This window comes from Sulfitobacter sp. L-8, assembly GCF_056859255.1.
This window is the reverse complement of the sequence record NZ_JBSXOD010000045.1, coordinates 169,719-225,711: the sequence shown is the minus strand read 5'-3', so window position 1 is coordinate 225,711 and position 55,993 is coordinate 169,719. Positions and strand designations below refer to the sequence as shown.

Sequence of the window (55,993 nt, the reverse complement as noted above, 5' to 3'; positions counted from 1 at the left end):
TCAGTCTTGGTCATCATATGGATCGTCTAGCGATAGATCTCGCACGCCAATCGCAGTTTCCTGCGCTTTCGACAAGGACCACCTGACCCGCGTTGCATGCCCCATGGCGCGGCCGCTCAGCAGGATTTGCAACGAAGCCCGTGGTTTTAAACGATTCCGCTCGAGGTAAACGCTTGGTTCCAAGGACAGCTTGTGAATGCCATCATGACGAAAAACCCATATTTCGCCGCTTTTCAATGCCATCGAAATAGCGGCCCCGCCCAGATCGACGGTGGCATCGACGTCGGGGTGCAGGTGAAACCGAATCTCGAACGGCACGCCCTTGAGCTTGGCGGCGTCCATCTCGCGGTCGAACCGACGCCGGTCCGCGTCGTCCATCGCCAGCAACATGTCTTCTCCGGCAACACCGCGTCCGTCATGGCTAAGCTCGATCAAGCGCGCGTGGGTTAATCCAAAGCCGGCGACATACCCGTTGTGCCCCCCCTGAAATCGGGTCCCGTCGCTGATCGCACCAATTTCCACCGGCACATAGGTGGGGGCCGCAATCAACGATTCGCCGCCGGTGTGCTTATCCGCAGGTGCCAGCCTTGCGCTAGAGAACCCGCCCAGCGAAAGCCCGGAATGCGAGGGGGTCGCGCGACCCGCCCGCCGCCATGCAGGCCCGAACGAGGCACCGGATCCGCAGTTGACCACCAAGGGTCGCCTGCCGCTGGTCAACTCGAAGGCAAGGGTCGATGCGTGCGCATTGTTTGACGCAATGCCGTCGGGCGGCGGGCTGGCGTCGATAATCAAACTGGTTCGCCCTGCGGACAAACGTGCGTACCCCATCGACAGCCCGTCAGGTTGTCTGGTTTTGACCTTGGCCGTCGCCAGCGCATGATCCAGCCAGCCTTCCGCCCCCCTTCCGCCACCGTGAAAACGTGCCAGACCGCCGTCGGTATGACGCAAGGTGCGCAAGGTTGGTGCGATGCGTTCGATCGCGGCCATATGAGCCTTGGGGGCCCCACGCCCTGCGTCGCTCAGCGCGGCGGCGGCCCATGTCAACAGCGTGAATACCTGCAACAGCTCCTCTGGGTTCCGTGTCGGCAATCCGCCCTGTTCGTCGATCTGGGATTCGCATTCTCGTGCAAGTGCCCTGATCGCTGGGTCTGCGCGGGTCTCTTGTCCCTCCAGCGAAAGCCCGGCGTATATCAGCCCGGTCAGCGCTTCGAAACGCGGCAAGCCGGGCGCTGCAACATGCCAGCGCCGCGATAGGAAATCGGTTTGCTCTACCAACGAACGATAGAAAACGTCGCTTTTATCCTGCGAGGTACCGCGTAGCAGAAACAATGCGTGATTGATCCATCGAATCAGGCGGCGACCAGTCAGGTCGGGGGTCCAGCCGATGCCCCGTCCTTTGCCAAAGGCGTTGATCCATCCCCACAACCAGCGCTGTGCTGTTTCACGGGCGCGAATGTCGCCGACGGCGGCCAGGTCGTCCAACCATGCAAAACCATGCAGCTCCTGTGCAAATTCACGCGCGGGGGCCGCTACGTCCCACACGATCTGATCGGGGGCTGCCTCGATCAGACTTCCGGCAAACAAAAGGTTTCCGGCGATTAACTGACGTCCACGGGCGAATGACCCGATAGTGCGCGGTTCGGGTGAGGAAACGAATCCCTTGCCCTGCGCACGCGTTCTGGTCGCCGCACGCGCGTGCCAATGGTTCAAAAAGCGCGTCTTTCGCGCATGGAATCTTTTGTTTATCATGCGGCTGCCCTTGTACGCTCTGCTGGCGTTTGAGGGATGTTAGCCCTTGTTCGCACCCGAGTCACCGCATTTTGGCAATGGTAAGACCACGTGCAGGCATTTCACGTTTGTGCAGACACTCTTCTAAACGGATTTACGCAAGCTCGCGATGTAAAAGCCATCCATTCCTCCCAGGTCGGACCAGTAATCAGGCCGCAAGCGGAGGCCGCCTTCGGTCGTTGCCCAATTGGGGTCGACGCCGGCAACCAACACCGCGTCTTTGTCGACGTGCATGTCTGGGTGCCGCTCGAGCGCTTCATCAACCTGAACCTCTCCCTCGTCCGGCAAAAGCGAACAGGTACAGAAAATCAGATGCCCCCCGGGGCGAAGCGAACGCCACGCGTGGTCGATCAAATCCGCCTGAAGATCAATCAGATCGGCGAATTCCGATCCATCCTTTGCATAGGGTAGATCAGGGTGACGCCGGATTGTGCCCGTTGCGGAACAAGGCGCATCCAGCAGGATCGCATCGAATTCACCCTCAATTTCACGGGCGTCTGAAACGATTGTTTTGGCGGGCAAATGAACCCGCGCCAAGTTCTCTTTCAGGCGCTGCATGCGTTGTCCGGAATTATCAACCGCCGTGACCTGAGCCCCTGCCGCCGCCAGTTGCATGGTTTTGCCACCAGGGGCGGCGCATAGGTCAAGCACCGACTCGCCCTTTTGTGGTGCCAAAATTTTCACCGGCAGAGCGGCTGCGGCATCCTGAACCCACCAGTCGCCTTCGGCAAAGCCGGGCATCATGGTAACCTGCCCTGCATCAGCGACCCGGACCGACCCAGTGGGCAGCACCACTCCGCCGACCGCCGCCGCCAATGCCGCGGGGTCTTTCTTAGCGGTCAGGTCTAGGGGGGCCCCCGCAAAATGCGAGGCTTCTATACCGGAAATCGCCTCTGGTCCCCACGCTTCGCTCAACGGGCCGCGAAGCCATTTGGGCAGACGAGGGGACCGGAGAGCGGCCCATGCCTCGGGGCCATCAGCGGCGATTTTGCGAAGCACGGCGTTGGTCAAACCTTTCAGGTGACCCAGCTTCTTGTGCGTCGCGACCAGTTCGACCATCGCGTTGACCACGCCATGTGCAGCGCCGCCCTGAGCCAGCTCTATAGTGCCCACCCTCAACACGTTGCGCACGGTCAGGGGGGGGTACTTTGACAGGTGTTTCTGGAGCATACGGTCTGCACGCTCCATGCCGCGCAAGGTGTCCATTGCCAATCGCTGCGCCCGAGCCCGGTCATCCGCGGGCAGCTTATCCAGTGCTCCGGCGGCCAATAGCTCGGACATCAAACGATCTTCGCCCAGGATCATATCCAGTAGATATACAGCACTTCTTCGGGCTTGAACGCCGGTGTCTGACATATGAAACGCTTTCTTACTGAGGGTGCCTGGGTTGTCGGGGCTTGTATCCGACGTATATCAAGGGGACCGTGGTCTCAAGAGGATGAGAAAATGAACCAAGCAGGTAAGCCCCCGATGCCAACCCCGCCACATGACCCAACACCGATCCCGGAACCCGGACCCGATCTGCCGCCGCAGCCGTCACCCGGACCGCTGCCATTGATCACGCCAGAGCTGGCACCGGCGGCGCAACGGGCGCTGGCAGAGGCAGCAGAACGCCGTGCCAAGGCGCGAACTGTCGAAAGGCCACGCGAATTGGGCGGGCGAGATGGCCCGGAACCCGTGCGGTATGGAGATTGGGAGAAAAAGGGAATCGCCGTCGATTTCTGAATCTCAGCGCGCGGCTGGCCGAGAGCCCGTGATCGGGCGCCGAGGTTGAGCAGTCAACTCAGATATTCCAGCGTCAACGCAAAGAAAAACTGGCCGATTTTCCGGTACCCTTATCCGATGTGAACCGGATTTTGGTACCGTTTACGGCGACCTCCTGGCAGTTGTAGCCCAGATCATCATCGCCCCATTCGAGGCTTCGGCAAAAATAGCCTTCCTTCCAGACCCAGTTTCCGGAAACCTTCCAGGCTGCACCGGTTCCCCTTATGGTACCGGCAGGTGACACCTCAAGTTCGACCAGTGGGCGGGTAAGCTTCTTGCCATCTACGACCGAGATAAAATCTGCTTGGCTTTGGACCTTCTGATATTCAGCATGGGCTGCGGAGCTCATGGCGAAAACGGCCACGCATGCGGTGAAAAACAGATGTCGCATCGTATTCTCCCTAGCTGACTATGAAGTATATACGCCCCACCCGTTGAATTAGTTTCAACCCCGCCTCAGAAATCACCGCAAACGGGGTGTCAGTCTTGCAACCCCAAGACATCGAGCATGTCGTATTGGCCCGGCGATCTGCCCTGCCCCCAAATGGCCGCCTTGATGGCTCCGCGTGCAAAAACTGATCGGTCCGATGCTACGTGACGCAGAATGATGCGCTCGCCGGTGGCTGCGAAAAGAACGTCGTGCTCCCCGACAATGTCGCCTCCTCGAATGGCGGTAAATCCGATGTCTCCGCGCTTTCGCGCCCCGGTTATTCCGTCCCGGCCCCTGTCAGACACGTCGTCAAGCGCTACGCCGCGCCCTTCGGCGGCGGCTTCGCCCAGCATGAGAGCCGTGCCCGAGGGTGCGTCTACTTTCTGATTATGGTGCGCCTCGATGATTTCGATGTCGAAATCATCGTCCAGTGCTGCGGCCACGCGTTTGGTCAGCTGCGTCAGCAGGTTCACACCGAGGCTCATGTTACCTGCCCGTATGATCACCGCATCACGGGCAGCCGGAGCCAGCTTGGCGATCTGATCCGCAGACATGCCGGTTGTGCCGATCACATGGACCATTTTGTTGCGGGCGGCCAGATTTGCGAATTCGATCGTGGCTTCGGGAGCGGTGAAATCAATTACCGCTTGCGCCGGTGCGAGTCCCTCGTCCGGGTCATCGGTAACGATGACCCCCAAAGCAGCCCCCCCCATCGCAGTGCCGATGTCCTGGCCGACCCATTCATGGCCCGCCCGTTCAATCGCGCCGACTAGGCGCACCCGGTCGTCGGCGGAAACCAGCGTCACCAACATTTGGCCCATTCGACCCGAAGCGCCCGTAATTGTTATCCCAAGTTTATCGCTCATGATCGTCTCCTTGTTGCCTCCGGGTCTCGCGCACGGCGATCTGCTTGGCAAAACCACAACAACCCCTTAAATGAAGGATATGGCAAAGAACAAGTTTCATGAGGGCTCTGGCCCGTCACAACGGCAGCTTCGGGTAGCGGAAACGATCCGTCGCGCGTTATCGGAAGTTTTGGCACGCGGGGATGTCCACGATCCTGAACTGAACCGTATGTCCATAACCGTCGGTGAAGTGCGCACCTCCCCCGACCTGAAGATCGCGACAGCTTACGTGCTGCCGCTGGGGGGGGATGGACGCCAGGACGCGTTGAAGTTGTTATCCCGCAACAAGGGCGAGTTGCGCCGGCTGATGTCGCGCAAACTTGCTTTGAAGTATTCGCCCGATCTGCGGTTCCAGTTGGACGAAACCTATGACCGTATGGACGACACACGCCGGATGCTGGCGCAGGATGTGGTTCGACGCGATGCCGATGCTCCGGATAGAGACATGGGTGAGTCGTGACGAAGCTGGCAGCGCTGATCTTGCTGATGGTTCTGGGGCCGGTGCCGGTGATGGCGGAAACCTGCGAGACCATGTCATTCAAGGAGAATAGTTTCGACATCTGCACTGTCGATCTGACCCAAGATACGCTGGAGCTGTTTTTATACGCGCCCGACGGCAGCCCGTACGGTTATTTCAACACGTTGAACGCCGCGCTGGAAACCAAAGGCAAGAAGTTGGGCTTTGCCATGAATGCGGGTATGTATCACGATGACCGCGCGCCGGTCGGGTATTACCTCGAGAACGGCAGCGAGCTACAACGCGTCATCAGCAGCGAAGGTCCGGGCAATTTCGGGCTGTTGCCGAATGGTATTCTGTGTTTACGTGGAAACCGTGCCGATGTGATCGAGACAACACGTTTCTTAAGTCAAAACCCGGACTGTAAAAGCGCGACGCAATCGGGGCCGATGCTGGTCATCGACGGCAAGCTACATCCTCGGTTTCTGAAGCACAGTACCTCGCGGTATGTGCGAAACGGCGTGGGAACCAGTGCGGACGGGACCCAGGCCATCTTTGCGATTTCCAACAATACGATAAATTTCTACGATTTCGCGTTATTTTTCCGCGATCATCTGAAGCTGCGCAACGCGCTTTATCTTGATGGCAACATCTCAAGGATGAGAGCCCCGTCGCTGAGCCGCAATGATCTGGGTTTTGGGGCGTTGGGGCCGATTATCGGCGTCGTTACCGAGAAATAGCCCCCCACACAAAAACTTTTTGGCCTTCGGCGAGGATTTTTTTCCATTTGGAACAAAGCCTGTATGGGCATTGGGGTCTGGACATTGATAGGAGGCAGGCGAAATGGACAAAGGCAGAAAAGATGGCACGTAAACGTAAGGGACGCGACATTTCCGGCTGGTTGGTCGTGGATAAACCCGTTGGCCCGACTTCGACCACCGTGGTCAACAAGGTTCGCTGGGCGCTTAATGCCACAAAAGCCGGTCATGCCGGGACACTGGACCCTGACGCCACGGGAGTTCTGGCGATCGCCTTGGGCGAGGCAACCAAAACGGTGCCCTATATCACCGACGCTCTGAAAGCCTATGAATTTACCGTGCGCCTTGGCATAGCGACCAACACCGATGATGCGGCTGGCGAGATCCTTGCGACGACCGAGTTGCGACCGACTGACGAGATGATCAAGGAAGCGTTGGCACGTTTCATTGGCGATATCGAACAGGTTCCACCTCAATTTTCGGCGGTGAAAATTGACGGTCAACGAGCCTATAAGCGGGCCCGTGATGGCCAAACCATGGAGCTTGCGGCCCGGCCCCTATGGGTGGAGAGCCTGTTGCTGATCGACCGCCCCGATGCCGATCATGCCACGCTGGAGATGGTATGTGGAAAGGGCGGCTATGTCAGGTCCATTGCCCGAGACCTTGGGCAGGTCTTGGGTTGTCTGGCGCATGTACGCGATTTGCGGCGCGTCTGGTCCGGACCATTCGAGGTCGCAGACGCGTTGACGATGGAGCAGATTGAAGCCATGGCACGGACAGATGCTCTGGACACTCATTTACTGCCTCTTGAGCACGGGCTTCAGGATTTGCCCGAAGTCAAAGCGACGGCCCAGGGCGCTGCACGTCTGCGTAACGGCAACCCCGGCATGGTCTTGGCTGATGGCGTTGAATACGGCGATGGGGCATGGGCTTCTTTCGAGGGGCGAGCCGTTGCCGTCGGGAGGTATAAAGCCGGCGAATTGCACCCAACCCGAGTTTTCAACGTCTCGCAGTAGCGATGATCATTCGCACCCATACCAAAGGCGATGCGCCTTCCACTGCAATCTATTCAGACTGCGAAAGATACCGCTACAGCCTGGCGCGCACCTGGGATCCGCAAAGACCCAAGGTGTTGTTTGTCATGCTTAATCCGTCGCGGGCGACGGAGATTGAAAACGACCCGACCGTAGAACGGTGCGAGAGGCGCGCGCGCATACTTGGCTATGGCGCGTTTCAGGTGACGAACATCTTTGCTTGGCGTGAGACCCACCCACGATTGATGCGCCAAGCAGCCGAGCCGATTGGCCCCGACAACGACCTTGCGCTAAGCGATGGCGTCACGTGGGCGGATTGTGTCATAGCTGCTTGGGGGGTTCACGGCACCCATCTGAACCGAGAAACCGACGTCATCCGTTTGATGGTATCCCTGAAAGCACCCCTGTTTCACCTGGGGCTGACCAAAGCCGGTCACCCGAAACATCCGCTATACATCAGCTACTCTCAAGCGCCCATCGCCTGGCGACCTTAGGCTGGCATTAACTCGCCTGCGATAATGCTGTGCATGCCGCTGAGTCAGGGGCGTGTGTTTGTCAAAGACTGCACATTTATCACAATTTTTCTGGTGGTGGTACACATGCTGTTTTTAGCTGGCCTTATGGGGATTATTACAGTCGGCGCCGTCGCCTTTATCGATGTCGAGTCAGGCGAAGAAACCGAGCCCGACCCACCCGATCCGCTTTCACCTGCACGCGGCGATGTTATTTCGGGCACGTCCGAAGCCGACGAATTGATCGGCACGGTGAATGATGACCAAATTGCAGGTTATGATGGCCGGGACACCCTCTATGGCAACGCGGGTGAAGACACAGTCTGGGGTGACGCCGGGAACGATACCATCGGGGGGGGCATGGGCGATGACCTGGTGCACGGGGGGAATGGCTTTGACGTTGTGAAGGGTCAAGCTGGAAACGACAGACTGTTCGGACACAACGACGACGACACGCTGTTTGGCGGCCCGGGCAATGATACTGTGAACGGGTCGGCTGGAAACGATATGCTTTTTGGTGATCCAGGGGATGACATTCTCTTGGGAGGGTTGGGCAACGACGTTTTAACCGGGGGCCCCGGCGCGGATACCCTTTTTGGGGGATGGGACGACGATATCGTAGACGGTATCGCGGGCGAAGGCGCTGACACCGGGCAGGATTTTCTGAACGGAGGGGGAGGCAATGACACCATCATCGCTGGCCCGCGCGACATAGTTACCGCAGGCGAGGGTGCGGATGACATCATCTTTCGGGGGCTGGGGACGGAATCTTCTCCCAGCAGCATTCTGGATTTCGAAAATAGCAAAGACAGTCTGGTGTTGATTTGGGACGAAGAGCGATCTGATGGCATCCAGCCGGTCATTGAGATTGCTCCCGATCCCTCAGATCCTCGGCAGAACCTGGTGTTCATGGACAGGTTTATGGTCGCCACAGTCAAATCGGACGGAATACTGCTCGTCTCGGATATATCCGTTGTACCGTTAAAAAGACGCGATTAAGGCCGGTCTCGTCACCCAGTGATTTCACATGCACCACAACGGTTTGTCGTCTCACGTATCTGAGTATGGTCAATGAACCTTTGCCAACCCCGTAAAAACTGCCTATACGCGCGAAATCTCGGTTGATTCCCCTCAACGGACGATACTCCATGGGCCTGTGCTGGACGACATCCCGGCCTGTGCCATCACTTTAACCTTTTGAAAAGGAGACCCCGATGTCGATTACGCCAGAAGAAAAAGCACGCGTCATGAAAGAATTCGGCACGAAAGAAGGTGATACCGGTTCGCCTGAAGTGCAGATTGCCGTTCTATCCTCGCGCATCGCGACGCTGACCGAGCATTTCAAAACCCACAAGAAAGACAACCACGGTCGTCGTGGGCTGTTGAAAATGGTTGCGACACGCCGGAAGCTGCTGGATTACGTTAAAGGAAAAGATGACGCACGTTATCAAGACCTGATCAAGCGTTTGGGCCTGCGCCGCTAATCAGCGCTGCACCGTCACAACGATTAGAACCGCGCCTTGGAAACAGGGTGCGGTTTTTTTAATTCGCCCATTGATGTTCACAAAAAAACGCCCATGCCCATTTGCCTACGCGACCTGACCCCCGAAGATACCGACGAAGCTGCCCTGGTTTTCTTTGCGGCAGTGCACCGGGGAACAGCAGATGTGTATTCTGCCGCACAACGAGTGGCCTGGGCCGGGGTAGCCCCCGCGCCAGAGGCATGGAAAAAAAGATTTGATAGCATTTCAGGGGTCGTGGCCGAGATAGACAACCGCATGGCAGGTTTCATGACGATAGACGGCGAAGGGCTGATCGATCTTGCCTTTGTCCACCCCGATTACATGAAAAAGGGCGTGGGGCGCGCGCTCTATACCGTCATCGAAAATCGCGCCATTGCATCTGGTGTGTGCCTGCTGACCACCTTAGCGAGCGAGAAAGCAAAACCGTTTTTTGAACGCATGGGCTGGTCCGTCGAGACACCAAATGCTGTGGTCAAAGGCGGGGTGACCTTGCAAAATTATAAAATGTTCAAGGCTTTACCCCACTGCCCTGCGTAACAGCGAATTTAACCCTGAATACTGGCTTTGCGCAGACATCATACCGCTTGCAAGGCTTCCCTTCCCATCGCAGGCAAACTGCTGTATGGCCGCACAATCTGAAAGCCGGCGCCCGGACTCCAGCGCCCGACAAAGAAGATACCGGAGTCAGGGGGAATATGCCCCCTACGCAAATGGCCCAACGCGGGCCGAAACAGGAAACGTAGATGTTTAATGTAACGACAAAATCCATGCAGTGGGGCGAAGAGACGCTGACACTGGAAACAGGCAAGGTGGCCCGTCAGGCTGACGGTTCGGTTATCGCGACACTCGGCGAAACCAGCGTCATGGCCAACGTCACTTTCGCACGTCAGCAAAAGCCCGGACAGGACTTTTTCCCGCTGACCGTTCACTACCAAGAGAAATACTATGCCGCCGGTAAAGTACCGGGTGGCTTCTTCAAGCGTGAGGCCCGCCCCACCGAGAAGGAAACCCTGACAGCCCGTCTGATCGACCGTCCGATCCGCCCGCTGTTCGTTCCCGGCTTCAAAAACGAAGTTCTGGTGATGTGTACCGTTCTGAGCCACGATCTGGTCAACGATCCCGACATGGTTGCCATGATCGCGGCCTCGGCGGCGCTGACCATTTCCGGCGCACCGTTCCGTGGCCCGATTGCCGCGTGCCGCGTTGGCTTTGAGGGGGGCGATTACGTTCTGAACCCGACTGTTGACGACATGCAGGACCTGCGCCTGAACCCGGAACAGCGTCTTGATCTGGTGGTTGCCGGCACAAAAGAAGCCGTGATGATGGTTGAATCCGAAGCCTATGAGCTGTCGGAAGAAGAAATGCTGGGTGCGGTGAAGTTCGCGCACGAGCAGATCCAGCCTGTCATCGACCTGATCATAGATCTGGCCGAAGACGCCGCGAAAGAGCCGTTCGACTTCCAGCCGGTTGACTATTCGGACCTGTCCGCTGCTGTCAAAGCCGCTGGCGAAAAGGAAATGCGCGCGGCTTTTGCCATTGCTGACAAGCAAGAGCGCACCGCCGCTGTTGCAGCCGCCCGCGAAACCATCAAGGCCGCACTGACCGATGAGCAGCTTGAGGACGCAAATCTCGGGTCCGCTCTGAAAGGGCTCGAAGCGTCCATCCTGCGCGGTGACGTGGTTAAAACCGGCAAGCGTATCGACGGCCGTAAAACCGACGAAATCCGCGATATCGTTGCTGAAACCGGCATCCTGCCACGCACCCACGGTTCCGCATTGTTCACACGCGGCGAAACACAGGGTCTGGTTGTGACAACGCTGGGCACCGGCGATGACGAACAGTTCATCGACGCGCTGCACGGCAACTTCAAATCCAACTTCATGCTGCACTATAACTTCCCGCCCTATTCGGTTGGTGAAGTTGGCCGTGTCGGTGGCCCCGGCCGTCGCGAAATCGGTCACGGCAAGTTGGCTTGGCGTGCGTTGCAGGCGGTTCTGCCTGCCTCCACTGACTTCCCCTACACCATCCGCGTTGTGTCCGAGATCACCGAATCGAACGGCTCCAGCTCGATGGCGTCGGTTTGCGGCGGCTCGTTGTCCATGATGGATGCAGGCGTGCCGTTGAAAGCGCCCGTCGCGGGTGTTGCCATGGGTCTGATCCTAGAAGAAGACGGCTCCTATGCGATCCTGTCCGACATTCTGGGTGACGAAGACCACCTGGGCGACATGGACTTTAAGGTGGCTGGGACCGAAGCAGGTATCACGTCGCTGCAAATGGACATCAAGATCGCAGGCATCACGCCCGAGATCATGGAGAAAGCTCTGGCACAAGCCAAGGCAGGCCGCGTTCATATCCTTGGCGAGATGAACAAAGCATTGTCCGGCGCGGGGGAATTCTCGGTCCACGCACCACGGATCGAAACGATGCAGATCCCGACCGACAAGATCCGCGAAGTTATCGGGTCCGGCGGTAAGGTGATCCGCGAGATCGTTGAAGTGTCCGGCGCGAAAGTCGACATCAACGATGAAGGCATCATCAAGATCGCATCGCCAAACGGCGACTCGATCAAGAAAGCCTATGACATGATCTGGTCCATCGTGGCCGAGCCTGAAGAAGGTGCGGTTTACACCGGTACCGTCGTCAAGATCGTTGATTTCGGTGCGTTCGTGAACTTCTTTGGCAAGCGCGACGGTCTGGTCCACGTATCCCAGATCGAAAACCGTCGCCTGAACCACCCTTCGGATGTGCTTAAGGAAGGTCAGGAAGTGAAAGTAAAGCTCTTGGGCTTTGACGATCGCGGCAAGGTGCGCCTGTCGATGAAAGTTGTTGATCAGGAAACTGGTGAAGAAGTCAAAAAAGAAGAAGAAAGCGCAACGGAGTAATCCTTGACCGCTTTTGAAAACGACAAAGCCCCGGTGGAAACACCGGGGCTTTTTTAATTTGGCGACCAGCAGAATCTGGTGAAATGAACGGAATGTACCGTTCGGGCGTTTGCCTCACGACGCACGCATCGCGTTCTTTCAGGATGACATCAGATGAGACAGCACGCCCCTACCTTGATGATACAAGAGCAACCTATGCTGTTGATCATACTTGGCTGGTACGCGATTGCCGGGTGTGTGATCTTTGCTACATCGATATTCATCGCCGATTTTGTCGTTCCGCAGCATGACTGGATATCGGATACAATCAGCGATCTGGGGGCGGGCCGGTATGAATACATCGTCGACATAGGGATTTATGCCTTTTCGGCATCGCTATTGGCGACAGCCATCGCGGCAGCGCATTTCCATATGGGTGGATGGCGGTGGAGCAACGGTATCATCGGACTTGCCATCATCAGCTTGCTGGTATTTCTGATCGGTGCTCGGAATGAATATGGCGACCAGGACAGCGACGGCTTCGTAATCCATTCATATCTTGTCTACGCGCTCGGCCTGTTGATGGTTTTCGTGCCGTGGACGATGGCAAAAGGCGCAAACCGTGTGGCTTCTGGCTATGCGAAAGCCTTGATAATCATCGCAATCGTGTGGGCCATTTCCGCCCCGATATTCTATTTTCTTCCAACCGATATAGACGGCATCTACGAACGATACCTTGGGTTGATCGCTTTTTCGATGGTGTTTACTCTTGCTCGTTTGTTCATCAAACGTGGCGGGTCGTTACGCCAGTCCCGACTGGCGTAGGTCGCGCGCGATATAGTGCGCCCGGTATCGAGCGTGCGATATCAATGCGAATGCCCATGGCCCCCGTGGCCGTCATCGTCCAGTGATCCATGCACGGCAAACTGGTCTATCCCGGCGTCTTGCGGCTCTATGAAACGGTACCCTTCGCGAACCCCGCTTTCGGTAAGCTCCCGTCCCACAGTAAGCAACGTATTGGGCGCGTGATCGGCGCAAATCTCCATCATTTGGCTCACCTCTTCCTCGGCCACGGGCCGGGCGGCTTCAGGCGACGGAGCACCGTATATCTCGATGAAATGCTTGACCAATTGCCGGGTAATCGCTTCGACCTCGAATGGTTCGACCTTGGTCACCGCAACGAAGGTAACGCGCCCGAAGGTTTCTACGCCCATCCAGCCATTGGCAAAGGCTTGCCGGGCTTTTCCGGTCAAATCGCCGTCGGTCCAGTTCGAAAATTCAAATCCCCCAGACACGCACCATTCACCGGTGCGGGCCGGAACGTGGAATACATTGCGATCGCTTTCGTCAAAATGAATTGCGCGGGCGAGGTATAGGTCGCTCATGGGGCAGGCTCCAGCAGGTCGGTCAAGGGAATAAGGTGCGTGGTATCTTCGGCTTTCAGCAACAGACCAAAATTTTCGTCAATCCCAAGAAAGACACCGTTCGCGTCACCCTGAGTAATGTTCTTACCCATGCTCCACGCGAGACCGGACCAGTATTTGTGTATGGGTGCCGGTCCTTCGTCAGACCAGCGATGCAGCATCACCAATGTGTGCCGCGCCCACGCCTCCAGAAGCATAACTGGATTAACATCGGAACAGCCTTCGCCGTAGAGAGTGGTATCGTCAGGCGTGTCGCCGGGGGTATCGCTTTGCGGCAGGATGTTTATGGAAAACCCCACGACCAGCCAGTCAGGGATCTGTTCTGGATCAGGGTTTGATGCAGCCACACGCATATGGCCACACACCGCACCATTCAGTCGCAAATCGCCATTCCACGCCAGATGCAGTCCGACCTCGGGCGGGGCCAAGGCACCAAGGGCGCTTTGAAAGCCAACCGCACAAAGCGGCAGCATCGCAATCGCCTTGGACAACGGCACTTCGGGTGCGAATACAATGGCCGCCTCTAAGGTGCTTGGTCCCAGATCGTAGAGAAGCAGGCCCGCGTCGCAGCCCTGACGCGCCTCGGCACAGGCCTGAGCAAACGGGCTGTCAGATTGCACCCCCGTCAGCAGCGGCGGTAGTACCGGGGCGTCGGTCATGCATTTCCACCTTCGATCAAGGCTCTGGCGACCGCACGGAATGCTTCTGCCTGAGCACTTTCAGGTTTTGACACCACAATCGGTGCCCCGCCGTCAGCAGCCACCCTGATGTCCAAATGCAGGGGGATTTCCGCCAACAAAGGTACGCCCAGCTTCTCAGCCTCGGAGGCAACACCGCCATGACCAAAGAGATGTTCTTCGTGACCGCAGTTCGAACAGATATGCGTGCTCATGTTTTCGATCATGCCGATAATCGGGGTCTTGAGCTGGTTAAACATGTCGATCCCCTTTCGGGCATCCAGCAACGCGATATCCTGCGGAGTGCTGACAATGATCGCGCCATCCACTTTCGCCTTCTGGGCAAGCGTCATTTGCACGTCACCGGTTCCCGGAGGCAGATCGACGATCAACACATCCAAGGCGCCCCATTGCACCTGCATCATCATCTGCTGCAACGCCCCCATCAACATCGGCCCGCGCCAGACAACCGCCTGATCGTCGTTGGTCATCAAGCCGATCGACATCATGGTCACGCCAAAGTTGCGCATGGGAAGGATGGTTTTGCCATCCGGCGACGCCGGCCGCCCGGACACACCAAGCATACGAGGTTGCGAAGGCCCGTAAACATCGGCATCCAGCATTCCGACGCGGCGGCCTTCGGCGGCCAACGCACAGGCAAGGTTTGCGGCAACGGTGGATTTCCCGACACCGCCCTTGCCTGAAGCAATCGCGATTATCCGATCAACACCGGGGATCTTTTCCGGGCCGGCAGGTTCGGACTTGCGGCCCATCTTCAGGTCCGGGGGTGGAGCCTGCTTGGAATGCGCCGTCAGCACTGCTGAAACGGCTGAAACCCCCTCCAACGCCTTGACGGCGGCATCGGCTTCGTCGCGCAACTTGGCATAAGCCTCAGCATGCGAAGGGTTCACCTCAAGCACAAAACGCACCGTCCCTTCGTCGACAGTCAGTGCCTTCACCAGCCCCAATTCTACGATATCCTTACCCGAGATAGGGTCTTTGAGGGTCTTCAAGCGGGCCAGAACGGCATCTCGGGTAATGCTCACGCTTCTGACTGCCCTTGGATTTTCCCGGTGACGACGTGCTCCATGTCAAGCCCGTCAACGGTCAAGACAACCTTGGCCTCGAAGGTTTTTCCTTCGGTGTTTCCCTGCTTGCGCATCGCGTCTTCGATCGCTTGTTGCGAGGTCACACCAACCTGCTTCAAGAATTTGCGCATCGACATGTTGAACTCTTCACTCATGATTTTCTCCTGATTTTTGATACTGGCTTTGCGGAAGTGCCTAGTGGTCTCTTCGCTTGCTGAAATAGTCGTCAGACGTGCGTACTCTTGGCCGTTCCTTGCCGGCCAACGGATTATTTTGCGCGTGATACTGGGCATTGACCCGACAGTTATCGCACATCTGAATCATCTTCGCCGCTTCGGACGACGCAAACATGGCGTGTTTGCCTGCCAGTTTTTCGGTGATCTTTTCCACGGTTGATTTTACCCCGAACAAGGACCCGCATTCGATACATGCAAAGGGTTCCTCTTCGTGCACCACGACTTGGGTAAAGGCTTCGTCTGATAGATTAAGCTGTGGTTTCAGTGTGATAGCGTTTTCCGGGCAAATGTTGGCACACAAGCCGCATTGCAAACAGGCATCTTCCTGAAAGCGCAACTGGGGAAGATCGGGGTTATCGCCAAGCGCGCCTGACGGGCACAGCGAAACGCACGAAAGGCACAAGGTGCACGCGTCGGTATCCACCAGCACGGCTCCATAGGGTGCCCCGGCAGGAAGGTCGATCATCCTGACGTCCGGCTGCAGCGTTCTTCCGGCCAGCCGCGCAACCTGCCGACGCGATCCCATAGGCAACAATGTCTCGTGTTCCGGTTGCAAGGCATCTGTATCCAGCGCTGTTTCCAATGCGTCAGGGTCTGTCTCTTGAAGCAGTCGGATCGTATTGCTGCCGCTGATGGCGCGCACGATATCGGCCTGAACCTCGATCACATCGCGTTCGGTCCTGGGGGACAATAAAATATCGACATGGCCAAAACCACAGCCCAGTGCCGCCAGCATTTCCGCATGTCCGAAACCGGCCAAAGCGTTCACCGCAAACGGGATGACGTCTACGGGCAATCCTGCGCCGTACCGAGCGAAAAGCTGCACCATCTCCAGCCCGTGTTCTTCGTCATGGACCAGCAAACGGGGTGTTTTGCCACCCGCCTTGCGATATGTAGAAGCCAATGTAGAAAGCCGCCGGAACAGCGTATCAACCGGCGGGGCATCATAGGTAATGGCCCCGGAAGGGCACACCGCCGAACAGCTCCCGCAGCCCGCACAGATAAGCGGGTCGATCGCCACATGGTTGCCCGCAGACGTGATGGCCCCTGTCGGGCACAGATCCAGACAGTTTGAACAAGCAGGTTGTTCGGCCCGCGAATGCGCACATAGATTTTCAGTCAGACGCACATATAGCGGTTTCTCGAATGTGCCGATCATCTGCATGGCTTGGCGTACGACATCGGCCACAGCGTTGGCGCTGCCGGGATCGGCGCGCAGATACCCGTCGCGTTTGTGAGGTGCGGGAAACAGGGACATGTTTCCGCTTAGGTCCAGGATGATGTCACATTGCGACACTGCGCCGTTACGTGGTGGCGTAAACTCCGGCGCACCACGTCCGCCAGGGATTAGCATCTCGAGCTGATCGAACGTTACTGAAAAGTTGCCCAACGACCCCGAAGCTTTGCGAAGCCTGCCGCGTACCACGTCATACCGGGGATCGGCAGTGCCCTCTGCTCCTTGGTCCAGCAGAACGGTTATCGCGAGTGTATCTGCCAATTGCGCGGCCACTTCGGTGGCGAGCTCCGATGGAGCAAGCAACAGGCATGTACCCTCAGACGCCACATCGAGCACACGTGGAGCCGGGGCCGGTAGATGTGCCTCCGCGACCAACGCAGCCATTTTCGGCGCAGCGTCCCCTTGGCCTGAATGCCAGCCTGCACGGTCACGAATGTCGACAAACTCGGGCAGCTCGGCCTCGATTTCCACCGAAAGATCTTCGAACCGGCGGCGTTCCTGCTGACAAGCGACCGTGACGTTACCCGCCTTGATGGCTTCCGCCGCGATGCCGATCTGATCTGTACAAAGACAGCTATGTACCTTCGAGCACGCAAGACCGGTTGTCTTGGATAACGCGTCCACGTCGATTTTCTGACTGCCCAGGCAATCGCAAAGCAAGAGTGATTTCTTCATGGCTCCCTCGTGACAACTTGGAGATTTGTCGGCTGTGCTGTCATCATTCGCCGGCCAAGCTAGTGATGTTCTGCGCCCGCCGCAAACCCCAAATTAAGCATCGTTTCCGGAGAATCAATATTCGCAGTTGCAGCGAAATTTATCCAATAAAAACAGTCAGGAATGCGATTACCCCTGATAAACATTGACGAATGCGGCCTTACGTCACTGCTGCGGTGCAACATGTGATAATAAGAACACTCACTAAGCAGATTTTACTTTGATAACGGTGCGGAATACGTCAGTATACCGCCACGCAGGCATACATCATTTTTCAGGGTTCCAGTTGAACGCAATTCTCAAAACAGCACAATCCATGCCGGTCGGTGTGGTGCTTCGCAAATCGCCCGGGGTAACCAAGTGGGCGAAATTTGTGTGGCGTGCGGTCTGCGTTTTGCCCGGTGCAGCGCCGGCTGACTGGAAACTGTTGCGCACCGAAGGCGACGTTTCGGAATTTCATGCCGCGACGGTGCCCTTGACGCTCTATCGCTCGGATACCGAAGCATACGCGCATAGTCTTGCCGCTAATGTTCCCTGTCTCTATGTGATTTGCCGCGAAACTCAGGAAACCGAAAGACCGCTCGATATCGTCACGGTCACCGCGTCGCCTTATGAGGCGCAGGATTACAGCGACAACGGTGAGGATATCGTCGAAAAGGTCATGATTCCGCCTCAGGTCCTTGCCTGGATCTCGGCTTACCTGGACGAACATCACGAAGAAGAAGCCTTTATCAAACGCCGTCGCGACAAATACCGCGAACATGAACAAGACGGAATTGGTGACGCGCGCATTTCGCAGACAACCGACGTATATCGGGCACCACGCAAGATAAGAACGGGTTCTGCGCGATGACCCGCCGAGCATCATTCTGGGAACGCCGTCGTGCCGGCGTTAAGGCCGAGGAAGCATCGGCCCAGCAGGCCGCTGAAGAACAGGCGTTGGCTGAGCAGCAGGTTTTGAATGCCGAAAAATCCGACGAGGAACTGTTGGCCGAGTTCGACCTGCCCGATCCAGACACGATGAAAGCCGGTGACGACTTCACCGCCTTCATGGCGAAAGCGATCCCGGATCATTTACGGCGTCGCGCGCTCCGCAAGCTTTGGGTCTCAGACCCGGTACTGGCCTGCCTTGACGACTTGGTCGATTACGCTGACGATTACACCCAGGTGTCCGCGGTCACCGATTTCACCACCAGCTATCAGGTCGGAAAAGGCCTGCGCGAACATATCAAGGATGTGGCGGTGAAATCGGCGAATGCATCGACGCCGGATGCGCCGATAGACATGCCCGAAGAAATGGCGACCTTGGCACAGCCTGCCCCGTGCTCGGTTGCATCGTCGGTTGAGGAAAGCGAACTCGCTTGCGAACCTGATGATGAAATCGAGACAGAAGCACTTGATGCCGCATTGGATGATGTGCAATTGCCACCGCGCCGAATGGCTTTCCATTTCGAGGATCAGAGCTCATGAATGTTACTGCCGAAGCCGCCAAGGTCGCGCCCGAAGATCGTCTGCGTGCCGATCTGTATAACTATCTAGGCGTCATGTTGGCGCGGCCCGCCGATGCGGCGATGTTGAACCAGACCGCGTCATTGACTGGTGACACAAGCGCATTGGGCGAAGCGATAAATGGTCTGGCACGTGTCGCAAAAGCCGTGTCGCCCAAGCAGGTCCAGACCGAATTCGACGCGTTGTTCATAGGCTTGGGCCGGGGTGAACTGCTGCCTTACGCCAGTTATTACCTGACCGGGTTTCTGAACGAAAAACCGTTGGCCTCACTGCGTACAGACATGTCGGCGCAACGCATATCCCGCGCGCCGAACGTGTTCGAGCCCGAAGATAATATCGCGTCGCTCATGGAGATGATGGGCGGTATGATCGTAGGTCGCTTTGGCGATGCTGCCTCTGACGCTACGCAGCGCGGTTTTTTCAACAAGCACATCGCGCCTTGGGCCGGTCACTTTTTCACTGATCTGCAAAGCGCCAAGAATTCTGTCCTCTACGCCGGTGTCGGTGCGGTTGGCAGTGCCTTTATGGACATCGAACGCGAAGCTTTTCGTATGACGGCGGGCTGAACCCGCGCCATTCAACGTGGGTCACACCCGCATAACCAAGGAAAGGGATTAAACCCATGACCCAGGAAACCACCGGCACCAATCGCCGAAATTTTCTAAAACTGGCAGGCACAGCAGCCCCCGCAGCGGCAGTGGCCGTTGCGACCGTGGGTACTTCGGCAGAGGCGCAGACCGTCGATTTGCAGTCGGAGACCATGCAGGACACTGCTCACACACGTGCGTATTTTGAAAGTGCGCGTTTTTAATTAGGCGAACAACTCTGCGGGTCAACAAGCGCAGTGGAAAAAATAGCCCCGACCTGAACCAACCGTTCATGACACGCGGGCTTCAAGGGAGAGTATTATGCTTCGGAAAAAGACGAATGGGGTTGCACGGCGGCCCCAAAGAACTGGGATTGTGTCCGATATCGCCGAAAGATCGGTTGACCGTCGTTCATTCCTGCGGGGTTCCGGTCTTGCGATCGGCGGGTTGGCAGCAATAGCCGCAACCGCAGGCTCCGTCACCCAAGCCTCGGCAGCGGCAGCAGTGGATGGCGCGGTCGAAACGATCAAATCGGTGTGCACCCATTGTTCGGTTGGCTGTACGGTCATCGCAGAGGTTTCCAATGGCGTCTGGACAGGACAGGAACCCGGTTGGGACAGCCCGTTCAACCTTGGGTCGCACTGCGCCAAAGGTGCTTCGGTGCGCGAACATGCCCACGGCGAACGCCGTTTGAAATACCCCATGAAAAAAGAGGGTGGTCAGTGGATTCGCATCAGCTGGGAACAGGCGATCAACGAAATCGGCGACAAGATGAACGTGATCCGCGAAGAAAGCGGCCCGGATTCTGTCTACTGGCTCGGTTCCGCCAAGCATAGTAACGAACAGGCGTATCTATTCCGCAAATTCGCCGCATATTGGGGGACCAACAACGTAGACCACCAAGCGCGTATTTGCCACTCGACCACTGTTGCAGGTGTTGCGAACACGTGGGGCTACGGTGCCATGACCAACAGCTATAACGATATCCACAACAGCCAGGCGATCTTTGTAATCGGTGGCAACCCTGCCGAAGCGCACCCGGTATCCCTGTTGCACTTGCTGAAAGCGAAAGAAGAGAACAACGCGCCGTTGATCGTGTGTGATCCTCGCTTTACCCGCACAGCCGCACATGCGGACGAATATGTCCGCTTCCGTCCCGGTTCGGATGTGGCGCTGGTCTGGGGTATCCTTTGGCACATCTTCGAAAACGGGTGGGAAGACAAGGAGTTCATCCGCACCCGCGTTTGGGGCATGGACCAGATCCGTGACGAAGTCGCGAAATGGACACCCGAAGAAGTCGAACGCGTCACTGGCGCACCCGCTTCGCAGCTTGAGCGCGTTGCACGCACGTTGGCAAACAACCGTCCCGGCACCGTGATCTGGTGCATGGGCGGTACGCAGCACAGCAACGGCAATAACAACACCCGCGCCTATTGCATCTTGCAGTTGGCCTTGGGAAACATGGGTACCGCAGGCGGCGGCACCAATATTTTCCGCGGTCACGACAACGTTCAGGGTGCAACCGATCTTGGCGTTCTGGCGGACACGCTGCCGGGTTACTATGGTCTGAGCGCAGGCGCTTGGGCGCATTGGGCGCGTGTCTGGGAAGAAGACCTGGAATGGCTCAAGGGGCGTTTTTCGGACGCGTCTTTCGGCGATACCAAGATGATGAACCTGACCGGCATTCCTGTCAGCCGCTGGATTGACGGTGTGCTTGAAGACAAGGAAAACCTCGACCAGCCGGACAACACCCGGGCGATGGTTCTGTGGGGCCATGCGCCCAACTCGCAGACCCGTCAAAAAGAAATGGTCACCGCGATGGAGAAGCTCGACCTGATGGTCGTGGTTGACCCCTACCCGACCGTTTCCGCTGTCATGCAAGACCGCCAAGACGGCCTGTACCTGCTTCCGGCTGCAACGCAGTTCGAGACACGCGGTTCTGTAACTGCGTCGAACCGTTCGCTGCAATGGCGCGACCAGGTTGTCGAGCCGCTGTTTGAATGCAAGCCCGATCACACCATCATCAAGTTGTTCGCGGACAAGTTCGGATTCAGCGATCGTATGTTCAAGAACATTGCGATCGAAGGGGACGAACCCGTCGTGGAAGACATCACCCGCGAATTCAACCGCGGCATGTGGACCATCGGGTATACAGGTCAAAGCCCAGAACGCATGAAAATGCACATGGCGAACCAGCACACCTTTGACCGCACAACCTTGCGTGCCATGGGCGGACCAGCCGACGGTGATTTCTATGGCTTGCCGTGGCCAGCTTGGGGCACACCCGAGATGAATCACCCTGGCACCGCGAACCTTTACGACATGTCTATGCCTGTCGCCAAAGGTGGCCTGACCTTCCGGGCGCGCTTTGGCGTCGAACGTGATGGTGAAAACCTTCTGGCCGAAGGCGTTTACAGCCAAGGGTCAGAGATCAAGGACGGCTATCCCGAATTCACAATGGCCATGCTCAGAGAACTCGGATGGGACAGTGATCTGACCGAGGACGAAATGAACGTCATCAACTACGTCGCTGGTTTCCCCGAGGGTCGCCCCCAGGCTGATGAAAAGCCTGCGGAAGAGGTCGGAGAAACATCTCAAACCGGCGAAACACCGTCTGACTATTCGGCAAAGACCGGCGGCGTGAACTGGAAGACCGACCTTTCCGGCGGCATTCAGCGTGTCGCGATCAAGCATGGCTGCGCACCCTTTGGCAACGCCAAGGCCCGTGCCGTTGTCTGGACCTTCCCCGATCCGGTTCCGCTGCACCGCGAACCGCTTTATACCAATCGGCGCGATCTGGTCGCAGACTATCCAACCTATGACGACAAGAAGTTCTGGCGCGTACCGACAATGTACAAGTCCATTCAGGAAAATGATTTTTCCAAGGATTACCCGATAATCCTCACGTCGGGTCGTTTGGTTGAATACGAAGGCGGCGGTGACGAAACACGGTCCAACCCCTGGTTGGCCGAGCTTCAGCAGGACATGTTTATCGAAATCAACACCCGTGATGCCAACAATCTTGGCGTCCGTGATGGCGCGCAAGTCTGGGTCGAAGGCCCGGAAGGCGGCAAGGTGAAAGTGATGGCGATGGTAACTGACCGAGTTGAAAGCGGCGTCGCGTTTATGCCGTTCCACTTCGGTGGTCACATGGAAGGCGTCGACCTGAGGGAAAGATACCCTGACGGAGCCGACCCTTATGTGCTTGGTGAATCCACCAACACTGCACAGACATACGGATATGATTCAGTAACTCAGATGCAAGAGACCAAAGCGACCCTCTGCAAAATCTGGACAGCGTAAGGAGACCGACAAGATGGCAAGAGCAAAGTTTCTCTGCGACGCCGAACGCTGCATCGAATGCAATGCGTGCGTCACGGCCTGTAAGAACGAACACGAAGTACCGTGGGGCATCAACCGCCGCAAGGTCGTCACCATTCAGGACGGCAAGCCCGGCGAACGGTCCATATCAGTTGCATGCATGCACTGTTCCGACGCGCCGTGCATGGCCGTTTGTCCGGTAGACTGCTTCTATCAAACTGATGATGGCATCGTTTTGCACTCCAAAGACTTGTGCATCGGATGTGGTTACTGCTTCTACGCCTGCCCATTCGGCGCACCTCAGTACCCTCAGGCTGGTAACTTTGGATCACGCGGCAAGATGGACAAATGTACCTTCTGTGCCGGTGGCCCCGAGGAAAACAACTCCGAAGCCGAGTTTCAGAAGTACGGGCGCAACCGGATCGCCGAAGGCAAGCTGCCAATCTGCGCCGAGATGTGTTCAACCAAGGCCCTGCTTGCTGGTGACGGAGATGTCGTATCAAGCATCTACCGCGAGCGCGTGGTTGCACGTGGCTTTGGCTCAGGTGCATGGGGCTGGGGTACAGCATACGAGCGCAAAGGCGGCTAACGCCCCTTTCGCACAATAATGCGTTCCTTGGCCCGCTGGCACATGCTGGCGGGCCAATTTATCTTTATTATATCGGAGGTCCCGATGACATTGTTGCGCATACTGTTGCCCCTCGTCTTCCTCGTCTCGTTTGCTGGTCTGTCGGCCGCGCAGGATACCACCGTCAATGGGGTGGGCGTTCAACCCGGCAAACAGACCCTTGCGGATATCCTTGCCCGTCAACGCGGTGAAGATGTTCCCTTTGGTGCCCAAGTGCCGCGCCCCGCAGAGCACGAAGCCCCGCCTGTTTCCAGCCAGCTCGGGCCATTGGGCGGTGCCTCTGACGCTGATCTGTGGCGCGACATCAGAGCCGATTCAGGAACCTCGCTGTCTGCCAGCAACCGCGGTCCGGCTGCTACCGTAATGATGCAGGAAAGCGGCATTTGGTGGCTCGATTTCAGACGGGGCCCGCTTTTGACATACGGAAACGCCGCCCTTGCGGCCACCGTTGTCCTGCTGGCGATTTTCTACCTGATCCGAGGCCGCATCAAAATTGAACATGGGCGCTCGGGGATCACTATTGCACGCTTCAAGTTCATCGAACGCTTTGGTCACTGGTTGATCGCCAGTTCGTTTATCCTGCTCGCGTTGACAGGGTTGATTTCTCTGGCGGGCCGAAAGGTGCTTATCCCGGTTTTCGGACTCGAGGCGTATTCGGCCTATGCAACCATAGGTAAATGGATTCACAATAACGTTGCATGGGCGTTTATACTCGGTTTGGTAATGGTTTTCGTCATGTGGATCGCGCACAACCTGCCCGACCGCACCGACATCAACTGGATCCTCAAGGGCGGCGGCATCTTCGGCAAGGGTCACCCGCCGGCCAAAAAGTTCAACACCGGCCAAAAACTGATCTTTTGGGCTGTGATTATTCTTGGCGGATCAATTTCGGTATCCGGCCTATCGCTGCTGTTTCCGTTCGAAATAACCATGTTCGGTCCCACCTTTGCCAAGCTCAACGATATGGGCGTGCCACAACTTCTGGGATTTGGCCCGATCGAGGCTTCACTGACGCCTCAGGAGGAAATGCAATACGCGCAACTGTGGCACGCGATCATCAGCTTTGTATTGATGGCGGTAATTCTCGCGCATATTTATATCGGCACGTTGGGCATGGAAGGTGCATTCGAAGCGATGGGTTCAGGTGATGTAGATCTGCAATGGGCCCGCGAGCACCACAGCATCTGGGCCGAAGAGATGGTTGCCGAAAAAAACAAACCCGCCTCTGGCGCACACCCGGCTGAATGATATGACGTATCATCAGCCGTTCCGTAACCTGCGTTCAGGCGCACAACAGCGAGGTTCCAAATGAAGGCTTTCCTAGTGGCCAACGTGGCCCTGATCATCATTGCGTTCGGGGTAAACCTCGCGCTTGACAATGCCGGGTTTTCGTCTGCCAACATGACTTCCGACAGCAACGTACGGCTGGGCGACTGAAGACAGTAAATAATGAGTATCCAAACCTGCGACCTGCCCGATGAATGACATCTGGGCAGGGCTCACTTCTGCATTCTGGCTCATCGCGACCGGCGATGCCGACCTGATCGAGATCACAATGCGATCCCTTCAGGTCAGCCTGTCAGCTTTATTCATCGCGTCGTTCATTGCCCTGCCCCTGGGGACCTGGCTGGCCATCCGCCGGTTCCGGTTCCGCCGGACTGCGATCGCTGTGCTCAATGCCATGATGGGCCTTCCCCCGGTGGTTGTCGGCCTGATCGTCTATCTGCTGTTATCACGCGCAGGACCGTTCGGCGTTTTCGGTCTGTTGTTCACCCCCACTGCAATGATCATTGCACAGGTGGTCATTATCACACCATTGATCGCGTCCATCACCCACCAGGCCATGCGCGACCTCTGGGCGGAATATCACGATCTGCTTATATCGCTGAACACGACGCCGATGCGCCGTATCCTGACATTGATCACCGATGGGCGGCGCGCACTGCTCACCGCTGCATTGGCGGGCTTTGGCCGCGCCATAGGCGAGGTCGGCGCGATTATGATCGTGGGTGGCAATATTGACCATGCCACGCGGGTGCTTACCACTGCTATCGCGCTTGAAACCGGCAAGGGAGACTTTGCCTTGGCCCTGGGGTTGGGATTTGTCCTGATCGGTCTGGCGCTTTCTGTGAACCTGATCATTCATGCCCTTTCCCGCACGGAAAGGAGAGGTAGATGGTGACCACCGTACTGCCTGTGGAAATGCGCGGGGTCAGCATTTCGAAGGGGCGGAAAAGCCTTTTGGGGCCAATTGACCTGACCCTGGGTGCGTCTGGCTTCACCATCCTGTTAGGACCGAACGGTGCGGGCAAAACGACGTTGCTCAAGGCTTTGCACGGGCTGGAGAGACTGGATACCGGTACCGTCACCTGGTCGGCTTCCGACACCGTGGCCCGCACCAAGCAGGCCTACGTGTTCCAAAGCCCGGTGATGTTACGCCGATCAGTCCGCGCCAACCTCGCCTATCCGCTGAGTATTCTGTCCTACCCTAAAGATCGAATGGATCACGCGATCGAGACTTGGGCCGAACGCATTGGTCTGACCGACGCGCTTCACCGGCCGGCGACCCGCCTGTCGGGAGGGGAAAAGCAAAAGCTGGCACTGGCCCGCGCTTTGATACGCGACCCTGAAATCCTGTTTCTGGATGAGCCGTGTTCAAATCTTGACGGTCGTTCGGTGAAAGATATCGAAGCACTGCTGCAAGCCGCCCACCGTAACGGTACCCGTATTGTGATGGCGACCCATGATCTAGGACAGGCGCGTCGTCTTGCAACTGAAATACTCTTTCTGTTTAAAGGTCGTATTCACGAGGAAGGACCGGCACCCCAGACGTTTGATGCCCCTCTGACCTCGGAATTCAAATCCTTCCTGAACGGAGACATTTTGGTATGAAATCCCTGCTAACAGCTCTTGCCATTGCGATAGGTGCCACTGCGGTACAGGCCGACACAATGAAAATGGCGGTCACAACTTCATTCAACAATTCGGGCCTGTCCGAGGTGTTATTACCGGCGATCAAGCAGGACCTGGACCTAGATGTTCAGCTGTTGATCGTCGGTACCGGCCAAGCCTTGCGCTTGGGGGAAGCCGGGGATGTCGATGCTATTCTGGTGCACTCCAAGAAAGCCGAAGAAGCGTTCGTGGCCAAGGGGTATGGCACCCATCGCCGTGAAATCATGTACAATGATTTTGTGCTGATCGGGCCTAGCAGCGATCCCGCCGCCATCGCAGGTGCAAAGACCGCCAAGCAGGCGTTTGAGATGATCGCGACCGCCAAGGCACCGTTTGTCAGCCGTGGGGACGACAGCGGAACGCATAAAAAGGAACTGGCGCTTTGGGCGACCGCCGATCTGGACCCGAAGGCGTTCGGAGACTGGTACAAGGCCGTTGGTGCAGGGATGGGAGCAAGCCTGAATACCGCCGCAGGGCTTGATGCGTACATCATGTCCGATCGTGCAAGCTGGCTGAATTTTGCCAACAAGGCTGATTTGGCTCTGCTGTTTGCTGGCGATAAGGTGCTGTTCAACCAGTATGCCTATATCCCGGTTAACCCCGAAAACTTTACGCATATCAACAAGGAAGCAGCGGCCAAGCTTGAAACCTGGCTGGTAAGCGACCGGGCAAAAGAGCTGATTGACAGCTATACGATCAATGGCGAAAAGCTGTTCACCTTCAACGCCGAACAGTGATCAAGCAGGTTTGAAAGCCTGACAGGACAGGATATCAGACGTTATGAACTCTTTGATCATCCATATGTCCTCCAGCACCGCGCGCCGTCCCAACGTCGCGCGGTTGCTGCAAGACCTGCCAGATGCGCAGGTCGTCGAAGCAGTCAACGGTCGCGACCCCACGCAAGTTGCGGGTATCAAGACCCATGCGGGAAACCTGCATAGCCCGGCCTATCCCTTTCCCCTGACCCCCGCGGAAATTGGCGTTTTTCAAAGCCACCGCAAATGCTGGCGCATGATCGTCGATCAGGGTTGGGATTATGCGATGATCGCCGAAGATGATCTTGCTGTGTCATCACCCGAGATGACCCGCGCCAGGGCAATGATCGCCGATCACATGACGCCAGACATGTATCTGCGGCTGCCCCCCAAACGCCGCGAAAAACCGGCGAAGGTTATTGCCACAGATGGCGAGATGGCGCTTATTCTGCCGCGCGTGATCGGGTTGCAATGCTGCTGTCAGGTGGTGGGGCGCGAGGCTGCAAAACGGCTGTTGCAGGGGTCCGAGCAGATAGATCGACCTGTTGATACGTGGTTGCAGATGCATTGGGTCACCGGACAAAAGCTGCATGCCCTGCTGCCGAACGGACTGAGCGAGATCGCGCATCAAATCGGCGGTTCGACCATCCAACAAAAAACCCGCACCAGCGGCAAACTGATGCGGGAATTGAACCGTGGGTGGTACCGCGCGCAAGTCGCTATGCGACCGCAGCGCGCCTGACACCGCCCTAGTTCGGGGCTTTGGTCGTCCTCAGGTACGGCAGAATCTTGTTGAAATCGCCAAACTTGGCCTTGGCGTCATCGTCAGACAGCGTCGCGGGGATAATCACGTCGTCCCCCACGTTCCAGTTGGCCGGTGTCGCGACACCCTTGCCTGACGACATCTGCAAGCCGTCGAGGGCACGCAGCACTTCGGCAAAGTTGCGACCGACGGTCATCGGATACGTCATCGATAGCTTTAGCTTTTTGTCCGGGCCGATGATGAATACGGCACGTACGGTCGCGCTGTCATTCGGCGTGCGCCCATCCGGCAAGTAAGCTTCGGCTGGAAGCATATCAAACGCCTTGGCGACTTTCAGGTCATCATCTGCGATGATCGGAAAACCCGCCTTTGCCCCGCCGAACGTTTCAATGTCGCCTTTCCACTTTTTGTGCTCTTCGACACCGTCCACCGAAATGCCCATCACTTTGGTGCCGCGTTTTTCCCATTCATCCGCCAACTGAGCGACGGCACCGAATTCGGTCGTGCACACAGGGGTAAAGTCCTTGGGGTGGGAAAAAAGAATTGCCCAGCCATCGCCAACCCAATCATGCAGTTTGAGTGATCCCTGATCGGTTTCGACGGTCATGTCCGGAATCGTATCGTTTATGCGCAAAGACATTTTATTCTCCAAATTGAGGTTCCAGTTTGTCGCTCCCTACTTATGTAGGTGTAAGCGCATTCCGTTTCACCCCCTCACTTGCGGGTAAGATGGTGTGGTGCCATGGTATGCGCAACGTGGATGGGAAATTCCCCGCCACTGCATGACAAAAGGAGTTTTCCATGCTCGAGAAGCGCGAATTCTATATCAATGGCGAATGGGTTTCACCCGCTGCGCCGAAAGATCATCATGTCATTGATCCGTCGACCGAAGAACCTTGCGCGGTAATTTCTTTGGGCGATCAGGCTGATACCGATGCCGCAGTTGCCGCAGCAAAGGCAGCGCTGCCCGGCTGGATGGCCACTCCTCCTGAACAGCGCATCGCACTACTGGAAAAGCTGCTTGAGGTCTATCAGGCACGTGCAGAAGACCTGGCCAAAGCGATGAGTACCGAAATGGGTGCCCCGATGGATTTGGCCCGGACTTCACAGGTTGGTGCAGGGACCTGGCATCTGAGCAATTTCATCAAGGCTGCGAAAGAATTTAAGTTTGAACAGCCCTTGGGCGACCATGCCCCCAACGACCGTATCATCCGCGAGGCTGTGGGTGTGGCTGGCCTTATCACGCCGTGGAACTGGCCAATGAACCAGATCACCCTCAAGGTCGGTGCGGCAGTGGTAGCAGGGTGCACGATGGTGTTGAAGCCATCCGAGGAAAGCCCGCTCGATGCCATGATCTTTGCCGAGCTGATGGACGAGGCCGGCTTTCCCAAAGGTGTCTTTAACCTGGTAAACGGTGACGGGGTCGGCGTTGGTAGCCAACTGTCCTCTCATAAAGACGTTGATATGATCAGTTTTACCGGCTCCACCCGCGCGGGGACCCTGATTTCGAAGGCGGCGGCGGACACCCTGAAGAAAGTTCACCTTGAATTGGGTGGCAAGGGCGCGAACATCATCTTCAGCGATGCAGACGATAAGGCGGTCAAACGCGGCGTGCTGCATATGATGCAAAACACCGGGCAGTCGTGTAACGCCCCCAGCCGCATGTTGGTGCAGTCAGACATATATGACAAAACCGTAGAAGAAGCGGGTGCCGTAGCGTCCAAGGTGACTGTTGGCCCGGCATCCGAAGAAGGGCGGCACATCGGCCCCGTGGTGAACCAAACCCAATTCGACAAAATCCAGGACCTGATCCAAAAGGGCATCGACGAAGGTGCGCGTCTGGTCACCGGCGGCACGGGTCGCCCCGACGGGCTGAACCGGGGGTTCTTTGTAAAACCAACGGTTTTTGCTGATGTGACGCCTGATATGACCATTGCCCGCGAGGAAATCTTTGGCCCGGTGCTGTCGATCATGAAGTTCGACACCGAAGAACAGGCCGTACAAATCGCCAACGATACAGTGTACGGACTGACCAACTATGTCCAAAGCCAGGACGGCGAGCGTCGCAATAGGCTGGCGCGCCAGCTGCGATCCGGCATGGTTGAAATGAACGGTCAGGGCCGCGCGGCGGGATCACCCTTTGGGGGGATGAAGCAATCGGGCAATGGCCGCGAAGGCGGGCTATACGGCATCGAGGATTTCACCGAGATCAAAGCGGTCTCTGGTTGGGCCGCCGAATAACAGCATCAGACATTATCGAAGCGCAACACCGGAGTGTTGCGAAACAATGGGCCATCCCTGGCGGGGTGGTCTTTTCCACCCAGCCCGCAGGCTTAGAACGGGGCTTTCGACCGGATCTTGGTGGAATGGCCGCCCTGAGGGTGGTTGAACCGCAGCTCTTCTGAATGGAGCATCATTCTGGGGTAATCGAGCGCAGGCCCCGAAGCATAAAACGGGTCGCCTAAAATTGGGTGTCCCAGACTTAGCATATGCACCCGCAACTGGTGACTGCGCCCCGTTCTGGGGCTAAGTCGGACGCGCGCCGTTTCGCCTTCATCTTTCAGCAAGCGCCAGTCGGTCTGCGCGGCTTTTCCGGTTTCGTGACACACCATCTGAAGCGGCCGGTTGGGCCAGTCCACGATCAGCGGCAAGTCGATCGTTCCCGAACTCTGCTCTGGCACGCCCCAGACGCGTGCAACATAGGTCTTGCGCGTCATCCGCTTTTCGAACTGCAACCCCAGATGCCGCTGTGCATAAGGTGTCAGCGCGAAAATCATCACGCCCGAGGTGTCGCGGTCCAGCCGGTGCACCAATAGTGCATCGGGACACACGGTCTGCACGCGTGTAATCAGACAATCCGCCAGATGTGGACCCTTGCCCGGTACCGAAAGCAAACCAGCCGGTTTATCAACCAGCAAAACTTCGGCATCTTCATGCAAGATGACCAACGGATCCTGCGGCGGGCAATATTCTGTTTCCATAGCTGTGACTCTCAGATGTAGGATGGGTTTTCAAGCCAGTTGATGCAAAGGATTGATGATGCACCCCACTATTACCAAGATGATCGACGTCGTAGCCAAGGGTGAAGCCGACCAGATCGCTCCGCTATTGGCTGAGGATGTGCGCTTTATGCCCCCGACCTATTACAAGACCTGGACGGGGCGTGAACCCGTGGCAGCAGTACTGGGCCACGTCGGCCAGGTTTTCAGCAACTTCAGATACCGTAGGATCATGGGGTCTGGCAACGACTGGGCTCTGGAATTCGAGTGCAAAGTCAACGATTTGGACGCGGTTGGCGTTGATCTGATAACCTTGGATGACGATGGCCTTATCTCGCAGTTTGAAGTGGCCATGCGCCCGCACAAATCCATAGGTGCGCTACGCGATGCGATGAATGAGCGGGTGATGAACGACCCTGGTTTTCTCGCATTCAAGGGTGCGTTGTCTTGATGCGATGCGGGGACCCGGACCAGGCTTGTCATTATTGCGCCGGCGATCGACGCCGCATTTGCCTGAACAGCGAAATCGAATAGATCACCAACGCGCCCCAAATTAGCGGAAATGCTATCATCCGTGAGCGCCCGAAAGGTTCACCAAAGACCAGTACCGCGTTCAGGAAGATCATCGTGGGGGCAATATATTGCAATATTCCGATAGTCGACAACCGCAGGCGTTTTGCCCCGTTGGCATAAAAGATCAAGGGCACCGCCGTTACCACTCCGCAGCCCACCAACATCCATGTGTCAAACGGCACGCCGACACCAAAGTGGTTCTGCCCGGACACAACCAGATAGCCCAGATACGCCAAGGCCGGGGCGAGCAGGATCAACACCTCAAGCAGAAACCCCTGATTTGGCCCAATCGGCAAGCGCTTCTTGGCGAGCGCGTAAAGACCAAACGTGAAGGTCAGGCTCAAGGCCACCCAGGGAAGCCGACCGGATTCGATCGTCAGAATTCCTACCGCGACCGCTGCAAGAGCGACTGCCGCTACCTGCAAACGCTCCATGCGTTCGCCAAGCAGCAGCGCCCCGAGAAGAATGCTGAACAACGGATTTATATAATAGCCGAGAGCTGCATCCAGCGCGTGGCCCGAATTGACCGCCCAGATGTAAATTCCCCAATTCACCGAGATCAACGACGCTGTGACGCACCCCATAAGCAAGGTGCGCGGCGAACGGAATGCCTCGCGCAGGGTCGCGGTGCGCCCGAGCATGAGCAGAACCATCGCACCGACGGGGACCGACCAAATGATCCGGTGCACGACGATTTCCGCCGCCGGAATATGGTCAATCGCCTTCATGTACAGCGGTAGAAAACCCCAAAGGCCGTAGGCCCCTATAGCAAACGCAAGACCTTCCGGCGTGTCCTCATTCGGGGTTGTCTGACCTGCGGACAACGTATCTGGGTTGCGCATGGGCTTACTCCTTGCGCGGTGCTTAGCTGTGTTACGAGCAACCTACCAGTATTAAACTTTCACTCTTTCCGCAGCAGGGTCGTACATGGGTTTCAGCGATACTTCGGCGGGGACACGCGTGCCCGCAACGTCGATCTCGAAGCGCGAGGCCAGGACATCTGCCGCGCTTTGTTCGGCGCAAGGCACGTAGCCCATGCCGATCGCCGCCCCCAAGTGATGCCCGTATGCACCCGACGTCAGGAAACCAACGATTTCACCATCTCTCAAGATCGGTTCATTGTGATAGAGCATCGGCTCTGGATCAGTCAGTTTGAATTGCACCAACCGTTTTGCCAGACCGGTCTCGCGCTTGCGCAGCACCGCGTCGCGCCCGATAAATGTGGGTTTGTCGGTTTTCACGGCAAACCCCAGACCGGCCTCCAGTATGTGGTCTTCGCTGGTGATGTCGTGACCAAAATGCCGAAAGCCTTTTTCTATCCGCGCGCTGTCCATCATATGCATGCCACACAGCTTCAACCCGAGATTCTGCCCCGCTGACATGAGTGTTTCAAAGGCATGTGCCGCCATATCGGTGCTTACGTAAATCTCCCAACCCAGTTCGCCGACATAGGTCACCCGGTGCACCCGCGCCAACCCCATGCCCAACTCGATCTCTTGTGCTGTGCCAAACGGGTTGGTTGCGTTGGTGAAATCATTCGGCGAAACCGCCTGCAACAGCTTTCGGGCGTTCGGGCCCATGACGGCCAAAACACCCTCGGCCGGGGTTACATCGGTGATGACGACATTGAAGCCGCCCTGATGCCGTCGCATCCAGGTTTCATCCGCCAGACGGGTGGCCGCTGGCGTAACCACAAGATATGCTGTCTCTGACAGGCGGGTGACGGTCACGTCGGCCTCTATCCCCGCGCGTTCATTCAAGAACTGGGTATAGACAATCTTACCCAGGGGGACATCGTACTGCCCCGCGCCGACATGGTTCAAGAACGCTGTGGCATCGCGCCCCTCGACACGGATCTTGCCAAACGACGACATGTCATACATCCCGACATTCGTGCGGATTGCAGCCAGTTCATCGGCGACATTGCCAAAAAAGTTCTGCCGCTTCCAACTGTAGCGATACGACCCGTCCTGGCCCGGCTTACTGAACCAGTTCGCCCTTTCCCAGCCTGCAAGTTCCCCCATGACTGCCCCGCTCTCCAGAAGCTGCGCATGGAAGGGTGAGCGGCGAATACCCCGCGCGGTGACCTTTTGGCGGAACGGGTAGTGATCCGCATAAAGCAGGCCAAGCGTTTCCCTTGAGCGTTCCACCAGATAAGACTTGTTGGCCTGAAACGGCTGCATGCGCGAAATATCCACATCGCCCAAATCAAATGGTTTGGCACCATCCTCCATCCACTGGGCCAATGCCATCCCCGCACCGCCGGCGGATTGTATCCCGATAGAATTGAACCCTGCGGCGACCCAAACATTATCCATCTCGGGGGAAAGCCCCAGATGGTACGCATCGTCGGGGGTAAAGCTTTCCGGCCCGTTAAAAAATGTATGGATTCCGGCGTCCGCCAGCATTGGCATCCGGTGCACCGCCGCTTCCAGAATGGGTTCGAAGTGGTCGAAATCCTCGGGAAGCTGATCAAATTCAAAGCTTTCGGGAATGCCCGACATGCCCCATGGCTTTGATACAGGTTCAAACGCTCCCAGCAGGATCTTGCCCGCATCGTATTTATAGTAAGCGCATTCATCGGGGACCCTCAGAACCGGAAGCTGTTCCAGCCCCGCTATCGGTTCGGACACGATGTAGAAGTGTTCACATGCCTGCAAAGGCACGTTGGTGTTCAACATGCGACCGACCTGATGCCCCCACATGCCAGCGCAATTCACGACATGGTCGCAAGTAATCGCGCCCTCCTCACCGGACTCTGATTCGTAGGCGATACCTGTTACCCGGCGGCCTGTGCGCAGCGCCTGGGTGGCTTTGACCCTCTCGAAGATCTGGGCACCGCGTTGACGCGCGCCTTTCGCCAATGCAAGCGCGATATTGGCCGGATCCCCCTGCCCATCCTTGCCAAGATAAACCCCACCGGTAACGCCGTCGGTGTTTAGATGGGGATAGCGGGCTTTGATTTCACTGGGGTCGATCTCTTCGACATCCACCCCGAAAGCCCGCGCCATGGCCGCTGAACGGTATATCTCTTCGCGTCGCTCCCCGGTCAACGCGACGGTGATCGAACCACATCGCTTGAAGCCGGTCGCGACCCCGGTTTCGCCCTCAAGGTTCCCGTAAAGCTCCTGAGAGTATTTTGCGAGGCGGGTCATATTGGCGCTGGCCCGCAGCTGTGCAATCAACCCGGCTGCATGCCAGGTCGTACCGCTGGTGAGCTGCTTGCGTTCCAGCAGCACAACATCTGTCCAACCAAGTTTCGTCAAATGGTAAGCGACAGAGCATCCGATCACGCCACCACCTATGATGACGACACGCGCATGAGAAGGAAGAGTCATATCTGAGTGTCCTTAGAACGATTGTGAGCCTCAATATTTCGCGGGGCGAGAGCGATGTAGGAATGCTAGGGTCAGGTGCCGTGAGACATCATGCGCGCAATCGCTTGTTTTCCGGGTCCCAGAGCGGCGCATCAGGTTGCACCGTGGCATGACGGGGGACACCGAAAATATCGACCTCAAGCTCGGTTCCAGCCTGCGCCAGATCGGCGCGAACCATCGCAAATGCTATCGATTTGTTGACCCGGTAACCCCAGTCGCCCGATGTCGTCTCGCCCACGACGTCGCCCTTGTACGATACTGTTGACATATAGGGGGCGTCCTGATCGCCAGCGTCGATCACCAAGGTGACAAAACGCTTGGTCGGCCCGGTTTGCTGTTCGCGCAGCAAAGCGGCCTTGCCGGGAAACTCCTGTGGTTTGTCCAGCTTGACGAACCGGTCCAGTCCGCCTTGCAGCACCGTGTAATCCGTCGACAGGTCACCTTTCCAGGCACGATACCCTTTTTCCATGCGCAATGCATTCAACGCCCACATGCCAAAGGGTTTTGCCCCTGCCCCGATCACCGCAGCATATAGGATTGGGATATCCTTGTTGGCGGCATGGATTTCCCAGCCAAGCTCTCCGGCAAAACTGACCCGGGCAAGCGCGCAGTCCACCCCGGCAACCCGCGCCATCTGATGGCTCAGCCATGGGGCGTACAGGTCGGCCTGCGTATCGAGGCTTTGAAACAGATCCCGCGATTGCGGGCCCGTCACAATCAGCGTCGAATAATCCCCAGTGTGGTCAATCAGGCGCAACCCTGCCTGGCCCGCGGGGCGCAGGACATCAAAGTCATGCCATTGCGCTGCCGCAGCAGTTATCAGTGTGAAGTGATCCTCATCATGGCGAAGCAGCGACATTTCCGTCAGGATACGCCCGCGTTGATCCGCGAAATAGGCAAGGTTCATGCGACCGATCTTGGGCAGTGCGCCTGTTATCTGTCCGCGCAACCATTCGGCAGTGCCCTCACCGGACAGGTTGAAACGCGAAAACCCCGGCAGATCCAGAACGCCCACGTCGTCGCGGACAGCTTCACATTCCTGCCTTACCCGTTGCGCCCACGGCCCGTTGCGATCCCATGTCTGGGTGGCCTCATGAGACAGGTCGTCTTCGGCGTGGGCAAACCAATTGGCGCGCTCCCACCCATTATACGCCCCCATCACCCCCCCGGCAGCGATGATACGGTCATGCACCGGTGACAGTTTCTTGTTCCGGCCAGCGGGCCACGCATGATGCGGGAAATGCATCGCATATTCGTGGCCATACACTTCGATCGCTTTTTGATCCGCATAGTCCTGATCGGCAAAGTCGGTATAACGGCGCGGGTCCGTTGCCCACATGTCCCATTCCGTCTGCCCTTCAACCACCCATTCGGCCAGCACTTTTCCAGCGCCGCCGCCCTGTGTGATGCCAAAGGTGAACACGCACGCCTCGAAGGCATCCGGGACGCCGGGCATCGGCCCCAGCAGGGGAAGCCCGTCTGGTGCATAGGGGATAGGCCCATTGATCACACGCCCAACCCCAGCCGTGCCCAGTATCGGAACCCGCGCCATTGCGTCTTCGATATACCATTCAAGGCGCTCAAGGTCGTCGGGGTAGAGCTGGAACGAAAAATCGTCAGGCATCGGGTCATCGGGCGTCATCCAGTGCCCTTTGCAGTTACGTTCGTAAGGGCCAAGGTTCAGACCATATTTGTCCTGTCGCAAATAGTAAGAGCTGTCGACATCCCGTAACAGTGGAACCTTATGACCCTGTGCAATGGTCCATTCCTTGAGTTCGGGTATCTCGTCGGTCAGGAAATACTGGTGGCTCATCGTTGCCATGGGGACCGTGCGCCCGCCATAGGGCTTGAACCATTCTCCGACACGTTGTGCGTAATAACCTGCTGCATTCACCACCTTTTCGCAGCGGATGTCACCCTTGGTCGTATGTACGATCCATTCGCCGTTGTCACGTGTTACGCCGGTGGCCGGGCAAAACCGTTCAATGCGGGCACCCATGTCGCGCGCCCCCTTCGCCAGCGCCTGGGTCAGTTGCGCAGGGTCTATATCACCGTCGTCGGGATCATATAGCCCCCCTGCCAGATCGTGGGTTTCGATAAAGGGATATTTCTGTTTGATCGCGCCAAGGTCCATCATTTCGAGGTTAAGCCCCTGATACCGCCCCATGGAGCACGCGCGTTCAAACTCCATCATACGCTCTTTTCCATGCGCCAACCGGATGGAACCAGTGACATGGTAATTCATCGGATAATCGACTTCGCGGGCCAACCCCTTGTACAGTGCGAGCGAGTAACGCTGCATGTTCATTACCGCCCAAGAGGTGCTGAAACTGGGGCAGTTTCCCGCTGCATGCCAGGTGGAACCCGCAGTCAGTTCGTTCTTTTCAAGCAATACGCAATCTGTCCAACCCATCTTGGCGAGATGAAAGAGCGACGATACGCCCACAACGCCTCCGCCGATGATGACAACCCGTGCTGTGGTAGGGAACTCAGCCATGCTCTACTCCTTTTGTGACGATCCGTTGGTAAATACAAAGAACATCCCCCAAGCCCGCTTCACGGTGCCACGCACAGATTTGGAGGGTTGGGGGGCCTCGCGCCGACGCGCTGTTGTCGCATTCATCTGCATTTCAAACCCGCCCCGCCGGTGTCGTCGATGCACCCAGAAGCACGCCATAAAAAATGAAGAAAATCGCCATCACCCGCCGGAACCAGACATTGAAGACGGCCCCCAAGGCGGCGCGCCCCAGCCCTGCACCAAGCGCGGTATAACCTGTATAGCTGAACGTGGTGAGCACCAGCGCTGTGGGAACGATCACCAGCATCTGGTTCCAGATCGGCACCTCTGGCTGAACGAACTTGCTGAACGCGGCAAGATAACCGGCCACGGATTTTGGGTTGATCGTCGCTATAGCGAAGGCGCGCCAATATACAGACGCCGCCGGCATGGGCTTTATCACCACCGGTTTGCCCGCCATCAACAATCCGCGCACGCCCAGATAAATCAAAAATCCAGCCCCAAAGAGTTTCGCGACGAAAAACGCCGTTGGCGATGCCGTAAGCAAAGCCGTGACCCCCACCGCGGAAAGAACCAGAAACAGAGAGGCTTGGGTCAATATCCCCAACACGCCAACCATGGCGCGGCGAAAGCCAAGGTTCATGCCATTGCTGATGCAATTCACCGCATTTGGCCCGGGCGTAGTGACGAATACGACCCAGAAAAGCGCGAAGATTATCCATGCATCAAAGCTCATCAATACACCGGCGGGGCAATTACCCATATCGCCACAGCAGGGTCGGGATAGGGGTTGGACCACCGAAACGGCTCTCCGCGTATGCGAAAGCTGTCGCCGGGAGCAAGGGTGTGAGTGGTTCCGGCAATCTCTATCTCTAGGGCACCGGAAACAAGATACCCGACCTCTTGGGTGGGACGTGTGACGACTGTTTTGATGCGGCTATGGGGGAGGAACGTGGAATGGACCATCTCGAAGTCATCCGTCAGGTCGGGCGAGAGCAGTTCCTCGGTCAACCCTTGCGTGGAGGACCCGATCGGCCTGCGGGCGTTCTTTCGCACGATGAATCCTGCCTCATGGGCTGCGGCACCGGCGTGGCGAAACAACATCGACACTGGGACATCAAGAGCATGCGCCAAGTGACGTAAGTCTGTGATCGACGGGACGGACATGTCACGTTCGACTTGGCTGAGCCAACCCACCGAACGATCAAGTCTGTCAGCGAGAGTATGCAAGGTTAGGCCCCGCGCTTTGCGCAGGGTACGCAGGTCGGCCCCCAGACGCGTATGACAGACGGAATATGGCATGCTGCGCTCAGCGCTCCGTGAAAAAACACCTCATTTCTTCACACTGGACCGGCTTGATGAAAAAATACAGCATTATTTCACGCTGGCAAAACTGGATCTCAAAATATCCGCAAGCTGCTCCGCATCCCGAGCGTCAAAGGCGGCAGGTTGGTTGCTGTCGATATCAAAGACACCCAACAGCTTTTCCGCACCGTCCCACACCGGCAATACAAGTTCCGAACGTGTGGATGTCGCGCAGGCGATATGGCCGGGAAACGCGTCAACATCGTCAACGAGCTGGATTTCACCTGTGCGCGCTGCGGCACCGCAAACGCCCCTGTCAAAAGCAATGACCAAGCAGCCGTGGCCGCCTTGGTAGGGGCCAATCTTGAGGACGCCGGGCCCGGTCACGCGGTAAAACCCTGTCCAGTCAAAGCGGTCGTCTGCATGATGCACTTCGCAGGCGATGGTCGCCATCAACGCGACCGGGTCGGTTTCACCTTCGGTCAATGCGTGGATCGTTCGTGAGAGGGTTGAGTAGTCAACGCGCATAAGCGAAACCTTTGTTTGATGATACCTCGGGGGGCTGTCTGCCCCCCGGCCCCCCGAGGATATATGTCCATTTGGAAATCAGGGGCGTTCGATTGCGATGGCAGTACCTTCGCCGCCACCTATGCAGATGGCAGCAATGCCACGCTTTAATCCGCGTTTTTCCAACGCGTTCAGCAAGGTGACGATAATGCGTGCCCCTGAGGCCCCAATCGGGTGACCCAAGGCGCACGCCCCCCCGTTAACATTCACGATATCATGCGAAAGGCCCATTTCATGCATGAAAGCGAGCGGGACAACAGCGAAGGCTTCGTTTACTTCCCACAGGTCGACATCGGCTTTTTGCCAACCCAAACGATCAAGCAGCTTTTGAGCGGCGGGTACGGGGGCGGTGGTGAACAAGCCCGGAGCCTGGGCGTGGCTGGTGTGCCCCATGACATGGGCACGGATGGCGAGACCCTGGTCATTGGCCGCCTTTTCCGACGCAAGCACAAGAGCGGCTGCACCGTCCGAGATGGACGAGGAGTTAGCCGCAGTCACGGTGCCCCCCTGACGGAATGCCGGTTTTAGCAGCGGAATTTTATCAGGACGCGCCTTGCCGGGCTGTTCATCGGAAGAGATATGTTCATCGCCTTTGGGCGAGGGTATATCCAACTCGGCAATTTCATGGTCGAACGCCCCGCTTTCCTGAGCCTGGATCGCGCGAGAGAGTGATGCCAAAGCGTAATCATCCTGAATTGATCGCGTAAACTGATAGGTTTCAGCGCAATCCTCGGCGAACGTGCCCATCAGGCGACCCTTGTCGTAGGCATCTTCAAGTCCATCGAGAAACATATGGTCAATGACCTGGTTATGCCCCAACCGTGCGCCGCCGCGCATTTTCGGTAGCATGTAGGGGGCATTTGTCATGCTTTCCATGCCGCCGGCGACCATGACGTCACTTTGGCCCATTGAAATCTGATCGAAGGCGATCATCGCGGCTTTCATGCCCGACCCGCACATCTTGTTAATGGTGGTGGCGGGCACTTCTTCGCCCAAACCAGCCTTGAATCCTGCCTGGCGCGCCGGTGCCTGGCCTTGACCAGCAGGCAAAACACAGCCCATTACCACTTCGTCGACGGTCGCGGCACCGGCGCCTTTCAATGCAGCCTTTATGGCGTGCCCGCCCAAATCGGCCGCAGTCATTTGCGCCAACGCGCCTTGAAACCCACCCATCGGTGTACGGGCCGCACCCGCTATCACGACTTTATTCATCCCTACTCTCCCTGAAACCTCGACACTATTTGGTAAGATATAGCTGCTATCGCGAAGTGAGCTAAGCATTTCGTTGAAAGAAGCATATGGAACTTTTAGCCAGAACTGAAGGCCCGCTACAGCTGGTTTCGGTTGTTGACGACAGGATTGATGCCGCTGTTGCGCTCGTCTTCAAAGACCACATGCGCCGCCTTACAAGTGGCGGCACAGGATCCGTCATCTTAGACCTGCAGAAGGTAACCTTTATCGACTCTAGCGGGTTGGGTGCCATCATCGCCGTCATGAAAAACCTTGCACCTGACCGCGCACTGTTACTGGCCGGGCTAACGGGGCCGGTGGCCCGCGTATTCCGCCTGACCCGGATGGATAGCGTCTTTTCAATATATCCGACTTTGGACGTCGCGGTCGAAGATCGGAGGAACGCGTGAACGCCGGGTCGCGCAGTCATAGCCCCGTTTCCACGTCGCAGTTACCGCTGGCATTTGAGGTGACGCTGGAAGGTGCGCATGTCGCGATACGTAGTGCACTGTTGGTAATCCGCGAGAATTTGGCCCCGCTTGATCTTTCTCGAGAAGAGCTTTGCACCGTGGAACTGATCGTGGCAGAGGTGCTCAACAACATTGTGGATCACGCATTTGACGACCATCCGCACCCCGGCTCTATACGGGTCCATGGATCGTATCAGCCGAACGGGTTGAAATTTTGCTTCACTGATTTGGGAAAACCGATGCCGCATTCTGCCCTGCGAGCATCGCTTGACGCCATCCCGTGCCTTGACCCGTCAACCCTTCCCGAAGGTGGATTCGGCATGGGGCTGATCAAGCTCCTGACTGATAGGCTGGATTACTCCCGAACCGGGTCATTGAACTGTTTGACCATGCGCATTCCAGTGGGACGTGCATAAACAGCAAATACGTCCGTGCCGCTCACGCCGGCTTCACGATTGCCGCACCTTATTACCTTTGATGGGTCACGCCATAATCACATTTTCGCCCCAGTTGACCAGCATAAGTTTTATTGTAGCTGCATATGGCTTCCCTCAGTGTCGCGTTTCCTAGCCCCCACCCAGTACACGACACTGAGGCCCATCTGCCTCCTTCTCAAAAAAAATGGTGTTCGACATAATCACGCGTTAGTTTCCTCAGAGTAAGCACACTCAACAAGGACGATTAATACATGCGCGATTTTCAACTTCCCGGGCGTTCCCCTGTCCTTGCCTATAACGGAATGTGCGCAACGTCGCATCCTCTTGCTGCCAAAACAGCCATCGATATCCTTGAACGTGGGGGCAACGCGATGGACGCGGCGATTGCCGGGGCGATATTGCTGGGTATTTGCGAACCGCAAATGACTGGAATTGGCGGTGATTGCTTTGTTCTATACTCTCCCGCAGGTAGCGAAGACGTAATTGCGTTAAACGGATCAGGTCGTGCGCCCTCTCGATTGGATGGGTCGCTGTTGCGCGATGCCGGCGAAACCACGGTACCCCTTCGCAGTGCGCACGCCGTGACCATTCCCGGCGCAATAGATGCGTTTTGCCACCTGTCTGACAAGGTCGGAACGCTGGGGTTGGACGCAATTCTTGCACCAAGCATTCGCTATGCTGAAGAAGGTGTGCCAGTCGCTGCACGGGTCGCCTTTGATTGGGCCAATAACGCTGATACGTTGCAAGGCAGTGCGCGAGACCACTATTTGATGAAGGGACACCCCCCGAAAGAGGGTGCGCTGTTCCGATCACCTGGTCAGGCTGAAGTGCTGCGACGGATCGCAAAAGATGGTCGGGATGCATTCTACTCCGGTGAAATCGCCGATGACATGATCTCGGCACTGAATGGCCTTGGCGGTGTCCATTCGGCCGCGGATTTTGAAAACGTTGCATGCAGCACCAGCGACCCGATTTCGGGAACTTACCAAGATCTGGAAGTGGTTGAACACGCGCCGAACGGGCAAGGGGCAACCGCACTTCTTATGATGAATATTCTATCTCATTTCGATATTGCGTCGATGGCACCGTTTGGCGCGGCACGCGTGCACATTGAAGCCGAGGCAGCCAAGCTGGCCTATGACGCCCGCGATCGCATTCTGGCCGATCCCGATCACACATCCAGGCTGGACCATATGCTGTCGACGGAGACAGCACAAAGGCTCGCCGGGCTTATCAACCCCCGGACGGCGATGACGGCAGCGAAAACCGTTTCAGAAGCCGTACATAAGGATACCGTTTATATCACCGTCGTCGACCGCGACGGCATGTCCGTTTCGCTGATCTATTCCATATTCCACGGATTTGGGTCCGGCATCGCGTCGGATAAATTTGGTATTCTTTTGCAAAACCGCGGCGCGGGCTTCTCCCTTGAGGAAGGCCATGTAAACGAACTGAAGGGCGGCAAGCGCCCGATGCACACGATCATTCCCGGCATGATCAAACAAGGTGGCAAGGTACTGATGCCGTTCGGCGTCATGGGTGGGGCTTATCAGCCGAATGGCCATGCGCGATTTGTATCGAACCTGACAGACTTCGGTATGGACGCCCAGTCCGCCATTGAGGCCCCCCGCGCCTTTGCCGACAAGGGAGTGCTGAATGTGGAACGCGGCTATAGCGATGAGGTGCGCGCGGAGCTTGCCGAAATGGGGCATAGAGTTGAAATCCCGCGCGTTGCGATCGGCGGGGCGCAGGCGATCAAGCTTCGTGCCGACGGCCTGTTGGAAGGTGCAAGCGACCCGCGCAAGGACGGGTGTGCGTTGGGATATTGAACCAGTCAGGCAGGGCAGCGCCAATGCGCACCCTGCCAGCCAATTCAATTCAATTGAAAATGCAGCGGATACGCACCATCGGTGAACGGACCAAACAGATCGGGGATGTCGGGATGGTCTACCGGCTCGCCGGAATAATCGGCCACCAGATTTTGCTCGGAGACATACGCGACGTAATAGCTTTGATCATTTTCAGCCAGCAGATGATAGTAAGGCTGGTCCTTGATGGGTCGGCTGTCTTCCGGAATCGCGTTGTACCATTCATCGGTATTGGCGAACTCAGGGTCCACATCAAAGATCACCCCCCGGAAAGGGTGTTTTTTGTGCCGAACAACCTGGCCCAGAAAATATTTTGCGCGTGTTCTAATCATAATTTGAAGCACCTACCTTTCGTTAGTAGTCGCTTCAAGGGCCTTTTGTCCAATCCCTTGGCCCAAATCAACGGAAACAGTCTGTGAACACAACTGTTACAATCCTCAAAGTTGTATCCACATACACAGTTTAAGCAGACTTTGCCTGTTTGGGCCACACTGCCGGAGGTGATCCCTCGTTGTGTTCCGTCCGCACCACGCAGCCTTGTTTTGCGACCAAGTTTTATAACTTTTCCTGTGCCTTCTACCGAAATTCTGATAATCTACCCTCAATAAAAACACGAAAATAGCGAGAGGCTGATGAGCAGAACCTTTTGCGCCCTGATTATTGCTGTGCTTTTAGCATCATGTAGTGGTGGCCCGACCAGTGCCCCACGAGACCTTGATGACGCCTGTGCGATTCTTAAGGAGCGCCCCGAATATTACAAAGCTTTCCGAGCGACCGAGCGTCGCTGGGGTGTGCCTATCCATGTCCAAATGGCGACGATTCACCAAGAGAGCAAATTCGTTGCGGATGCCCGCACCCCGTTCAAATACGTGATTGGCGTGATTCCGATGGGGCGGCAATCAAGTGCATTCGGCTACAGTCAGGCGCTTGACGCCACATGGGACGAATACCTGGCCGAAGCGGGCCGGCGCAGAGCCAAACGCGATCGCATCAAAGATGCCTCAGATTTCATGGGCTGGTACATGAACAAGAGCCGCGACAGAAACGGTATCTCACTGCAAGATGCTGAAAACCAGTATCTTGCGTATCACGAAGGCAATACCGGATTTGCCCGGCAAAGCTACAACTCCAAGCCTTGGCTCGTCGGTGTTGCGAAAAAGGTAAAGTCGCGGGCCGATATGTACCAATATCAAATTGCCAGCTGTCGCCTGTCACGCTGGTAACAGGCGGGTTACGTCAAGAACAAAGGCCCGTGGCGAAAGCGACGGGCCTTTTCGCGTATCAGCGATTAACCGGAGAAGGGGTCTTTGTAATGTCGAACAAGCTGTTCGACAGGTTTCCGCCCACTTTCAACCCACCCAATACGACTGTGGTCTGACTGCCGTTACTGTCATTAATGACCCACTGCCGCAGTTCGACGGGGTTATCAGTAAACTTGAGCTCAATATTTCCGTATTCAGGATGAGAAGGATCCTGCGCGCGTATCGTGGTCGCCGTGCCATCATATCCGTGGCCTGTCACCATTTTGGCCTGACCAAGATTCACATTTGCGGCCAATATTATCGACAATGGGGTCTTGGACAGCGGATAGGTTTCTGCGGCCTGGTTCGATTTCTTGTCATAGATAACGACAGTGTTGCTACCCGCTATCACGATACCTGAATCAGGAGCGTTATATTCAAACCTGACCTTACCGGGCCGTTTGATGTAAATCGTGCCGGTACTGATGGACCCGTCATCATTGATTTGCGTGAAATCCCCTTGCGCTGTTTTCATCGCGTTCAGATAAGCCGAGATCGCGTTGAGCGCCAACTTTTCAGCCGACGCGGGAAGCGTGGCGGCCAGGCCAAGGCCGATGGCAAGAACCGTAGTAGTGATAAAACGCATCTGTATATTCCTATTTTTATTCCAGTGCCTCGACCAAGACATAGGTGCTTGCATGCTGTTATGCGATATCACGCCTGAAATGGCCCCCGGTTTACGCATAACTGGCCCACCAAGCATCAACGAAAAAGGGTCGGCACGTTCCCGAGCCAACCCTTTTTGCACGCCTTTTGTTCCGTTCAGCCTTGTTCAGGCACCAGAATTTCACGCTTGCCCACGTGATTAGCAGGCGACACAAGACCCTGATCTTCCATCTGTTCTACCAGTCGCGCGGCCTTGTTATAACCAATGGCCAGCTTGCGTTGGATATAGGAAGTAGAACACTTGCGATCCTTGATCACGATTGCAACGGCGGTATCGTATAGCGCATCTTCACCATCCGTATTGCCGCCCAGTCCCAGAACCGCGTCGATGTTGCCTTCCTGGTCATCCGAAGGTCCTTCGACCACGCCGGATACATAATCAGGGGCACCATAAGCCTTAAGGTGGTTTACGATTTCCTCGACTTCCTCATCGCTCACAAAGGGGCCATGACACCGGACGATTTTTGACCCGCCCGCCATATACAGCATGTCGCCCATACCAAGCAGTTGTTCTGCCCCCATTTCACCCAGAATTGTACGGCTGTCGATCTTGGAGGTCACCTGGAAGGAAATCCGGGTGGGGAAGTTCGCCTTGATCGTGCCAGTGATGACATCGACCGAAGGACGCTGTGTCGCCATGATCAGGTGAATCCCCGAAGCCCGCGCCATCTGGGCAAGTCGCTGAATGCAGGCCTCGATCTCTTTGCCCGCAACCATCATCAAGTCGGCCATCTCATCGACGATTACGACGATATACGGCAAGGTTTCGGGCTGGAATTCATCCGACTCAAAAATCGGTTCGCCGGTTTCGTCGTCAAATCCGGTCTGAACGGTGCGGCTGAACATCTCGCCTTTGGCCAATGCTTCACGAACGCGCCCGTTATAGCCTTCGATGTTGCGCACGCCCATCTTGGACATCTTGCGATAGCGCTCTTCCATTTCGCCCACTGTCCATTTCAACGCGACAACGGCCTTTTTCGGGTCGGTCACAACGGGGGACAGCAGATGGGGGATGCCGTCATAGACAGACAGTTCCAGCATCTTGGGGTCGATCATGATCATCCGGCATTCTTCCGGCGTCAGCTTGTAAAGCAACGACAGAATCATCGTGTTGATCGCAACGGATTTACCCGAACCGGTGGTCCCTGCGATCAACAGGTGAGGCATCTTTGCCAAGTTTGCGACAACCGGATCCCCACCGATATCCTTGCCCAGTGCCAGTGGCAGGCGCATGGTGCTGTCCCCGAAATCACGCGCGGCCAGGATCTCGCGCAGCACGACTTTCTCGCGGTTCTCGTTGGGCAGTTCGATCCCGATTACGCTGCGGCCCGGCACGGTGGACACACGCGCCGACAGTGCCGCCATAGAGCGCGCGATATCGTCCGCCAGACCGATAACCCGGCTCGCCTTGAGGCCCGGTGCCGGTTCCAGTTCGTACATGGTGACAACGGGGCCGGGACGGACGGCGACGATTTCACCCTTCACGCCATAGTCATCCAGCACGTTTTCCAACATGCGCGCGTTTTCTTCCAGGGCATCATCACTCAGATGCAGGCGCTCGACGGTATCGGGGCTTTCCAGCAGGTTCAGCGGCGGCAGCTCAAACCCGGGATGTGTATCTTCAAAGGTCAATGCGGGCTGTGCTTCGGCTTGCGCCTTTTTGCTGGGTTGAATGACTTTCCGTATTGGTTGCTGCACCACCTTGCGGGGCTGAGCTACTGGAATTTGGATATCGTCGGTCGCAGATGCATCTTCTATTGGCATGATGTCAGGCTCTGCCAACCGCTCATCTTCAGGCAGATCGATGCTTTCGCGACCCCCTATCGGCTCGCGATTTAAAACGCTTCCGGCTGATCGCGCCGCGGTAAGAGGCGGCTCGGACCGGGTGCCCGCAACTGGGTTCGCCGTGCCGGTAAGGGGCGGTTCTTCGCGATACGCACTCCTCGGGGCGGTATCAAGCACGAGCGGATCAGGGCCCCTCCCCCGGCCCCGCGTCAATGGGGATGTCGTAGGTGTATGAACAGCATTGGCCGACCGGACCCGGCTTTTGATTACATCCGCAATCTTCGATCTGATGCGGTCGTCGCTTGGTGCTTCGTCAACCTGCGCGGTCGACCAAGTTTCAATTAGCTCCGGCTCCGGCAAGGGGTCGCCCCGTTTCACCAAAGCAGGCATTTTTGACAGCAAACCGGTTTTGGGCACCTTGGCACCAGCTTGAATGTAATCAGCAGGGTTGGAGTAAGCTTGGGCTGCGGAAGCTTCGACGTTTTGCGCAGCTTGCGACCTGCTACGTTCGCGACGTTCGGACTGACGCGCCTGTATCCCCTGGGCGGCCATGACGGCCCCCGATGCACCCCGCCCCAGCAAGGTCATGAGACCCGCATAGGCCATGATCACCCCGACCAGCATAAACCTGAAAATTCGTTGCAATTCCGTCTTGGTAAATCCCAGAACGAAAGCTCCAAACGCAAGTATTGAAATGCCCATCAGCAATGACATCAGCTTGATCGTAAAGGTCGAACCAATCGGAAGAATGGTCAGGATAAGCCCCATCACGGTGTCGCCGAACAGCCCCCCCAGACCAAAACTGTGGGTTTGAAGCCAGTTGGCATCCGGCGTCAGGGTTGCCCCGTATATCGCACAGAGCGCAACCGCGATCGGGGCAAAAATCAGACGCCCCATTGCGCGTTCTTCGCCTTGGTGAAGCGCGAACCGTGCCCCCCACGCCAGCAGGATTGCAGCCACAGACCACGCCCCCCATCCGACGATCATGAATAACGGGGCCGAAAGCGAAGCTCCCATGCGGCCCAGCCAGTTTTGCGCCGGAGCGTCAGTGGCCACCATCCAATTCGGATCATCCGGCGTATAGCTTCCAATCATCATTGCGGCCATCAAGCCTGTGGCGATCAGTATCAATCCAAGCAGTTCTTTCCCACGCTTTTCAATGGCCTCGGCCATGTTTGTGTCCAGCAAAGGGTCGCGCCCACGTGTCTGATATGCCATTGCTCTGATCCCTCGTCTTATTCTGGATAGAGACTGGCGCGGATCGCTTCTATCCCGCGCGTTGTCTCTTCTTTTGGGGCGACCATGGCCACCCTGATATATGTCTTGCCGGGATTGGACCCGTTTACATTCTGCGCCAAATAGCCACCGGGCAGCACTCGGACACCGGTTTCGCGCCAGAGTTTCAGTGCAGCAGTTTCGTCGTCATCGACCGGCAACCATAGGAAAAACCCTGCCTCAGGGCTCTGGTAGCCCGGCACGTTGCCCAATATACGGTCCGCTACTTCATACTTCTCGACGTATAGCGCGCGGTTTTCCACCACGTGAGCTTCGTCTGCCCAGACCGCGGCGGCAGCGGCTTGCAACGGCAGCGGCAACGGCGCGCCCGCATAATTGCGAAGCTGTTTGATCTCTCGCATAGTGTTCGGACCACTGGCGACAAAGCCGGAGCGTAACCCGGGCAGGTTCGACCGCTTTGACAGCGAATGGAAAATTACCACACGGTCTAGGTCGGCACCTGTCTCTTGTGCCACCTGCATCGCACCTATGGGGGCGGTGTTACGATAAATCTCTGAGTAACATTCATCTGCGAATATCTTGAAATCGTATTTTTCAGCCAGCGCCAGAAGGTCTGTCCAATACGCGCGGCTGGCAACCGCCCCCTGGGGGTTTGCCGGTGAACAGATATAGGCAGCGGTCGTGCGGTTCAGCACGTGTTCTGGCAGGTTGGCGTAATCCGGCAGATGTCCCGTTTCATGTGTGGCCGGGACCATGATCGGCTCTGCGTTGCCCGAGATCGCCGCGATCATATATACCTGATAGAAGGGGTTCGGCATCAAGATCGCAGGTTTCTGGCCATTCTTAGTCTCGGGGCATACGGCCATCACCGCGTTATACAAGCCTTCGCGCGTGCCGTTCAGCGCCATGACTTGCGTATCGGCGTCGACACCGACTTCATAACGCCGCTTGATCCAATCTGCGATCGCACGCCTCAGGCCGGGGGATCCATCATTTGGTGGATAGCTGTTAAATCCGGCGGCATTTTCAGTGATGACGTCTGTGACCCAAGCCGGAAACGCATGTTTAGGTTCGCCGATGGTCATGTGAATCGGCGCACCACCGCCCTCATACGCATCAAGCAATGCGCGCAGGCGCGGCCACGCGTGGGCCGGAAGGTTCGAAAACCGCTCGGGGTACATCATTTCACTGCCTCGGGTTCGGGATCATTCATGCCCCGTTTGTTCCAGAGTACCCAAGGGCTTGCCTCGCGTCCAGAGAATCCGGGACGTGAGGCAAGTTTTGTGTCTTTTAAGCCAATGCTTCCTCGGCTGCAGCGGCCAACCGCAACAAGCTCTCTTCATGATTGGCGGCGGCCATTAGCAGAATTCCGCATGACGGCGTCCCTGTAGGCAGTGTAATAGAGCAAGTCCCCATCAGGTTACCGATGCGCGTATTGCGCAAGGTCATCAGGTTTGCCGACACATAATAGTCGTGATCCGTTTCCAATCGCTGAAGTTGCGGTGGCAAAAGCGGGGCGGTCGGCAATATCACCGCATCGAACCCGGCAACCGCTCTGGCATAAATTTCCCGAATCGCGTCAAGCTTGGCCCATGCCGCAACGTAGTCAGGGCCAGAGTGAGAATTGCCCAGACGAAACCGTTCGAGAATCTCGCCATACATCGCGTCTGGATTTTCTTCGATAACGTCACGCCACAGGCCGTAGGCTTCGGCGGTGAACAAGCAACCGCTCAGCGGCATGGCCTGCTCCAGTTCAGGAACCGCGATTTCTTCGATTTCCGCCCCGGCGTCACGCAGTTTTTGCACGGCCGCATCGAAGGCCATAGCAGGCGTATCATCCAGTTCCTGCATGGCGACCGTCTGCAAGATAGCCAAACGCCGACCTTCCAGATCGGCCCCTGCCAGATCGGCCGGTTTGCTGCCTTCCATAATCGCCAACAACAATCCTGCATCTTCAACCGAACGGCACAACGGACCGACGGTATCAAATTTAGCGGCGAGCGGCACAACCCCTTCAAGCGATAAGCGCCCTGCGGTGGTCTTGAGCCCGACCAGATCGTTCCATGCCGACGGGACGCGGACGGACCCCCCGGTATCAGAGCCTATCGCCGCCGCCGCCAACCCGAACGCGACCGATGCGGCGGCCCCGGAAGAAGACCCGCCGGAAACCGCCTCTTCATCATTGATGCAAGGGGGTGTCGCGGTAATCGGATTGTACCCAAGCCCCGAGAATGCCAATTCGCTCATGTGAGTTTTGCCAAGGCATACCAGCCCCATCGCAGTCGCATTGGCCAAGACCCTGGCATCGGCGTCGGGAACCCGGTCCTTTAACAGGGCGGTACCCGCCTCGGTTGCTATGCCGGCTGTGTCGAAAAGATCTTTCCAACTGACCGGCACGCCGTCTAGCGGCGACAACCGGTACCCGGCTTTGGCCCGCTCGCTTGCGGCTTGTGCCTCTGCAAGGGCGCGTATCGGGGTCACCCGCGCATAAATCCGATCGCGCAAGGGGTGCGCGTCAATCGCATCCAGATAGGTCTTGCACAGTGTCACGGGGTCGATTTGGCCTTCGCCGATACCTCGCCCCAGATCTGCCGCGGTCATTGTCAGCCAGTCCTGCATGTGTTTTCCTCGAATATTCACTTTAAATGGACGGTAGCGGCGGATGTCTGCATGGACAATCCCCACAACACCCCCATATCTAATGCTATGAATTTTGATGCAGACATAGCGGTCGTAGGCGGCGGGTTGAATGGCCCGGCCTTGGCATTGGCATTGGCGCAGGTGGGCTTGCGCGTCACGGTGATCGACACTCTGCCCGCGGCAACCCGGACACAAGACACTTTCGACGGTAGATCTTATGCGCTGGCTTTGACCTCCGTGCGCCTGTTGCACGGCATCGGCGTCTGGGAAGCAGTGCAGGAAAATGCCCAACCGATGCTGGAAATCAAGGTCTCCGATGGGCGGGCGGGTGAAGGGGCTTCGCCGTTCTTCATGCACTTTGACCATGCAGAAATAGAAGAAGGCCCAATGGGTCACATGGTCGAAGACCGCCATCTACGCCAGGCGCTGTCAAAAGCGGTGAAAGCAGAACGCGATATCACGTTGATGGATGGGGAAACGGTCACCGCCCAGCATACCGATAGTATGGGTGCCCGGTTAACATTGGCCAGCGGCAAGGAATTAAGGGTCAAGTTGATCGTCGGGGCCGATGGCCGCAGCTCGGGCACGGGGCAGCGCGCGGGCATCAAGCGTATCGGATGGGACTACGGGCAAACTGCGCTGGTCTGTGCGATTGCCCATGACCTGCCTCATCACGGGATAGCGCATCAGTTTTTCATGCCCCCCGGACCGTTGGCCATTTTGCCCCTGACAGCAAACCGATCTTCAATTGTCTGGAGTGAAACGTCAGCCAATGCGGCTCGGATCAACGCGCTTTCTGGCGAACAATACCTAGATGTGCTTAGACCACGTTTCGGCGATTTTCTGGGCGAAATCTCGTTGGCGGGGAAGCGGTATACATATCCGCTAAGCCTGTCGTTGACGCACCATATGGTGGCGGATCGGGTGGCCCTTTTGGGCGATGCAGCACATGGGGTGCACCCGATTGCAGGTCAGGGGTTGAATGCCGGGATGCGCGATGTCGCGGCGCTGGCCGAAGTCGTCGCGGACGCTCATCGTCGGGGCCAGGACATAGGAAGCGCGACCGTCCTGAACCAGTACCAATTGTGGCGCAGGTTCGATAACACGGCGCTTGCGCTGGCGACGGACAGCTTCAACAGGTTGTTTTCAAACGATAACCCTGCGTTGCGTCTTGCCCGAGATATCGGCATGGCCGCACTCAACGCAGTCCCGAGCCTGCGCCGCGGGTTCATCCGCGAGGCGGCAGGCCTTACAGGTACCCTCCCCCGCCTGATGCGCGGCGAAGTTTTATAGCAGCGTCAATCGAGCTTTCGCGCCTCGTCGACCAACATGACCGGAATGCCGTTGCGGATCGGATAGGCCAGCCCTGCCGCCTCTGATACGAGCTCCTGTTTGGCTGCGTCATACGACAACCGCGTATGGGTGCGCGGGCAAATCAACGCCTCGAGCATCCGCCGGTCGAACTGAATCTCTTCTGTGCTCAATTCATCATCTCCCCTTCGTGCCCGCCCCGAAGCGTATATTCAATCAACGTCAGTAACGTTTCGCGTCGTGTGGCCAGCGACGGTGCCTCTAGCAAGGCCTGTTTATCCTCTGATTCAAGGTCGAGCATCATCGACAGTGAATTGATCAACAATTCATCATCTGCCTCTTTCAGTGTGTCCCAATCAGCAGAAAGGTTACGGGCATCAAAATATCGCCCCAAGGTGTTTAGGAAATTTTTCCGATCAAACCACATGTCTTCTTCATCACTGCCGAGATCGCGTTCGAAGCCGTCCCAATTCACGTCGCAGCGGCGATAGGGGGTAAATCCGTCAACCTCTTTGACGACCCGGAAACGCGAGATGCCGCCCAGCGTGATCATGTACCGACCGTCCTCGGTTTCGGAGAACTGAGTGATCCGCCCTGCACATCCAATGGTCTGCAGGCCAGGGCCGCTGCGCCCTGGAACCACATTCGGCTGTACCATTCCGATCAACCTTCCAGACGTCTTGAGACTGTCTTCGATCATCTGAAGATAGCACGGTTCAAAGACATGCAGAGGCAATCGTGACCGAGGAAGCAGCAGCGCCCCTGACAACGGAAAGATCGCGATGGTGTCGGGCAATTCGGATCGCTTTATCATGGTATCCTATCTAGACCGTCGCACGTCTTAGGCAAATATCATCGAGCTCAACTTGCGGCGACCGTTCAACGCAATGGGATCATTCGCTTTCAACGCTTCGAAAATGGTGAAAAGCTGTGTTTTCGCTGCACCGTCATTCCACTCGCGGTCCTTGCCAAACAGGGTTAACAAGTGATCGACAGCCGCCTGTGTCTCACCGTGCGCCTGTAATGCCAGCGCCAGATCGAACCGTGCCTGAAGATTTCCGGGGTTTGCGTCCACCTCTGCCTGTAATTCCGCCACGGGGCCCGCATCAGCGGCCTGGCGCGCCAGCAACAACTGTGCATGTGCTGCTTCAAGCTCTGGAGATTTTGAAATTTCGATCGGCGCACCGTTTAGATGGGCTTCGGCCTGGTCCAACTGGTCCAACGCAATATACGCGCGCACCAGACCGCCATAGGCACCCGCGTGGTTCGGATCTTCGCCCAGAATGGCAGCAAACGTGGCAGCGGCATCCTGTGCCGCGCCCTCGCTCAGCATATCCTCCGCAGCGGCCACGGCCTCGGATAGTTGTTCACCAGGCGCTTGACCGCCCCCGGCTTTGGTTACGCGATCGACAAATGCCTTCACTTCGGATTGCGGTTGTGCCCCCGCGAACCCGTCGACCGGTTGGCCCTTGAAAAATGCATACACTGTCGGAATTGACTGAATTTGCAGTTGCCCGGCAATCTGTTGGGCCTCATCCACATTGATCTTGACCATCTTTACCGCGCCTTTTGCGGCACGGACGGCATCCTCGAGCATCGGACCCAGGGTTTTGCAGGGCCCGCACCAAGGAGCCCAGAAATCCACGATAATCGGAACGGTCTGTGACGCTTCCACCACGTCTGCCATGAACGTAGCCTCGGTCGTGTCCTTGATCAGGTCGGCATCGGCCGCGGGGGCAGGGGAAAGATTCAAATCCATCATCTAAATATCCTCGTATGAAGCTACCCTTTATATGAGGGCGTCTTCGGTTATTTCAAAGGTCAAATGTCGCAAATACCGGCGCATGATCGCTGGGTTTGTCCCACCCGCGTGCAGACCTTAACACGTGACTGGAATGGCCGGCGTTCGAGATATCCGGCGTGGCCCATACATGATCAAGACGGCGCCCCTTGTCCGCCGCGTCCCAATCCCTGGCGCGATAAGACCACCAACTGTAAAGATTGCCCTGCGGAATATCCTGCCGAGTTATATCGACAAATCCGCCCGCATCTTGGGTCTCCGCCAATTTTTCCACTTCAATAGGGGTATGACTGACGACCTTGAGAAGCTGCTTGTGCCCCCAGACGTCATCTTCGCGCGGTGCTATGTTCAGATCGCCGACCAAGATCGACTTTTCCGGCTTTTCATTCCGAAACCAGTCACGCATTTCAGCCAGATAATCCAGCTTCTGGCCAAATTTTTCGTTAACTTCTCGGTCAGGGACATCACCACCCGCAGGCACATAAAAATTGTGGATCGTCGCGCCATTTTCAAGCTTCGCAGCAATGTGGCGGGCATGTCCCAACGCCGCGAAATCCTGATCCCCAGCATCAACCAAGGGCAGCCGGGAAAGGATCGCTACACCGTTATAGCCTTTTTGTCCACGCGCCACCATGTGGGTATAGCCAGCGTCGATGAAAGCTGCTGTCGGTATCTTATCGACGGGGCTTTTGCATTCTTGCAGACACAAAACATCCGGCCCGTGTTCTTTCAGCAGCTTCAGGACGATAGGCTCGCGCAACCGCACCGAGTTGATGTTCCATGTGGCAAGAGTGAATGACATCTAAGGCTCCGTTAGTGCGAAATCGTGCGCACCCTACCCTGAAACCGCATCTAGCCGCCATCACGAAATCGGTGGGGTCCGCGACCGCGCGGCAAAAAAATGGCCGGGCGCAAAGGCCCGGCCCAGTCCAACAGGGAGGTATGTATCATTTCCCGGATACAAACTTCGGGTTCAAACCGATCGGCGAGTCATGAAAACCCCGCCTCTCCAAAAAACAACAAGCGGCAGATAATTAGGTTCCAAAATTATGAGATAATTCTGTATCCACCTGATTCTGTTACCAGAATTTTTGCGTTTGACGGGTCAGGCTCGATCTTCTGACGCAGGCGGTAGATGTGCGTTTCCAGCGTATGCGTTGTTACTCCGGCATTGTAGCCCCACACCTCGTGCAACAGAAGATCACGCGGGACGACCCCGGTAGACGACCGGTAAAGAAACTTGAGGATGTTGGTTTCTTTCTCGGTCAGGCGGATTTTCTTGTCGTCTTCGGTCACCAGTAGCTTGGCCGAAGGTTTGAACGTGTAAGGTCCAAGTTGGAAAATTGCTTCCTCTGACTGTTCGTGTTGGCGCAATTGCGCCCTGATCCGCGCCAGCAACACCGGGAACTTGAACGGCTTGGTGACATAATCATTCGCTCCGGCATCCAAGCCCATGATCGTATCTGCGTCGCTATCGTGCCCGGTCAACATCAGTATCGGGCTCTTCACGCCGCGTTCGCGCAGCTCGCGACACAGATCGCGGCCATCAATGTCGGGCAATCCTACATCCAGTATGACCAGATCATAAAGCGCTTCTTCTGCACGCTTTTTTGCATCCGCGCCATTCCCAGCTTCGAAAACATCAAAATCCTCGGTCAGCAACAACTGTTCGCTCAGTGCATCGCGTAGATCCTCGTCGTCATCCACAAGCAATATTTTCTTCAACTGGGCCATTTTCAACTCATCCTCTAAAACTATACTAAAAATGTGTTCACAAAGCCGTGCTCACAAGAGGAGCGGCGTTTTAATCACAGGACCGTGCACAGATAGCGGCAAATGTTTCAATTCCCACACATCTGACCTAAGTATTCTTTCACAGCGATGTGAAAGATTTCAAAACCATGGCATTTCGTCCCGACATCACCGAACAGCTTGCACGTGCACGGGCGGACTTGCGCATGGGCGTTCCCATAGTGTTTCTGGGCC

At 56.8% G+C, this 55,993-nt stretch carries 58 protein-coding genes (1 of these 58 running past the window's edge); 30 read left to right on the top strand and 28 right to left on the bottom strand.

Annotation, left to right across the window (positions count from 1 at the left end):
- Together AC13DE_RS09255 and AC13DE_RS09250 are read right to left on the bottom strand one after the other, a co-directional pair.
- Positions 1–1,749 carry a heparinase II/III family protein gene (locus AC13DE_RS09255; RefSeq protein WP_446295213.1) on the bottom strand — a complete coding sequence of 583 codons (1,749 nt, stop codon included), beginning with the start codon at positions 1,747–1,749 and terminating at the stop codon, positions 1–3.
- A gap of 123 nt (positions 1,750–1,872) precedes the next feature.
- Positions 1,873–3,144, bottom strand: a complete 1,272-nt coding sequence (locus AC13DE_RS09250; protein ID WP_483047638.1) for an RsmB/NOP family class I SAM-dependent RNA methyltransferase — start codon at positions 3,142–3,144, stop codon at positions 1,873–1,875.
- A 198-nt stretch (positions 3,145–3,342) separates the two neighbouring features.
- Between AC13DE_RS09250 and AC13DE_RS09245 the strand changes: the two genes are divergently transcribed.
- Entirely contained in the window at positions 3,343–3,513 is a 171-nt protein-coding gene (locus tag AC13DE_RS09245) for a DUF1674 domain-containing protein (RefSeq protein WP_446295222.1), read from the top strand.
- Positions 3,514–3,586: 73 nt separating this feature from the next.
- Here AC13DE_RS09245 and AC13DE_RS09240 read toward each other — a convergent pair whose 3' ends face one another.
- Both AC13DE_RS09240 and dapB read right to left on the bottom strand, forming a co-directional pair.
- Complete coding sequence (locus AC13DE_RS09240) at positions 3,587–3,943, bottom strand: dihydrodipicolinate reductase (protein WP_446295211.1); 357 nt, start codon at positions 3,941–3,943, stop codon at positions 3,587–3,589.
- Between the two features lie 89 nt (positions 3,944–4,032).
- A complete protein-coding gene (gene dapB / locus AC13DE_RS09235) occupies positions 4,033–4,848 on the bottom strand; it encodes a 4-hydroxy-tetrahydrodipicolinate reductase (protein ID WP_446314237.1) in 816 nt (271 codons plus the stop codon).
- A gap of 79 nt (positions 4,849–4,927) precedes the next feature.
- Here dapB and rbfA point away from each other — a divergent pair, with 79 nt between their 5' ends.
- From rbfA to AC13DE_RS09190, 9 genes are all read left to right on the top strand, one after another.
- The gene (gene rbfA, locus AC13DE_RS09230; RefSeq protein WP_446295209.1) at positions 4,928–5,347 is read left to right on the top strand and encodes a 30S ribosome-binding factor RbfA; all 420 of its coding nucleotides are present in this window, start codon (positions 4,928–4,930) and stop codon (positions 5,345–5,347) included.
- 26 nt (positions 5,348–5,373) lie between these two features.
- Complete coding sequence (locus AC13DE_RS09225; RefSeq protein WP_483047668.1) at positions 5,374–6,084, top strand: phosphodiester glycosidase family protein; 711 nt, start codon at positions 5,374–5,376, stop codon at positions 6,082–6,084.
- 122 nt (positions 6,085–6,206) lie between these two features.
- A complete protein-coding gene (gene truB, locus AC13DE_RS09220; protein ID WP_483047637.1) occupies positions 6,207–7,118 on the top strand; it encodes a tRNA pseudouridine(55) synthase TruB in 912 nt (303 codons plus the stop codon).
- Between the two features lie 2 nt (positions 7,119–7,120).
- Positions 7,121–7,630 carry a DUF1643 domain-containing protein gene (locus AC13DE_RS09215; RefSeq protein ID WP_483047636.1) on the top strand — a complete coding sequence of 170 codons (510 nt, stop codon included), beginning with the start codon at positions 7,121–7,123 and terminating at the stop codon, positions 7,628–7,630.
- A 105-nt stretch (positions 7,631–7,735) separates the two neighbouring features.
- The gene (locus tag AC13DE_RS09210; RefSeq protein WP_483047635.1) at positions 7,736–8,647 is read left to right on the top strand and encodes a calcium-binding protein; all 912 of its coding nucleotides are present in this window, start codon (positions 7,736–7,738) and stop codon (positions 8,645–8,647) included.
- Between the two features lie 215 nt (positions 8,648–8,862).
- A complete protein-coding gene (gene rpsO / locus AC13DE_RS09205) occupies positions 8,863–9,132 on the top strand; it encodes a 30S ribosomal protein S15 (protein WP_446295205.1) in 270 nt (89 codons plus the stop codon).
- 93 nt (positions 9,133–9,225) lie between these two features.
- The gene (locus AC13DE_RS09200) at positions 9,226–9,708 is read left to right on the top strand and encodes a GNAT family N-acetyltransferase (RefSeq protein ID WP_483047634.1); all 483 of its coding nucleotides are present in this window, start codon (positions 9,226–9,228) and stop codon (positions 9,706–9,708) included.
- Positions 9,709–9,914: 206 nt separating this feature from the next.
- Positions 9,915–12,053 carry a polyribonucleotide nucleotidyltransferase gene (pnp, locus tag AC13DE_RS09195; RefSeq protein ID WP_483047633.1) on the top strand — a complete coding sequence of 713 codons (2,139 nt, stop codon included), beginning with the start codon at positions 9,915–9,917 and terminating at the stop codon, positions 12,051–12,053.
- Positions 12,054–12,206: 153 nt separating this feature from the next.
- Complete coding sequence (locus AC13DE_RS09190) at positions 12,207–12,857, top strand: DUF998 domain-containing protein (protein ID WP_446314243.1); 651 nt, start codon at positions 12,207–12,209, stop codon at positions 12,855–12,857.
- A 41-nt stretch (positions 12,858–12,898) separates the two neighbouring features.
- On the opposite strand, the gene AC13DE_RS09185 is transcribed toward AC13DE_RS09190, so the two are convergent.
- The 5 genes from AC13DE_RS09185 to AC13DE_RS09165 are packed head-to-tail and all read right to left on the bottom strand — an operon-like array spanning position 12,899 to position 17,369.
- Entirely contained in the window at positions 12,899–13,417 is a 519-nt protein-coding gene (locus AC13DE_RS09185; RefSeq protein ID WP_446295201.1) for a DUF6505 family protein, read from the bottom strand.
- A complete protein-coding gene (locus tag AC13DE_RS09180; RefSeq protein WP_446295200.1) occupies positions 13,414–14,115 on the bottom strand; it encodes a biotin/lipoate--protein ligase family protein in 702 nt (233 codons plus the stop codon). Before AC13DE_RS09180 ends, AC13DE_RS09185 begins: the two co-directional genes overlap by 4 nt.
- Positions 14,112–15,179, bottom strand: a complete 1,068-nt coding sequence (gene apbC, locus AC13DE_RS09175) for an iron-sulfur cluster carrier protein ApbC (RefSeq protein WP_446314244.1) — start codon at positions 15,177–15,179, stop codon at positions 14,112–14,114. The genes AC13DE_RS09180 and apbC overlap by 4 nt, the downstream gene beginning before the upstream one ends.
- A complete protein-coding gene (locus AC13DE_RS09170) occupies positions 15,176–15,376 on the bottom strand; it encodes a DUF6494 family protein (protein ID WP_446295198.1) in 201 nt (66 codons plus the stop codon). Before AC13DE_RS09170 ends, apbC begins: the two co-directional genes overlap by 4 nt.
- A gap of 40 nt (positions 15,377–15,416) precedes the next feature.
- Positions 15,417–17,369 carry a 4Fe-4S binding protein gene (locus AC13DE_RS09165; protein WP_483047632.1) on the bottom strand — a complete coding sequence of 651 codons (1,953 nt, stop codon included), beginning with the start codon at positions 17,367–17,369 and terminating at the stop codon, positions 15,417–15,419.
- 355 nt (positions 17,370–17,724) lie between these two features.
- Between AC13DE_RS09165 and AC13DE_RS09160 the strand changes: the two genes are divergently transcribed.
- From AC13DE_RS09160 to AC13DE_RS09105, 12 genes are all read left to right on the top strand, one after another.
- On the top strand, positions 17,725–18,261 hold the full coding sequence (locus AC13DE_RS09160) for a DUF3305 domain-containing protein (protein WP_446295220.1): 537 nt from the start codon (positions 17,725–17,727) through the stop codon (positions 18,259–18,261).
- Positions 18,258–18,878, top strand: a complete 621-nt coding sequence (locus AC13DE_RS09155; protein ID WP_483047631.1) for a DUF3306 domain-containing protein — start codon at positions 18,258–18,260, stop codon at positions 18,876–18,878. The genes AC13DE_RS09160 and AC13DE_RS09155 overlap by 4 nt, the downstream gene beginning before the upstream one ends.
- Positions 18,875–19,483, top strand: a complete 609-nt coding sequence (locus tag AC13DE_RS09150) for a TorD/DmsD family molecular chaperone (protein ID WP_446295195.1) — start codon at positions 18,875–18,877, stop codon at positions 19,481–19,483. Before AC13DE_RS09155 ends, AC13DE_RS09150 begins: the two co-directional genes overlap by 4 nt.
- A 56-nt stretch (positions 19,484–19,539) precedes the next feature.
- On the top strand, positions 19,540–19,728 hold the full coding sequence (locus tag AC13DE_RS09145; protein ID WP_446295194.1) for a twin-arginine translocation signal domain-containing protein: 189 nt from the start codon (positions 19,540–19,542) through the stop codon (positions 19,726–19,728).
- A 97-nt stretch (positions 19,729–19,825) separates the two neighbouring features.
- A complete protein-coding gene (locus tag AC13DE_RS09140) occupies positions 19,826–22,807 on the top strand; it encodes a formate dehydrogenase subunit alpha (protein ID WP_446314247.1) in 2,982 nt (993 codons plus the stop codon).
- Between the two features lie 13 nt (positions 22,808–22,820).
- Positions 22,821–23,414: a formate dehydrogenase FDH3 subunit beta gene (gene fdh3B, locus AC13DE_RS09135; protein ID WP_446295192.1), complete on the top strand. Its 594-nt coding sequence runs from the start codon at positions 22,821–22,823 to the stop codon at positions 23,412–23,414.
- A gap of 84 nt (positions 23,415–23,498) precedes the next feature.
- Positions 23,499–24,701 (top strand): formate dehydrogenase subunit gamma, encoded by a 1,203-nt coding sequence (locus AC13DE_RS09130; RefSeq protein WP_446314248.1) that lies wholly within the window; start codon positions 23,499–23,501, stop codon positions 24,699–24,701.
- Positions 24,702–24,761: 60 nt separating this feature from the next.
- Complete coding sequence (locus AC13DE_RS09125; RefSeq protein ID WP_446295190.1) at positions 24,762–24,890, top strand: hypothetical protein; 129 nt, start codon at positions 24,762–24,764, stop codon at positions 24,888–24,890.
- Positions 24,891–24,930: 40 nt separating this feature from the next.
- Positions 24,931–25,635 carry an ABC transporter permease gene (locus tag AC13DE_RS09120; protein WP_446314249.1) on the top strand — a complete coding sequence of 235 codons (705 nt, stop codon included), beginning with the start codon at positions 24,931–24,933 and terminating at the stop codon, positions 25,633–25,635.
- Positions 25,629–26,345, top strand: a complete 717-nt coding sequence (locus AC13DE_RS09115; protein WP_483047630.1) for an ABC transporter ATP-binding protein — start codon at positions 25,629–25,631, stop codon at positions 26,343–26,345. Before AC13DE_RS09120 ends, AC13DE_RS09115 begins: the two co-directional genes overlap by 7 nt.
- Complete coding sequence (locus AC13DE_RS09110) at positions 26,342–27,142, top strand: ABC transporter substrate-binding protein (RefSeq protein ID WP_483047629.1); 801 nt, start codon at positions 26,342–26,344, stop codon at positions 27,140–27,142. Before AC13DE_RS09115 ends, AC13DE_RS09110 begins: the two co-directional genes overlap by 4 nt.
- Before the next feature lie 43 nt (positions 27,143–27,185).
- Complete coding sequence (locus AC13DE_RS09105) at positions 27,186–27,902, top strand: glycosyltransferase family 25 protein (protein WP_483047628.1); 717 nt, start codon at positions 27,186–27,188, stop codon at positions 27,900–27,902.
- Between the two features lie 7 nt (positions 27,903–27,909).
- Here the strand turns inward: AC13DE_RS09105 and AC13DE_RS09100 are convergent, their stop codons facing one another.
- Positions 27,910–28,563 (bottom strand): peroxiredoxin, encoded by a 654-nt coding sequence (locus AC13DE_RS09100; protein WP_446297854.1) that lies wholly within the window; start codon positions 28,561–28,563, stop codon positions 27,910–27,912.
- Between the two features lie 161 nt (positions 28,564–28,724).
- Here AC13DE_RS09100 and AC13DE_RS09095 point away from each other — a divergent pair, with 161 nt between their 5' ends.
- A complete protein-coding gene (locus AC13DE_RS09095; RefSeq protein ID WP_446297853.1) occupies positions 28,725–30,164 on the top strand; it encodes an aldehyde dehydrogenase family protein in 1,440 nt (479 codons plus the stop codon).
- A 92-nt stretch (positions 30,165–30,256) separates the two neighbouring features.
- Here the strand turns inward: AC13DE_RS09095 and AC13DE_RS09090 are convergent, their stop codons facing one another.
- Positions 30,257–30,904: a pseudouridine synthase gene (locus AC13DE_RS09090; protein ID WP_483047627.1), complete on the bottom strand. Its 648-nt coding sequence runs from the start codon at positions 30,902–30,904 to the stop codon at positions 30,257–30,259.
- 58 nt (positions 30,905–30,962) lie between these two features.
- On the opposite strand from AC13DE_RS09090, the gene AC13DE_RS09085 reads away from it, so the two are divergent.
- Positions 30,963–31,373, top strand: a complete 411-nt coding sequence (locus tag AC13DE_RS09085; protein WP_446314255.1) for a nuclear transport factor 2 family protein — start codon at positions 30,963–30,965, stop codon at positions 31,371–31,373.
- Positions 31,374–31,404: 31 nt separating this feature from the next.
- Here the strand turns inward: AC13DE_RS09085 and rarD are convergent, their stop codons facing one another.
- From rarD to AC13DE_RS09050, 7 genes are all read right to left on the bottom strand, one after another.
- Positions 31,405–32,337, bottom strand: a complete 933-nt coding sequence (gene rarD / locus AC13DE_RS09080; protein ID WP_446314256.1) for an EamA family transporter RarD — start codon at positions 32,335–32,337, stop codon at positions 31,405–31,407.
- Between the two features lie 51 nt (positions 32,338–32,388).
- Positions 32,389–34,833, bottom strand: coding sequence for a GcvT family protein (locus tag AC13DE_RS09075; protein ID WP_483047626.1), 2,445 nt, complete (start codon positions 34,831–34,833; stop codon positions 32,389–32,391).
- 88 nt (positions 34,834–34,921) lie between these two features.
- Complete coding sequence (locus tag AC13DE_RS09070) at positions 34,922–37,369, bottom strand: GcvT family protein (RefSeq protein WP_483047625.1); 2,448 nt, start codon at positions 37,367–37,369, stop codon at positions 34,922–34,924.
- Between the two features lie 133 nt (positions 37,370–37,502).
- On the bottom strand, positions 37,503–38,126 hold the full coding sequence (locus AC13DE_RS09065; protein WP_483047624.1) for a LysE family translocator: 624 nt from the start codon (positions 38,124–38,126) through the stop codon (positions 37,503–37,505).
- Positions 38,126–38,692, bottom strand: a complete 567-nt coding sequence (locus AC13DE_RS09060) for a helix-turn-helix domain-containing protein (RefSeq protein WP_446297843.1) — start codon at positions 38,690–38,692, stop codon at positions 38,126–38,128. Before AC13DE_RS09060 ends, AC13DE_RS09065 begins: the two co-directional genes overlap by 1 nt.
- 72 nt (positions 38,693–38,764) lie before the next feature.
- On the bottom strand, positions 38,765–39,223 hold the full coding sequence (locus AC13DE_RS09055; protein WP_483047623.1) for a GAF domain-containing protein: 459 nt from the start codon (positions 39,221–39,223) through the stop codon (positions 38,765–38,767).
- A 78-nt stretch (positions 39,224–39,301) separates the two neighbouring features.
- Positions 39,302–40,474: an acetyl-CoA C-acyltransferase gene (locus AC13DE_RS09050; RefSeq protein ID WP_483047622.1), complete on the bottom strand. Its 1,173-nt coding sequence runs from the start codon at positions 40,472–40,474 to the stop codon at positions 39,302–39,304.
- A gap of 86 nt (positions 40,475–40,560) precedes the next feature.
- Here AC13DE_RS09050 and AC13DE_RS09045 point away from each other — a divergent pair, with 86 nt between their 5' ends.
- The 3 genes from AC13DE_RS09045 (at position 40,561) to AC13DE_RS09035 (ending at position 43,228) form a co-directional block, all read left to right on the top strand.
- Positions 40,561–40,902 carry an STAS domain-containing protein gene (locus AC13DE_RS09045; RefSeq protein WP_446297838.1) on the top strand — a complete coding sequence of 114 codons (342 nt, stop codon included), beginning with the start codon at positions 40,561–40,563 and terminating at the stop codon, positions 40,900–40,902.
- The gene (locus tag AC13DE_RS09040; protein WP_446312385.1) at positions 40,899–41,378 is read left to right on the top strand and encodes an ATP-binding protein; all 480 of its coding nucleotides are present in this window, start codon (positions 40,899–40,901) and stop codon (positions 41,376–41,378) included. The genes AC13DE_RS09045 and AC13DE_RS09040 overlap by 4 nt, the downstream gene beginning before the upstream one ends.
- A 272-nt stretch (positions 41,379–41,650) precedes the next feature.
- Entirely contained in the window at positions 41,651–43,228 is a 1,578-nt protein-coding gene (locus AC13DE_RS09035; protein WP_483047621.1) for a gamma-glutamyltransferase family protein, read from the top strand.
- A 44-nt stretch (positions 43,229–43,272) separates the two neighbouring features.
- Here AC13DE_RS09035 and hspQ read toward each other — a convergent pair whose 3' ends face one another.
- Positions 43,273–43,599, bottom strand: coding sequence for a heat shock protein HspQ (gene hspQ / locus AC13DE_RS09030; protein ID WP_446297833.1), 327 nt, complete (start codon positions 43,597–43,599; stop codon positions 43,273–43,275).
- 300 nt (positions 43,600–43,899) lie between these two features.
- Between hspQ and AC13DE_RS09025 the strand changes: the two genes are divergently transcribed.
- Positions 43,900–44,490, top strand: coding sequence for a transglycosylase SLT domain-containing protein (locus AC13DE_RS09025; RefSeq protein WP_446297831.1), 591 nt, complete (start codon positions 43,900–43,902; stop codon positions 44,488–44,490).
- Positions 44,491–44,548: 58 nt separating this feature from the next.
- On the opposite strand, the gene AC13DE_RS09020 is transcribed toward AC13DE_RS09025, so the two are convergent.
- From AC13DE_RS09020 to AC13DE_RS09005, 4 genes are all read right to left on the bottom strand, one after another.
- A complete protein-coding gene (locus AC13DE_RS09020) occupies positions 44,549–45,154 on the bottom strand; it encodes a LolA family protein (RefSeq protein WP_446313945.1) in 606 nt (201 codons plus the stop codon).
- Positions 45,155–45,330: 176 nt separating this feature from the next.
- Complete coding sequence (locus AC13DE_RS09015; protein ID WP_483047620.1) at positions 45,331–48,237, bottom strand: DNA translocase FtsK; 2,907 nt, start codon at positions 48,235–48,237, stop codon at positions 45,331–45,333.
- 17 nt (positions 48,238–48,254) lie between these two features.
- On the bottom strand, positions 48,255–49,439 hold the full coding sequence (locus tag AC13DE_RS09010; RefSeq protein WP_483047619.1) for an aminotransferase class I/II-fold pyridoxal phosphate-dependent enzyme: 1,185 nt from the start codon (positions 49,437–49,439) through the stop codon (positions 48,255–48,257).
- 106 nt (positions 49,440–49,545) lie between these two features.
- Positions 49,546–50,874 (bottom strand): amidase, encoded by a 1,329-nt coding sequence (locus AC13DE_RS09005; RefSeq protein ID WP_483047618.1) that lies wholly within the window; start codon positions 50,872–50,874, stop codon positions 49,546–49,548.
- Positions 50,875–50,925: 51 nt separating this feature from the next.
- Here AC13DE_RS09005 and AC13DE_RS09000 point away from each other — a divergent pair, with 51 nt between their 5' ends.
- Positions 50,926–52,188: an FAD-dependent monooxygenase gene (locus tag AC13DE_RS09000; protein ID WP_483047617.1), complete on the top strand. Its 1,263-nt coding sequence runs from the start codon at positions 50,926–50,928 to the stop codon at positions 52,186–52,188.
- A gap of 5 nt (positions 52,189–52,193) precedes the next feature.
- On the opposite strand, the gene AC13DE_RS08995 is transcribed toward AC13DE_RS09000, so the two are convergent.
- The 5 genes from AC13DE_RS08995 to AC13DE_RS08975 form a co-directional block, all read right to left on the bottom strand.
- Entirely contained in the window at positions 52,194–52,346 is a 153-nt protein-coding gene (locus tag AC13DE_RS08995; RefSeq protein ID WP_446297856.1) for a Trm112 family protein, read from the bottom strand.
- A gap of 29 nt (positions 52,347–52,375) precedes the next feature.
- On the bottom strand, positions 52,376–53,020 hold the full coding sequence (locus AC13DE_RS08990) for an LON peptidase substrate-binding domain-containing protein (RefSeq protein ID WP_446297822.1): 645 nt from the start codon (positions 53,018–53,020) through the stop codon (positions 52,376–52,378).
- Positions 53,021–53,047: 27 nt separating this feature from the next.
- Positions 53,048–53,968, bottom strand: coding sequence for a thioredoxin (gene trxA / locus AC13DE_RS08985; protein ID WP_446313941.1), 921 nt, complete (start codon positions 53,966–53,968; stop codon positions 53,048–53,050).
- Positions 53,969–54,020: 52 nt separating this feature from the next.
- Positions 54,021–54,809 carry an exodeoxyribonuclease III gene (locus tag AC13DE_RS08980; RefSeq protein WP_446297818.1) on the bottom strand — a complete coding sequence of 263 codons (789 nt, stop codon included), beginning with the start codon at positions 54,807–54,809 and terminating at the stop codon, positions 54,021–54,023.
- Positions 54,810–55,054: 245 nt separating this feature from the next.
- Positions 55,055–55,741, bottom strand: coding sequence for a response regulator transcription factor (locus AC13DE_RS08975; RefSeq protein ID WP_446297817.1), 687 nt, complete (start codon positions 55,739–55,741; stop codon positions 55,055–55,057).
- A gap of 167 nt (positions 55,742–55,908) precedes the next feature.
- Between AC13DE_RS08975 and ribA the strand changes: the two genes are divergently transcribed.
- Positions 55,909–55,993, top strand: partial view of a GTP cyclohydrolase II gene (ribA, locus tag AC13DE_RS08970; protein WP_483047616.1) — the 5' end (the start) only. 1,004 nt of this gene lie beyond the right edge of the window; the window shows 85 of its 1,089 coding nt (coding positions 1–85); its start codon is at positions 55,909–55,911; its stop codon lies beyond the right edge, outside the window.

What these genes read in the sequence shown, in the direction of transcription:
- AC13DE_RS09250 (WP_483047638.1), bottom strand. Translation starts at nt 3,144, where the DNA reads ATGTCAGACACCGGCGTTCAAGCCCGAAGAAGTGCTGTATATCTACTG.
- AC13DE_RS09215 (WP_483047636.1), top strand. Translation starts at nt 7,121, where the DNA reads ATGATCATTCGCACCCATACCAAAGGCGATGCGCCTTCCACTGCAATC.
- AC13DE_RS09145 (WP_446295194.1), top strand. Translation starts at nt 19,540, where the DNA reads ATGACCCAGGAAACCACCGGCACCAATCGCCGAAATTTTCTAAAACTG.
- AC13DE_RS09110 (WP_483047629.1), top strand. Translation starts at nt 26,342, where the DNA reads ATGAAATCCCTGCTAACAGCTCTTGCCATTGCGATAGGTGCCACTGCG.
- AC13DE_RS09165 (WP_483047632.1), bottom strand. Translation starts at nt 17,369, where the DNA reads ATGAAGAAATCACTCTTGCTTTGCGATTGCCTGGGCAGTCAGAAAATC.
- AC13DE_RS09140 (WP_446314247.1), top strand. Translation starts at nt 19,826, where the DNA reads ATGCTTCGGAAAAAGACGAATGGGGTTGCACGGCGGCCCCAAAGAACT.
- AC13DE_RS09015 (WP_483047620.1), bottom strand. Translation starts at nt 48,237, where the DNA reads ATGGCATATCAGACACGTGGGCGCGACCCTTTGCTGGACACAAACATG.
- AC13DE_RS08995 (WP_446297856.1), bottom strand. Translation starts at nt 52,346, where the DNA reads ATGCTCGAGGCGTTGATTTGCCCGCGCACCCATACGCGGTTGTCGTAT.
- AC13DE_RS09150 (WP_446295195.1), top strand. Translation starts at nt 18,875, where the DNA reads ATGAATGTTACTGCCGAAGCCGCCAAGGTCGCGCCCGAAGATCGTCTG.
- AC13DE_RS09170 (WP_446295198.1), bottom strand. Translation starts at nt 15,376, where the DNA reads ATGAGTGAAGAGTTCAACATGTCGATGCGCAAATTCTTGAAGCAGGTT.
- AC13DE_RS09070 (WP_483047625.1), bottom strand. Translation starts at nt 37,369, where the DNA reads ATGGCTGAGTTCCCTACCACAGCACGGGTTGTCATCATCGGCGGAGGC.
- AC13DE_RS09010 (WP_483047619.1), bottom strand. Translation starts at nt 49,439, where the DNA reads ATGATGTACCCCGAGCGGTTTTCGAACCTTCCGGCCCACGCGTGGCCG.
- AC13DE_RS08990 (WP_446297822.1), bottom strand. Translation starts at nt 53,020, where the DNA reads ATGATAAAGCGATCCGAATTGCCCGACACCATCGCGATCTTTCCGTTG.
- AC13DE_RS09075 (WP_483047626.1), bottom strand. Translation starts at nt 34,833, where the DNA reads ATGACTCTTCCTTCTCATGCGCGTGTCGTCATCATAGGTGGTGGCGTG.
- AC13DE_RS09200 (WP_483047634.1), top strand. Translation starts at nt 9,226, where the DNA reads ATGCCCATTTGCCTACGCGACCTGACCCCCGAAGATACCGACGAAGCT.
- pnp (WP_483047633.1), top strand. Translation starts at nt 9,915, where the DNA reads ATGTTTAATGTAACGACAAAATCCATGCAGTGGGGCGAAGAGACGCTG.
- AC13DE_RS09225 (WP_483047668.1), top strand. Translation starts at nt 5,374, where the DNA reads ATGGTTCTGGGGCCGGTGCCGGTGATGGCGGAAACCTGCGAGACCATG.
- rbfA (WP_446295209.1), top strand. Translation starts at nt 4,928, where the DNA reads ATGGCAAAGAACAAGTTTCATGAGGGCTCTGGCCCGTCACAACGGCAG.
- AC13DE_RS09125 (WP_446295190.1), top strand. Translation starts at nt 24,762, where the DNA reads ATGAAGGCTTTCCTAGTGGCCAACGTGGCCCTGATCATCATTGCGTTC.
- AC13DE_RS09095 (WP_446297853.1), top strand. Translation starts at nt 28,725, where the DNA reads ATGCTCGAGAAGCGCGAATTCTATATCAATGGCGAATGGGTTTCACCC.
- AC13DE_RS09090 (WP_483047627.1), bottom strand. Translation starts at nt 30,904, where the DNA reads ATGGAAACAGAATATTGCCCGCCGCAGGATCCGTTGGTCATCTTGCAT.
- rpsO (WP_446295205.1), top strand. Translation starts at nt 8,863, where the DNA reads ATGTCGATTACGCCAGAAGAAAAAGCACGCGTCATGAAAGAATTCGGC.
- AC13DE_RS09155 (WP_483047631.1), top strand. Translation starts at nt 18,258, where the DNA reads ATGACCCGCCGAGCATCATTCTGGGAACGCCGTCGTGCCGGCGTTAAG.
- AC13DE_RS09060 (WP_446297843.1), bottom strand. Translation starts at nt 38,692, where the DNA reads ATGCCATATTCCGTCTGTCATACGCGTCTGGGGGCCGACCTGCGTACC.
- AC13DE_RS09100 (WP_446297854.1), bottom strand. Translation starts at nt 28,563, where the DNA reads ATGTCTTTGCGCATAAACGATACGATTCCGGACATGACCGTCGAAACC.
- AC13DE_RS08980 (WP_446297818.1), bottom strand. Translation starts at nt 54,809, where the DNA reads ATGTCATTCACTCTTGCCACATGGAACATCAACTCGGTGCGGTTGCGC.
- AC13DE_RS09180 (WP_446295200.1), bottom strand. Translation starts at nt 14,115, where the DNA reads ATGACCGACGCCCCGGTACTACCGCCGCTGCTGACGGGGGTGCAATCT.
- AC13DE_RS09050 (WP_483047622.1), bottom strand. Translation starts at nt 40,474, where the DNA reads ATGAATAAAGTCGTGATAGCGGGTGCGGCCCGTACACCGATGGGTGGG.
- AC13DE_RS09000 (WP_483047617.1), top strand. Translation starts at nt 50,926, where the DNA reads ATGGACAATCCCCACAACACCCCCATATCTAATGCTATGAATTTTGAT.
- AC13DE_RS09240 (WP_446295211.1), bottom strand. Translation starts at nt 3,943, where the DNA reads ATGCGACATCTGTTTTTCACCGCATGCGTGGCCGTTTTCGCCATGAGC.
- AC13DE_RS09120 (WP_446314249.1), top strand. Translation starts at nt 24,931, where the DNA reads ATGAATGACATCTGGGCAGGGCTCACTTCTGCATTCTGGCTCATCGCG.
- AC13DE_RS09025 (WP_446297831.1), top strand. Translation starts at nt 43,900, where the DNA reads ATGAGCAGAACCTTTTGCGCCCTGATTATTGCTGTGCTTTTAGCATCA.
- AC13DE_RS09130 (WP_446314248.1), top strand. Translation starts at nt 23,499, where the DNA reads ATGACATTGTTGCGCATACTGTTGCCCCTCGTCTTCCTCGTCTCGTTT.
- AC13DE_RS09005 (WP_483047618.1), bottom strand. Translation starts at nt 50,874, where the DNA reads ATGCAGGACTGGCTGACAATGACCGCGGCAGATCTGGGGCGAGGTATC.
- AC13DE_RS09105 (WP_483047628.1), top strand. Translation starts at nt 27,186, where the DNA reads ATGAACTCTTTGATCATCCATATGTCCTCCAGCACCGCGCGCCGTCCC.
- AC13DE_RS09035 (WP_483047621.1), top strand. Translation starts at nt 41,651, where the DNA reads ATGCGCGATTTTCAACTTCCCGGGCGTTCCCCTGTCCTTGCCTATAAC.
- truB (WP_483047637.1), top strand. Translation starts at nt 6,207, where the DNA reads ATGGCACGTAAACGTAAGGGACGCGACATTTCCGGCTGGTTGGTCGTG.
- dapB (WP_446314237.1), bottom strand. Translation starts at nt 4,848, where the DNA reads ATGAGCGATAAACTTGGGATAACAATTACGGGCGCTTCGGGTCGAATG.
- AC13DE_RS09210 (WP_483047635.1), top strand. Translation starts at nt 7,736, where the DNA reads ATGCTGTTTTTAGCTGGCCTTATGGGGATTATTACAGTCGGCGCCGTC.
- AC13DE_RS09085 (WP_446314255.1), top strand. Translation starts at nt 30,963, where the DNA reads ATGCACCCCACTATTACCAAGATGATCGACGTCGTAGCCAAGGGTGAA.
- AC13DE_RS09065 (WP_483047624.1), bottom strand. Translation starts at nt 38,126, where the DNA reads ATGAGCTTTGATGCATGGATAATCTTCGCGCTTTTCTGGGTCGTATTC.
- rarD (WP_446314256.1), bottom strand. Translation starts at nt 32,337, where the DNA reads ATGCGCAACCCAGATACGTTGTCCGCAGGTCAGACAACCCCGAATGAG.
- AC13DE_RS09055 (WP_483047623.1), bottom strand. Translation starts at nt 39,223, where the DNA reads ATGCGCGTTGACTACTCAACCCTCTCACGAACGATCCACGCATTGACC.
- AC13DE_RS09185 (WP_446295201.1), bottom strand. Translation starts at nt 13,417, where the DNA reads ATGAGCGACCTATACCTCGCCCGCGCAATTCATTTTGACGAAAGCGAT.
- AC13DE_RS09190 (WP_446314243.1), top strand. Translation starts at nt 12,207, where the DNA reads ATGAGACAGCACGCCCCTACCTTGATGATACAAGAGCAACCTATGCTG.
- AC13DE_RS08975 (WP_446297817.1), bottom strand. Translation starts at nt 55,741, where the DNA reads ATGGCCCAGTTGAAGAAAATATTGCTTGTGGATGACGACGAGGATCTA.
- hspQ (WP_446297833.1), bottom strand. Translation starts at nt 43,599, where the DNA reads ATGATTAGAACACGCGCAAAATATTTTCTGGGCCAGGTTGTTCGGCAC.
- AC13DE_RS09045 (WP_446297838.1), top strand. Translation starts at nt 40,561, where the DNA reads ATGGAACTTTTAGCCAGAACTGAAGGCCCGCTACAGCTGGTTTCGGTT.
- AC13DE_RS09020 (WP_446313945.1), bottom strand. Translation starts at nt 45,154, where the DNA reads ATGCGTTTTATCACTACTACGGTTCTTGCCATCGGCCTTGGCCTGGCC.
- AC13DE_RS09255 (WP_446295213.1), bottom strand. Translation starts at nt 1,749, where the DNA reads ATGATAAACAAAAGATTCCATGCGCGAAAGACGCGCTTTTTGAACCAT.
- AC13DE_RS09160 (WP_446295220.1), top strand. Translation starts at nt 17,725, where the DNA reads ATGCCGGTCGGTGTGGTGCTTCGCAAATCGCCCGGGGTAACCAAGTGG.
- fdh3B (WP_446295192.1), top strand. Translation starts at nt 22,821, where the DNA reads ATGGCAAGAGCAAAGTTTCTCTGCGACGCCGAACGCTGCATCGAATGC.
- trxA (WP_446313941.1), bottom strand. Translation starts at nt 53,968, where the DNA reads ATGATGGATTTGAATCTTTCCCCTGCCCCCGCGGCCGATGCCGACCTG.
- AC13DE_RS09115 (WP_483047630.1), top strand. Translation starts at nt 25,629, where the DNA reads ATGGTGACCACCGTACTGCCTGTGGAAATGCGCGGGGTCAGCATTTCG.